At 72.0% G+C, this 56,428-nt stretch carries 54 protein-coding genes and 2 tRNA genes (2 of these 56 running past the window's edge); 33 read left to right on the plus strand and 23 right to left on the minus strand.

The features are described from left to right. Both mfd and ACA089_RS02410 read right to left on the minus strand, forming a co-directional pair. Positions 1-240: the 5' portion of a transcription-repair coupling factor gene (gene mfd / locus ACA089_RS02405; protein ID WP_372013046.1), read on the minus strand. Its footprint begins 3,258 nt before the window's first position; the window shows 240 of its 3,498 coding nt (coding positions 1-240); the start codon lies at positions 238-240; its stop codon lies beyond the left edge, outside the window. A 149-nt stretch (positions 241-389) separates the two neighbouring features. Then, a complete protein-coding gene (locus tag ACA089_RS02410; RefSeq protein WP_372013048.1) occupies positions 390-935 on the minus strand; it encodes a GNAT family N-acetyltransferase in 546 nt (181 codons plus the stop codon). Between the two features lie 93 nt (positions 936-1,028). Here ACA089_RS02410 and ACA089_RS02415 point away from each other — a divergent pair, with 93 nt between their 5' ends. Next, positions 1,029-1,946, plus strand: a complete 918-nt coding sequence (locus ACA089_RS02415; RefSeq protein WP_372013050.1) for a cation diffusion facilitator family transporter — start codon at positions 1,029-1,031, stop codon at positions 1,944-1,946. A gap of 4 nt (positions 1,947-1,950) precedes the next feature. Here the strand turns inward: ACA089_RS02415 and ACA089_RS02420 are convergent, their stop codons facing one another. Continuing rightward, entirely contained in the window at positions 1,951-2,361 is a 411-nt protein-coding gene (locus ACA089_RS02420; protein ID WP_372013051.1) for a GFA family protein, read from the minus strand. Further along, positions 2,358-3,227, minus strand: a complete 870-nt coding sequence (locus ACA089_RS02425) for a 23S rRNA (adenine(2030)-N(6))-methyltransferase RlmJ (RefSeq protein ID WP_372013053.1) — start codon at positions 3,225-3,227, stop codon at positions 2,358-2,360. Before ACA089_RS02425 ends, ACA089_RS02420 begins: the two co-directional genes overlap by 4 nt. A gap of 46 nt (positions 3,228-3,273) precedes the next feature. Between ACA089_RS02425 and creB the strand changes: the two genes are divergently transcribed. The 3 genes from creB (at position 3,274) to creD (ending at position 6,915) form a co-directional block, all read left to right on the plus strand. After that, positions 3,274-3,975 carry a two-component system response regulator CreB gene (gene creB / locus ACA089_RS02430; RefSeq protein ID WP_372013055.1) on the plus strand — a complete coding sequence of 234 codons (702 nt, stop codon included), beginning with the start codon at positions 3,274-3,276 and terminating at the stop codon, positions 3,973-3,975. Further along, a complete protein-coding gene (gene creC, locus ACA089_RS02435; protein WP_372013057.1) occupies positions 3,976-5,412 on the plus strand; it encodes a two-component system sensor histidine kinase CreC in 1,437 nt (478 codons plus the stop codon). A gap of 105 nt (positions 5,413-5,517) precedes the next feature. Next, on the plus strand, positions 5,518-6,915 hold the full coding sequence (gene creD / locus ACA089_RS02440) for a cell envelope integrity protein CreD (protein ID WP_372013059.1): 1,398 nt from the start codon (positions 5,518-5,520) through the stop codon (positions 6,913-6,915). 49 nt (positions 6,916-6,964) lie between these two features. On the opposite strand, the gene ACA089_RS02445 is transcribed toward creD, so the two are convergent. Beyond that, positions 6,965-7,654 carry a response regulator gene (locus ACA089_RS02445; RefSeq protein WP_372013061.1) on the minus strand — a complete coding sequence of 230 codons (690 nt, stop codon included), beginning with the start codon at positions 7,652-7,654 and terminating at the stop codon, positions 6,965-6,967. Between the two features lie 128 nt (positions 7,655-7,782). Between ACA089_RS02445 and rlmD the strand changes: the two genes are divergently transcribed. Further along, positions 7,783-9,105: a 23S rRNA (uracil(1939)-C(5))-methyltransferase RlmD gene (gene rlmD, locus ACA089_RS02450; RefSeq protein ID WP_372017608.1), complete on the plus strand. Its 1,323-nt coding sequence runs from the start codon at positions 7,783-7,785 to the stop codon at positions 9,103-9,105. A 64-nt stretch (positions 9,106-9,169) separates the two neighbouring features. Here the strand turns inward: rlmD and ACA089_RS02455 are convergent, their stop codons facing one another. Beyond that, complete coding sequence (locus ACA089_RS02455) at positions 9,170-11,338, minus strand: methyl-accepting chemotaxis protein (protein WP_372013063.1); 2,169 nt, start codon at positions 11,336-11,338, stop codon at positions 9,170-9,172. 184 nt (positions 11,339-11,522) lie between these two features. Between ACA089_RS02455 and ACA089_RS02460 the strand changes: the two genes are divergently transcribed. Continuing rightward, positions 11,523-12,647, plus strand: a complete 1,125-nt coding sequence (locus tag ACA089_RS02460) for a porin (RefSeq protein WP_372013065.1) — start codon at positions 11,523-11,525, stop codon at positions 12,645-12,647. A gap of 26 nt (positions 12,648-12,673) precedes the next feature. Continuing rightward, a complete protein-coding gene (locus tag ACA089_RS02465; protein WP_372013067.1) occupies positions 12,674-13,081 on the plus strand; it encodes a type 2 periplasmic-binding domain-containing protein in 408 nt (135 codons plus the stop codon). A 67-nt stretch (positions 13,082-13,148) separates the two neighbouring features. Here ACA089_RS02465 and epmB read toward each other — a convergent pair whose 3' ends face one another. Further along, positions 13,149-14,183: an EF-P beta-lysylation protein EpmB gene (gene epmB / locus ACA089_RS02470; RefSeq protein ID WP_372013069.1), complete on the minus strand. Its 1,035-nt coding sequence runs from the start codon at positions 14,181-14,183 to the stop codon at positions 13,149-13,151. 119 nt (positions 14,184-14,302) lie between these two features. Here epmB and efp point away from each other — a divergent pair, with 119 nt between their 5' ends. The 6 genes from efp (at position 14,303) to folE2 (ending at position 19,618) form a co-directional block, all read left to right on the plus strand. Beyond that, a complete protein-coding gene (gene efp / locus ACA089_RS02475; RefSeq protein WP_372013071.1) occupies positions 14,303-14,869 on the plus strand; it encodes an elongation factor P in 567 nt (188 codons plus the stop codon). A gap of 4 nt (positions 14,870-14,873) precedes the next feature. Then, on the plus strand, positions 14,874-16,232 hold the full coding sequence (locus ACA089_RS02480; protein WP_372013073.1) for a TRZ/ATZ family hydrolase: 1,359 nt from the start codon (positions 14,874-14,876) through the stop codon (positions 16,230-16,232). Positions 16,233-16,257: 25 nt separating this feature from the next. Further along, positions 16,258-16,998, plus strand: a complete 741-nt coding sequence (gene ubiG, locus ACA089_RS02485) for a bifunctional 2-polyprenyl-6-hydroxyphenol methylase/3-demethylubiquinol 3-O-methyltransferase UbiG (protein ID WP_372013075.1) — start codon at positions 16,258-16,260, stop codon at positions 16,996-16,998. A gap of 13 nt (positions 16,999-17,011) precedes the next feature. Further along, positions 17,012-17,707 carry a phosphoglycolate phosphatase gene (gene gph / locus ACA089_RS02490; RefSeq protein WP_372017610.1) on the plus strand — a complete coding sequence of 232 codons (696 nt, stop codon included), beginning with the start codon at positions 17,012-17,014 and terminating at the stop codon, positions 17,705-17,707. Positions 17,708-17,780: 73 nt separating this feature from the next. Next, on the plus strand, positions 17,781-18,503 hold the full coding sequence (locus ACA089_RS02495; protein ID WP_372013077.1) for an isoprenoid biosynthesis enzyme family protein: 723 nt from the start codon (positions 17,781-17,783) through the stop codon (positions 18,501-18,503). A gap of 176 nt (positions 18,504-18,679) precedes the next feature. Next, entirely contained in the window at positions 18,680-19,618 is a 939-nt protein-coding gene (gene folE2, locus ACA089_RS02500; RefSeq protein ID WP_372013079.1) for a GTP cyclohydrolase FolE2, read from the plus strand. Positions 19,619-19,803: 185 nt separating this feature from the next. Here folE2 and ACA089_RS02505 read toward each other — a convergent pair whose 3' ends face one another. Genes ACA089_RS02505 through yidD form a run of 3 tightly spaced genes read right to left on the minus strand, consistent with a single transcriptional unit; the run spans position 19,804 to position 22,231 of the window. Next, the gene (locus ACA089_RS02505; protein ID WP_372013081.1) at positions 19,804-20,643 is read right to left on the minus strand and encodes a M23 family metallopeptidase; all 840 of its coding nucleotides are present in this window, start codon (positions 20,641-20,643) and stop codon (positions 19,804-19,806) included. Beyond that, entirely contained in the window at positions 20,643-21,992 is a 1,350-nt protein-coding gene (locus tag ACA089_RS02510; protein ID WP_372013083.1) for a dihydroorotase, read from the minus strand. Before ACA089_RS02510 ends, ACA089_RS02505 begins: the two co-directional genes overlap by 1 nt. After that, positions 21,989-22,231, minus strand: coding sequence for a membrane protein insertion efficiency factor YidD (gene yidD / locus ACA089_RS02515; protein ID WP_372017612.1), 243 nt, complete (start codon positions 22,229-22,231; stop codon positions 21,989-21,991). The genes ACA089_RS02510 and yidD overlap by 4 nt, the downstream gene beginning before the upstream one ends. A 117-nt stretch (positions 22,232-22,348) precedes the next feature. Between yidD and dksA the strand changes: the two genes are divergently transcribed. Further along, positions 22,349-23,404 (plus strand): RNA polymerase-binding protein DksA, encoded by a 1,056-nt coding sequence (gene dksA / locus ACA089_RS02520; protein WP_372013085.1) that lies wholly within the window; start codon positions 22,349-22,351, stop codon positions 23,402-23,404. Between the two features lie 85 nt (positions 23,405-23,489). Then, positions 23,490-23,951, plus strand: a complete 462-nt coding sequence (locus ACA089_RS02525) for a nucleoside deaminase (RefSeq protein WP_372013087.1) — start codon at positions 23,490-23,492, stop codon at positions 23,949-23,951. Between the two features lie 10 nt (positions 23,952-23,961). Here the strand turns inward: ACA089_RS02525 and ACA089_RS02530 are convergent, their stop codons facing one another. Genes ACA089_RS02530 through cysS form a run of 3 tightly spaced genes read right to left on the minus strand, consistent with a single transcriptional unit; the run spans position 23,962 to position 27,066 of the window. Further along, on the minus strand, positions 23,962-25,203 hold the full coding sequence (locus ACA089_RS02530; protein ID WP_372013089.1) for an MFS transporter: 1,242 nt from the start codon (positions 25,201-25,203) through the stop codon (positions 23,962-23,964). A 1-nt stretch (position 25,204) separates the two neighbouring features. Further along, on the minus strand, positions 25,205-25,645 hold the full coding sequence (locus tag ACA089_RS02535; protein WP_372013091.1) for a SufE family protein: 441 nt from the start codon (positions 25,643-25,645) through the stop codon (positions 25,205-25,207). 41 nt (positions 25,646-25,686) lie between these two features. Continuing rightward, positions 25,687-27,066 carry a cysteine--tRNA ligase gene (cysS, locus tag ACA089_RS02540; protein WP_372013093.1) on the minus strand — a complete coding sequence of 460 codons (1,380 nt, stop codon included), beginning with the start codon at positions 27,064-27,066 and terminating at the stop codon, positions 25,687-25,689. 174 nt (positions 27,067-27,240) lie between these two features. Here cysS and ACA089_RS02545 point away from each other — a divergent pair, with 174 nt between their 5' ends. From ACA089_RS02545 to ACA089_RS02600, 12 genes are all read left to right on the plus strand, one after another. Then, a complete protein-coding gene (locus tag ACA089_RS02545) occupies positions 27,241-27,777 on the plus strand; it encodes a hypothetical protein (RefSeq protein ID WP_372013095.1) in 537 nt (178 codons plus the stop codon). Between the two features lie 321 nt (positions 27,778-28,098). Next, positions 28,099-29,106: an N-acetylornithine carbamoyltransferase gene (locus tag ACA089_RS02550; RefSeq protein ID WP_372013097.1), complete on the plus strand. Its 1,008-nt coding sequence runs from the start codon at positions 28,099-28,101 to the stop codon at positions 29,104-29,106. Positions 29,107-29,156: 50 nt separating this feature from the next. After that, on the plus strand, positions 29,157-30,362 hold the full coding sequence (locus ACA089_RS02555) for an argininosuccinate synthase (RefSeq protein WP_372013099.1): 1,206 nt from the start codon (positions 29,157-29,159) through the stop codon (positions 30,360-30,362). Between the two features lie 12 nt (positions 30,363-30,374). After that, positions 30,375-30,887, plus strand: coding sequence for a GNAT family N-acetyltransferase (locus ACA089_RS02560; protein ID WP_372013101.1), 513 nt, complete (start codon positions 30,375-30,377; stop codon positions 30,885-30,887). Continuing rightward, positions 30,839-31,279, plus strand: a complete 441-nt coding sequence (locus ACA089_RS02565; protein ID WP_372013103.1) for a GNAT family N-acetyltransferase — start codon at positions 30,839-30,841, stop codon at positions 31,277-31,279. The genes ACA089_RS02560 and ACA089_RS02565 overlap by 49 nt, the downstream gene beginning before the upstream one ends. 9 nt (positions 31,280-31,288) lie before the next feature. Beyond that, a complete protein-coding gene (locus tag ACA089_RS02570; RefSeq protein WP_372013105.1) occupies positions 31,289-32,389 on the plus strand; it encodes an acetylornithine deacetylase in 1,101 nt (366 codons plus the stop codon). Between the two features lie 43 nt (positions 32,390-32,432). Then, complete coding sequence (locus ACA089_RS02575; protein ID WP_372013107.1) at positions 32,433-33,758, plus strand: acetylglutamate kinase; 1,326 nt, start codon at positions 32,433-32,435, stop codon at positions 33,756-33,758. 10 nt (positions 33,759-33,768) lie between these two features. Then, complete coding sequence (gene argC / locus ACA089_RS02580; protein ID WP_372013109.1) at positions 33,769-34,725, plus strand: N-acetyl-gamma-glutamyl-phosphate reductase; 957 nt, start codon at positions 33,769-33,771, stop codon at positions 34,723-34,725. A gap of 3 nt (positions 34,726-34,728) precedes the next feature. Further along, positions 34,729-36,021, plus strand: coding sequence for an argininosuccinate lyase (argH, locus tag ACA089_RS02585; RefSeq protein ID WP_372013111.1), 1,293 nt, complete (start codon positions 34,729-34,731; stop codon positions 36,019-36,021). Between the two features lie 29 nt (positions 36,022-36,050). Next, positions 36,051-36,284, plus strand: coding sequence for a YciI family protein (locus tag ACA089_RS02590; RefSeq protein WP_372017614.1), 234 nt, complete (start codon positions 36,051-36,053; stop codon positions 36,282-36,284). A 4-nt stretch (positions 36,285-36,288) separates the two neighbouring features. Further along, positions 36,289-37,437 (plus strand): glutamate 5-kinase, encoded by a 1,149-nt coding sequence (proB, locus tag ACA089_RS02595; RefSeq protein ID WP_372013113.1) that lies wholly within the window; start codon positions 36,289-36,291, stop codon positions 37,435-37,437. A 33-nt stretch (positions 37,438-37,470) separates the two neighbouring features. Continuing rightward, entirely contained in the window at positions 37,471-38,742 is a 1,272-nt protein-coding gene (locus ACA089_RS02600; protein WP_372013115.1) for a glutamate-5-semialdehyde dehydrogenase, read from the plus strand. 43 nt (positions 38,743-38,785) lie between these two features. On the opposite strand, the gene ACA089_RS02605 is transcribed toward ACA089_RS02600, so the two are convergent. From ACA089_RS02605 to amaB, 9 genes are all read right to left on the minus strand, one after another. After that, positions 38,786-40,003, minus strand: a complete 1,218-nt coding sequence (locus ACA089_RS02605; protein ID WP_372017615.1) for a CynX/NimT family MFS transporter — start codon at positions 40,001-40,003, stop codon at positions 38,786-38,788. Between the two features lie 133 nt (positions 40,004-40,136). Then, positions 40,137-40,213, minus strand: a tRNA-Pro gene (locus ACA089_RS02610). A 74-nt stretch (positions 40,214-40,287) separates the two neighbouring features. Further along, entirely contained in the window at positions 40,288-41,205 is a 918-nt protein-coding gene (locus tag ACA089_RS02615) for a DMT family transporter (protein WP_372013117.1), read from the minus strand. Between the two features lie 4 nt (positions 41,206-41,209). After that, positions 41,210-42,250 (minus strand): UDP-N-acetylmuramate dehydrogenase, encoded by a 1,041-nt coding sequence (gene murB / locus ACA089_RS02620; protein ID WP_372013119.1) that lies wholly within the window; start codon positions 42,248-42,250, stop codon positions 41,210-41,212. 40 nt (positions 42,251-42,290) lie between these two features. Beyond that, positions 42,291-43,346 (minus strand): quinone-dependent dihydroorotate dehydrogenase, encoded by a 1,056-nt coding sequence (locus ACA089_RS02625; RefSeq protein ID WP_372013121.1) that lies wholly within the window; start codon positions 43,344-43,346, stop codon positions 42,291-42,293. A gap of 12 nt (positions 43,347-43,358) precedes the next feature. Next, positions 43,359-43,640: a DUF4190 domain-containing protein gene (locus tag ACA089_RS02630; protein ID WP_372013122.1), complete on the minus strand. Its 282-nt coding sequence runs from the start codon at positions 43,638-43,640 to the stop codon at positions 43,359-43,361. A gap of 115 nt (positions 43,641-43,755) precedes the next feature. Then, positions 43,756-44,496 carry a metallophosphoesterase family protein gene (locus tag ACA089_RS02635; protein ID WP_372013124.1) on the minus strand — a complete coding sequence of 247 codons (741 nt, stop codon included), beginning with the start codon at positions 44,494-44,496 and terminating at the stop codon, positions 43,756-43,758. Positions 44,497-44,502: 6 nt separating this feature from the next. Then, positions 44,503-45,276, minus strand: coding sequence for a class I SAM-dependent methyltransferase (locus ACA089_RS02640; protein WP_372013126.1), 774 nt, complete (start codon positions 45,274-45,276; stop codon positions 44,503-44,505). A 123-nt stretch (positions 45,277-45,399) separates the two neighbouring features. Then, positions 45,400-46,932, minus strand: a complete 1,533-nt coding sequence (gene amaB, locus ACA089_RS02645; RefSeq protein WP_372013128.1) for an L-piperidine-6-carboxylate dehydrogenase — start codon at positions 46,930-46,932, stop codon at positions 45,400-45,402. Positions 46,933-47,087: 155 nt separating this feature from the next. On the opposite strand from amaB, the gene ACA089_RS02650 reads away from it, so the two are divergent. From ACA089_RS02650 to ACA089_RS02675, 6 genes are all read left to right on the plus strand, one after another. Then, positions 47,088-47,164 (plus strand) — tRNA-Arg (locus ACA089_RS02650). A gap of 377 nt (positions 47,165-47,541) precedes the next feature. Beyond that, complete coding sequence (gene thrA / locus ACA089_RS02655; RefSeq protein ID WP_372013130.1) at positions 47,542-50,058, plus strand: bifunctional aspartate kinase/homoserine dehydrogenase I; 2,517 nt, start codon at positions 47,542-47,544, stop codon at positions 50,056-50,058. Next, positions 50,055-50,993: a homoserine kinase gene (locus tag ACA089_RS02660; protein WP_372013132.1), complete on the plus strand. Its 939-nt coding sequence runs from the start codon at positions 50,055-50,057 to the stop codon at positions 50,991-50,993. Before thrA ends, ACA089_RS02660 begins: the two co-directional genes overlap by 4 nt. A gap of 511 nt (positions 50,994-51,504) precedes the next feature. Then, positions 51,505-52,794, plus strand: coding sequence for a threonine synthase (gene thrC, locus ACA089_RS02665; RefSeq protein ID WP_372013134.1), 1,290 nt, complete (start codon positions 51,505-51,507; stop codon positions 52,792-52,794). Positions 52,795-52,982: 188 nt separating this feature from the next. Continuing rightward, a complete protein-coding gene (locus tag ACA089_RS02670; RefSeq protein WP_372017617.1) occupies positions 52,983-54,020 on the plus strand; it encodes a L,D-transpeptidase in 1,038 nt (345 codons plus the stop codon). A gap of 51 nt (positions 54,021-54,071) precedes the next feature. Further along, positions 54,072-54,869, plus strand: coding sequence for a murein L,D-transpeptidase catalytic domain family protein (locus tag ACA089_RS02675; protein WP_372013136.1), 798 nt, complete (start codon positions 54,072-54,074; stop codon positions 54,867-54,869). 379 nt (positions 54,870-55,248) lie between these two features. On the opposite strand, the gene ACA089_RS02680 is transcribed toward ACA089_RS02675, so the two are convergent. After that, on the minus strand, positions 55,249-56,428 hold the 3' portion of the coding sequence (locus ACA089_RS02680) for a GntP family permease (protein ID WP_372013138.1). It continues 224 nt past the right edge of the window; the window shows 1,180 of its 1,404 coding nt (coding positions 225-1,404); its start codon lies off the right edge, out of view; the stop codon is at positions 55,249-55,251.

The following is a 56,428-nucleotide window of genomic DNA, read 5'->3' on the forward strand; positions in this document are numbered from 1 at the left end:
GAACGGCACCACCGGCAACGTGGCGTCCTGGCCGAGCAGGGTATGCAGGTCGGCCTCGACCTGGTGCGCGGAATGGTTGTCGCGGGCCACGAACAGCAGCGGACCCGGATGCGCGCGCGCCGCCTGGGCCAGGTGCCAGGCCAGGGCGGAAGGCGAAGCCGGCACCTGCCACCAGGCGCGGGCCTGGCCGCGGCGCGGCAGCGGGGGAGTGGGGGACACGGATGGGGACGCGGGCGGCATGGACTGCGCATTGTAGCCGCGCGCCGCGGGACGGCCGCGTGCATGCGCCGCGCGTCACCCCGTTCCTGCGCGGGCTCCAGCGAGGCGGAGGCCAGCGGCGAAGCCGGGCGCGTGCATCGCGCGCCGGCCGGGCAGGCGTCTGCGCGCGGTCAGGCGCGGTCGAGGTCCAGCACCAGCCGGGTCAGGCCCGGCGGCACGCCGGCTTCCAGGCTCGGACGGAAGCCCATCGACGCGGCCAGTTCCAGCATCGGCGCGTTGCTGTCGGGCGTGTCGCCATAGAGCCGGTCGAGGTAGCGTCCGCGCGACCACTTGACCAGCTTCTGCATCAGGTGGCGTCCCAGGCCCAGGCCGGCGACGTAGTTGCCGAGCAGGATCGCGTACTCGGCCTGGCGCGTGCCGGGGACGATGCGCGCCCGGGCCAGGCCGGCGATCATCGCTTCGCCCGGTGGCAGTGGCTCGGCGCCAACCAGCACCAGTTCGGTCTTCGGGTCGGGGCGCGCCAGCTGCGCGGCGGTCGCGTCCTCGAGGATCTCCTGCCCGCCGCTGAAGCCGCCGCGGATCTCGGCCGGGCCCAGCATGCCGAACATGCCCTGCAGGGGCGCGGCGTCCTCGGGCCGGATCGGCCGGATCAGGATCGCCCGCCGGTTGGGCAGGACGAACTCTTCGTGCCAGGGGGGGAGGCGGTTGCGGGGCATGGGGCGATATTCCCACATTCATGGGCGGTCGGTGGCAATAGTAGCCGCTGGCGCTTGCTAGACTCGCCGCCATCGGACAGCAGGAGGCGATCCATGGCAGGCGGCGGCGATTCGGTACGCGCGATCCTGTTCGCGCTGGGGGCCAATTTCGCGATCGCGGTCGCCAAGGGCGTGGCCGCCTACATCACCGGCTCCGGCGCGATGCTGGCCGAGACCGTCCACTCGCTCGCCGACTGCGGCAACCAGCTGCTGCTGCTGCTCGGCCTGCGCCAGGCCAGGCGCCCGTCCACCACCGAGCACCCGCTCGGCTATGGCCGCGCGATCTACTTCTGGTCGTTCCTGGTGGCGGTGATGCTGTTCAGCGTCGGCGGCATGTTCTCGGTCTACGAGGGCGTGCACAAGTTCATGCATCCGGAACCGCTGCAGCAGTGGTGGTGGGCGGTCGGCGTGCTGGTGTTCGCGATCGCCGCCGAGGCGGTGTCCATGCGCGCCTGCCTGCAGGAAGTGGACAAGGCGCGGGGCGACCGCAGCCTGTGGGAGTGGTTCCGGGAGAGCCGCCAGGCCGAGCTGGTGGTGATCTTCGGCGAGGACCTGGCCGCGCTGCTGGGCCTGGTGTTCGCGCTGGGCGCGGTGGTGATGACGGTGCTGACCGGCAATCCGGTGTTCGACGCGATCGGCACGATCGCGATCGGCGTGCTGCTGATCGTGATCGCGGTGCTGGTGGCGATCGAGGTCAAGTCGATGCTGATCGGGCAGAGCGTGGACCCGCTGCTGCAGGCCGAGATCAACGGTTTCCTCAAGGGCCGGGCCGAGATCGCCGAGCTGCTGCACCTGATCACCCTGCAGCAGGGCAACGAGGTGCTGGTCTCGATCCACGCGCGCATGCACCAGAGCCAGGATGGCGAGCGCATGCTGCGCGAGATCGACCAGGTCGAGCGGGCGCTGAAGGCCCAGTTCCCGGTGGTGCGCTGGTGCTTCTTCGAGCCCGAGGGCGGCGACGCGCCCGCCTGAGCCTTCAGGTGCCGCGGTCGGCGGGATGGTTGACCCCGTCGTTGGTCGGGATGTCGGCGATCGCGAACGGGTCGATGCCTTCCAGGCAGGCGACGTTGTAGCCGTACTGGTCCGGCCGCGAGCGGCGCTGGTGGTGGGTGTAGACGCCGCAGGTGCCGCAGAAGTAGTGCTTCGCCGTGCGGGTGTTGAACTGGTAGAGCCTCAGCGCCTCCGCGCCGCGGACGATGCGGATGCCGTCCAGCGGCACCGAGGCCACGATCGCGCCGCGGCGGCGGCACAGCGAGCAGTCGCAGCGGCGCGGGTCGACGATGCCGTCGGGCAGCGAGAGCTCGAGCTCCACGCGGCCGCAGTGGCAGGTGGCGCGATGCCGGGCCTGCACCTGGACTCCAGCGACCTCGGGGATCGTCCGGGTCATGGCCGCGCCTGCGCCTCGCGCCTGAGCCATTCCAGCCGGGTCGAGGCGCCCGCCTCGCCGAGCCGCTGCTGCAGGTACGGCAGGGCGGGGGCGATCTCCCCGTCCAGTTTCCAGGGCGGGTTGAGGATGGCCATGCCGCTGCCGTTGAGCCGCAGCGGCGAGTCGTCGGGGCGGACCAGCAGTTCGGCCAGCAGCACCGAGCGCGCGGGCAGGGCCTCGAGCTTGCGGAAGAACGGCTGCAGGCTGCGCCGCTGCTTGACCGGGTACCAGATCGCGCAGCTGGCCTGCGGCCAGCGCTCCAGCGCCTCGCGCACGGCGCGCGCCACGCGCGGGTACTCCTCGTCCTGCGCCTCGTAGGGCGGATCGACCAGCACCAGGCCGCGGGCGTAGCGCACGCCGTCCACCCGGGGCGGCAGCAGCGCCCGCACCGCGTCGTAGCCGTCGCGGGCGTGCACCGCCACCCGCGGGTCGTGGCCGAACAGCGCCTTCAGCGCCTCGGCCTCTTCCGGCTGCAGCTCGCAGGCGGCCAGGCGGTCCTGCGGGCGCATCGCCTGCGCGGCCAGCAGCGGCGACCCCGGGTAGGCGAGCAGGGCATCGACCGGGTTGTCGGCGGCCACCGCGCGCAGGTACCGGGCCACGACCGGCGGCGCCTTGCCGGCGCCTGCCAGCTGCAGGATGCCGGTGCCCGCCTCGCCGGTGCGCCCGGCCTGCCTGCCCTGCAGCAGGTAGCGGCCGCGCCCGGCGTGGGTGTCGAGCACGAAGAAGGGGGCGTCCTTGCGCATCAGCGCATCGAGCATCGCCAGCAGGACGACGTGCTTGAGCACGTCGGCGTGGTTGCCGGCGTGGAAGGCATGGCGGTAGTTCATGCGCGCAGCATAGCCGCCGCCACGGGCGCGGACTATGCTTGCGCCCATGCCGCCCAGCCCCCTGATCCTGGTCGCCGACGACGAACCGGCCATCGCCGATGCGCTGCTGTACGCGCTGCGCAGCGAGGGCCTGCAGGCCGAACACTGCCTGCTGGGCGCACAGGCGCTGGAGCGCGTGCGCGGCGGCGGGGTCGACGTGCTGGTGCTGGACGTCGGCCTGCCCGACCTCAACGGCTTCGACGTCTGCCGGCGGCTGCGCGGCTTCAGCGACGTGCCGGTGATCTTCCTGACCGCGCGCAACGACGAGATCGACCGGGTGCTCGGCCTGGAGCTGGGCGCCGACGACTACGTCACCAAGCCGTTCTCGCCGCGCGAACTGGTGGCGCGCGTGCGCGCTCGCCTGCGCCGCGCCGCCGTGCCCGCGGCCGCCGGGACCGATGCCGGGGACGGCTGGCTGGAGCGCGGCGAATTCGCGCTGGACCGCGGCGGCCACCGCATCCGCTACCGCGGCCAGGCGCTGGACCTGACCCGCTACGAGTACGTGCTGCTGGACGCGCTGCTGCAGCGTCCCGGCGCCATCCTCAGCCGCGCCCAGCTGATGGATCGCGGCTGGGACAGCGATGCCGACAGCGGCGACCGGACCGTGGACACCCACATCAAGACGCTGCGGGCCAAGCTGCGCGCCGCCGGCGCCGAGCCGGACCCCATCCGCACCCACCGCGGCCTCGGCTACGCGATCGAGGCCTGAGTGCGGCTGGGCCTGCGCCTGTTCCTCGGCTTCTTCCTGGTCGTCGGCCTCGCCGCGCTCTTCGTGATGCGGGTGTTCGTCGAGGAGGTCAAGCCGGGCGTGCGCCAGGCCATGGAGTCGACCCTGGTCGACACCGCCAACGTGCTGGCGGCGATGGCTGCCGAAGACCTGGCGTCGGGGCGGATCGCCGATGGCCGCTTCGCCGCGGACCTGGCGCGGGTCCGCGAGCGCGATCCGCGGGCGACGATCTGGCGCTTCCCCAAGCGCAGCATCGACTACCGGGTCACGGTCACCGACGCGCGCGGGATCGTGGTGTTCGACTCGGAAGGTCGCGACCTGGGGCGCGACAACTCGCGCTGGAACGACGTGTACCGCACGCTGCGCGGCGAATACGGCGCCCGCTCCAGCCCCGAGGCCCCCGGCAGCGAGCGCACGGTGATGCACGTGGCCGCGCCGGTGTTCGACCCGCGCGACCCGGCGCGGCGGATCGGCGTGCTGACCGTGGCCAAGCCGAACCGGACGCTGGAGCCGTTCATCGAGGCCAGCCAGCGCAGCATCCTCGGCAAGGGCGCGTGGCTGATCGGGCTGTCCGCGCTGGTCGGCCTGCTGATGACCTGGTGGCTGGCGCGCCGGATCGGCCGGCTCAACCGCTACGCCCAGGCGGTGGCCGCCGGCGAACCGGTGCCGCCGCCGCCGCGCCGGCGCGACGAGATCGGCGACCTCGGCCGCGCGCTGGAGGACATGCGCCGCAAGCTCGAGGGCAAGGCCTATGTCGAGCAGTACGTGCAGTCGCTGACCCACGAGATGAAGAGCCCGCTGGCGGCGATCCGCGGCGCGGCCGAGCTGCTGCAGGAGCCGCTGCCGGAGGCCGACCGCCGCCGCTTCGCGCGCCACATCCAGGACCAGCAGCAGCGGCTGACCGAAACCATCGACAAGCTGCTGGCGCTGGCCGAAGTCGAGCAGCATGGCTGGCTGCAGCGGCGCGAGCCGGTGGACCTGGCCGCGCTGCTGCGCCAGGCGGCATCGGCGGTCGAGCCGCGGCTGGCGGCCAGCCGGCTGCAGGTGCGGCTGGAGGGCGTTCCGCCTTCGGTGACGGTGCAGGGCGATGCGTTCCTGCTGCGCCAGGCACTGGCCAACCTGCTCGACAACGCGGTGGCGTTCTCGCCCCCCGGCGGTACCGTCACCCTGGCGCTGGCCGAACGCGGCGGGCAGGTGCGGGCCAGCGTGCGCGACGAAGGGCCCGGGGTGCCGGACTACGCGACCGGACGGGTCTTCGAGCGCTTCTACTCGCTGGCCCGTCCGGACGGCGGTGCGCGCAGTTCGGGGCTGGGCCTGCCGTTCGTGCGCGAGGTCGCGCGGCTGCACGGCGGCGAAGCGTGGCTGGTCAATCGCGACGGAGGCGGCGCCGAAGCGGGCCTGACCCTGCCATCGGCCTGAGCGGCGCGCCGCCGGCCGCCACTTCACGCCCGCTTCAAACACCGGCCATGCCGGCTCCTTGCCCGCGCGCCACCCTGCGCCCCGTCATCCATACGGGGCCCGCCCATGAAATCGTTGCGACTGCTGTTGCGCTTCCTCACCGTCGGCGGCCTCGTGCTGCTGCTGCTCGTGCCGTTGAGCATGATCCGCGGGCTGATCCAGGACCGCGCGCATTACCGTGGCCAGGCGATCGAGCGCGTATCGCAGAGCATGGCCGGGGCCCAGCAACTGGTCGGGCCGCTGCGCGTGGTGCCGTGGAAAGAGGTGCGCCGGTTCAACGGCACCACCCAGGACGGGCGCATCGAGGTCCGCGCCGAAACCGTCGAGGGCTACCTGCTGCAGGCACCGGAACGGCTGGAGGCCGGCGGCGCGGTCGCGCCGGACGTGCGCCGCGTCGGCCTGTACGACGTGCGCGTGTTCCAGTGGCAGGCCGAGGTGACCGCCCGCTTCGCGGAGCTGGCGGTGCCGGCGGTGGCCGGGCGCGAGTACGGCGCGCCGTACCTGGTCGTCGGCCTGGCCGACGTGCGCGGGCTGGTCGGCTCGCCTTCGCTGCGCGTGGATGGCCGTCCGCTGGAGCTGGTGCCGGGTACCGGTGGGCTGGCGGCGCGGATGGACGGCGTGCATGCGCCGCTGCCGGCGCCCTGGCGACGCGCGGCGATCGCCGCCGGCGACGGCGAAGCCGTCTCGGGGCCCCCGCGCGCGTTGCCGGCCAGCGAGGTGGCGCTGGCGATGGCGATCGCCGGAACCCAGTCGCTGGGGATCGTGCCGGTGGCCGACCGAAATCGCATCGAGCTGCAGTCCAGCTGGCCGCACCCGCAGTTCAGCGGGCGCTTCCTGCCCAACCAGCGCAGCATCGGCGACGACGGCTTCCGCGCATCCTGGAACATCTCCTCGCTGGCCAGCACGGCACAGTCGCAGGTGCTCGACCCGTCGCTCGAACGCCTGACGCCGCGCGCCGGCGAAGTCGGCCAGGGCGCCGGCGTGGACAGCGTGACGGTGTCGCTGGTCGACCCGGTGGACGTCTACACCCAGGCCGACCGCGCCAGCAAGTACGGCATCCTGTTCGTGCTGCTGACCTTCGTCGGCTTCGCCCTGTTCGAGCTCGTCAAGCAGCTGCGCATCCACCCGCTGCAGTACCTGCTGGTCGGCCTGGCGCTGGCGATCTTCTTCCTGCTGCTGCTGGGCCTGTCCGAGCACATGGCGTTCTGGAAGGCCTACGTGGCCGCGGCGGCGGCCTGCATCGGCCTGCAGTTCGTCTACCTGTCCGGCGTCCTGCGCAGCGGGTGGCGGGCGGCGGCGTTCGCGACGATGCTCACCGCCCTCTACGGCGCGCTCTACAGCCTGCTGGTGTCGGAGGACAACGCGCTGCTGATGGGCTCGCTGCTGCTGTTCGGCATTCTCGCGGTGGTGATGCTGGTCACGCGCAGGATCGACTGGTACGAACGCGCCGCCACGCTCGGGTGAGCGGCGGCCACCGGGAAGGGAAGGGCGCCGTCCGCGGCGCCCTTCGCGTTCAGCGCAGCAGGTCGCGCGCGGCGCTGTCGAAGCGCTCCAGCGCGATGCGCGATTCGGGCGTGCGGCGCAGCAGTTCCACCGCGGCTCCCAGCCGGCGTGCGCCGACCAGCCCGCACCCGGCCTGCAGGCGGTGCAGGCGCGCGCGCAGGCCGCCGGCGTCGCCGCGCCGCGCGCTGCTGATCACCTCGTCGCGCGCGCCGGGCAGTTCGTCCAGGAACAGGCGCCGCAGCGCCTGCACGTTGGCCGGATCGTGGTTGAGCGCCGCGGCGGCGGCCGCGTTGTCCCAGTCGGGCAGCCCGCCGGCCTCGGCCAGCGCGTTGCGCACCGCCGCCGCGAGCTCGGCGGTGGCCAGCGGCTTGACCAGCACGTCGCGGAAGCCGGCCTGCAAGGCCGGCAGGCGCACGGCCGGATCGGCGTCGGCGGTATGGGCCAGGGCCGGCGGCGACTGCGGCCAGCGCGCCTGCAGGCGGCCGAGCAGGTCGACCCCGCTGCCGTCGGGCAGGGTGAGGTCGACCAGCCACAGGTCGTGGCGGACGGCATCGGCACGGGCGACGGCGCAGGCCTGGCTGGCGACCGCGTCCACGGTGGCGGGCAATGCTTCGAGCACGGCGCGGAAGTAGGCCTGGCTGATCGTGTCGTCCTCGACCAGCAGGATCCTGGGGGGTGCGGACGGATTGCGCTGTTCCATGCGGCTGACTCCCTGTCGGCTGGGGCCATCCTAGCGCAGCGGGCGGGCCCGGCAGTCAATGCGCTCCCACGCCCGCGGTGGGCCCGCCGGCGCCGATCTGGGACAATGGCCAGCCCTATGCCCGCAGCCTGCGCCACGTGGCCCGACTCGACCGTACGCCCTTCCAGACCCGGATCCTCGACCTCAGCCACGACGGACGTGGCGTTGCCCGCCACGCCGACGGCAAGACCGTGTTCATCTCCGGCGCGCTGCCCGGCGAGACGGTGCTGGCCGAACCCACCGCGCGCAGCCGCCGCTTCGACGAGGCGCGCACGCTCGAGGTGCTGGACGCCTCGCCCGACCGCGTGGTCCCGCGCTGCCCGCATTTCGGCACCTGCGGCGGATGCGTGCTGCAGCACCTGGCCGAGGACCGCCAGATCGGCGCCAAGCAGCAGGTCCTGCTCGAGAACCTGGAGCGGATCGGCAAGGTCGCGCCGGGCACGGTGCTGCCGCCGCTGACCGCCGGCAGCTGGGGGTACCGGCGCAAGGGCCGCTTCTCGGTGCGCCGGGTCAACAAGAAGGACAAGACCCTGGTGGGCTTCCGCGAGCAGGACCCGCGCTTCGTCGCCGACCTGCGCGAATGCCACACCGTGATCCCGGAGATCGGGATGAAGGTGCAGGCGCTGGCCGCGCTGGTCGACGGCCTGCAGGCGCGCGAGCACATCCCGCAGATCGAGTTCATCGCCGGCGACGGGGCCATCGCCCTGACCGTGCGCCACCTGGTGCCGCTGGTCGACGCCGACAAGGCCGCGCTGGCCGCGTTCGGCCGCGAGCACGGCTTCGCGGTCTTCCTCCAGCCCAAGGGCATCGACAGCGTGCACCCGCTGGACGGCACGGCGCCGGCGCTGTCGTTCCGGCTGCCGGCATGGGACGTCGAACTGGCGTTCGAACCGCTGGACTTCATCCAGGTCAACGCGCGGCTCAACGAGGCGATGATCGCCGCGGCACTGGACATGCTCGACGCCCGGCCGGGCGAGCGCGTGCTCGACCTGTTCTGCGGGCTCGGCAACTTCACCCTGCCGCTGGCGCGCGGCGTGGCCGAGGTGGTCGGCGTGGAAGGCGATGCCGGGCTGGTGGCGCGCGCGCGCGCCAACGCGCAGCGCAACGGCCTGGGCAACGCCCAGTTCTTCGCCGCCGACCTGACCCAGGACCAGCGCGGCACGCCGTGGATGCGCCAGGGTTTCGACAAGCTGCTGCTGGACCCGCCGCGTTCGGGCGCCGACGAGGTGCTCAAGCAGCTGCCGCTGCAGGGCATCGGCCGGATCGTGTACGTCAGCTGCCACCCGGGCTCGCTGGCGCGCGACGCCGGCTTCCTCGTGCACGAGCGCGGCTACCGGCTGGTGTCGGCCGGGGTGATGGACATGTTCCCGCACACCGCGCACGTGGAAAGCATCGCGCTGTTCGAACGCTAGGCTCCGCGCGGACGGTGCGGGATCACCGCGCCGCCCGCCAGGCCCGTGCGGCGTTGCCGGGCGGCTACGCCGCCCGCGCGATGTCGCCGCCTTCCGGCTGCAGGCGGAAGCGGGCCATCGCCGCGCGCAGCGCCTGCGCACGCTCGCGCAGCGAGGCGCTGGCCGCGGCCACTTCCTCCACCAGCGCGCTGTTCTGCTGGTTGACCGCCTCCAGGTCGCCGACCGAGCGGCTGAGCTGCTGCAGGCCCTGCGACTGCTCCTGCGCCGAGTCGGCGGCCTGCTGCGCCAGTCCGGCGATGGTCTCGTTGGAGCCGGCGATCGCCTCGAGCTGGCGCCGCGACTCGTCCACCAGCCCGCTGCCTTCGCCGACCCGGGCGATCGCGTCGGCGATCAGGTCGCGGATTTCCTTGGCGGAGGTCGCGGTGCGGTGGGCCAGGCTGCGGACCTCGGTGGCGACCACGGCGAAGCCGCGGCCGTGCTCGCCGGCGCGCGCCGCCTCGACCGCCGCGTTGAGCGCCAGGATGTTGGTCTGGAACGCGACCGAGTCGATCAGCGAGATGATCTCGCCGATCCGGCGGCTGGCCTCAGTGATCGAGACCATCGAGCCGCTCGCCTCGGCCGCCACGTGCACGCCCTGGCGCGAGTTGTCGAGCGCGCCATGGGTCAGGTCGCTGGTCTGGCGGCTGTTCTCGGCGGCATTGCGCGCGGCGGCGAGCAGCTGCTCGATGCTGGCCGCGCTGTCCTGCAGCGCGTTGGCCTGGCGCTCGGTCCGCCCGGACAGGTCGGCGTTGCCGCGGGCGATCTCCTCGATGCCCACGCCCACTTCCTCGGCGTTGTACATGCCCTCGCGGATCACCTGCGAGACGCTGTCCAGCGAGCGGTTGAGCGCCTCGGTCAGCGACCGGAGCGTGCCCGCGTAGTCGCTGCGGATGCGCCGGGTGAGGTCGCCCTCGGCCAGCGCGTGGGCGGTGTCGCCGATCTCGTCGAACGCCGCTTCCAGCGCTTCGAGCGAGCGGTTGACCGCGCCCTTGAGCCGGTCCAGGTCGCCCGGCAGCTGGGCCTCGATCCGCTGCGAGAAATCGCCGTCGGCGGCACCGCTGAGCGCCTGTTCCAGCGCGCCCAGCGACTGCTGGAGCAGGCCCATGGCGCGGTCGACCTTGGCCCGCGACTCGCCTTCCACCTCCGCGCTCATCCGCGCGGAGAAGTCGCCGCGGGCCATCGCGTCCATCACCGCGTCCAGCGCGTCCATGGTCTTCTGCACGCTGTCGGCGCTGGCGTTGACCCCGCTCTTGAGACGGGCCAGGTCGCCCGGCAGGTCGGCGTCGACGCGGCGGCCGAAGTCGCCGCGGCCGACCGCGGCCAGCACGTCGTTGGATTCGGCGATCGCGGCGTTGAGCGCGGCCAGCAGGGCGTTGAAGGAGTGGCACATCGCGCTGATGGCGTCGCGCCCCTCGGCCTCGACCCGCACGCTGAAGTTGCCGCGGGCCACCTCGGCGATGGCCTGGTCCAGGCGCTCGATCGGATGGCGGATCGCCGCGTCCACCAGCAGCACGGCGACCACCGCCAGCAGCGACAGGATCACGACGATGGCCAGGCCGACCTTGAGCGCGCCGCGCGAGCGCGCGGTGGCGCCGGCGATGGCGGCCTGGGAGGAGGCTTCGCTGTCCTTGGCCAGGCGCGCCAGTTCGCTGCGCACCTCCTCGAACGCGGCCTGCTTCTCCGCGGCCAGTGCCTGGAAGGCCTCCATGTCGCCGCTGCCGGCGATCATCCCGGACACCGCCGTCCCGCTGCGCTCGACGTAGCGGTCCCACAGCGCGGCCAGCTTGTCCATGCGCGCGGCATAGGCCGGGTCGGTGGCCTTGATCGCCAGCAGCCGCTCGCGGGTGGCGGCGGCCTGGGTGTTGGCGTCCTCGATCAGAAATTCGTCGCGGTCGCCCAGCGCCTGGGTGAACAGGCCCTGGGTTTCGATCAGGCCCTGGTTGGCCTGCGCGGCCAGGGTCATGACCGGCAGGGTGCGGCTGGAAAAGCCCTCCAGCGTGCCGGTGTTGGCGCGCAGCACCAGCGCCGAGTACACGAAGTAGCCGAGCAGGCCGGCCAGCGCGATCGCCGGCAGCAGCAGGATCTTGCTGCGGATGGAGACATGGCGCAGGCGGCGGGAGGCGGCGGCGACCAGCGGGGCCAGGCGCAGGTTCGGAAGGGAAAGCGGCTTCGCGCTTCCACGTGCAGGCGACATCGGTCAGCTCCGGACAGGGGACGGCCGGGCCTCGGGGCTCCGGCGATGGGGTATCGGCCACGGTCGCCTCCGGCTTGATGGCCGCATTCATGAACGAGTTAGAAAGTCGTTAAAGCGGGCCGGCCCAGCGCCGATACCGGGGCACGCCTTACCAGGCACCCCTCCCGTCCAGGAAGCACCGATAGTGAAGAACAAGCATTTCCCCGCGGTGGCGCTGCTCGCGCTGGCCGTGGCTCCCCTTGCGCACGCCGAAGTGACCTTCAACGGCTTCGGCCAGGTGGTCGGCGGCGCGACCCTCGACGACGGCAGCACCGTCTCCGGCCTGTCCTACGACGACAGCATCAGCTTCGATCCCGAATCGCTGTTCGCGCTGCAGGCCACCGCCACCCTCGGCGACCGCGCCGACGCGGTGGCCCAGGTCGTCGCCCGCGGCGACGAGGGCTACGACCCGGAGTTCGCCTGGGCCTACATCCGCTACCAGCTCAGCCCGGCGTGGTCGGTCAAGGCCGGCCGCCAGCGCACCCCGTACTTCCACTATTCGGACTACCTGGAAGTCGGCTCGGCCTATCCGTTCCTGCGCGTGCCGCTGGGCGTGTACAACCTGCCGTACAGCAACTACAACGGCGTCAACCTGATCGGCAGCCGCAACCTGGACAAGTGGAGCCTGCGCTCGCAGCTGTTCTACGGCACCGTCGACGAGGAGAACGACACCCTGCACGTCGAGGTCCGCGACCAGGCCGGCGCCACCTTCGAGGCGCAGTACGACGAGTGGCTTTCCCTGCGCGCCAGCTACGTGGTCGGCGAGGCCTCGGTGCAGGTCGACGCGGCCGAGCCGCTGATCGCCGCGGTCCTGGCGGCCAACCCGCAGGCCGGCGCGGCGCTGGCCTTCGACCGCGACGATGCGTCCTTCCTCGGCCTGAGCGCCGAGATCAACCGCGGTGGCTTCACCGTGGGCGTGGAGTACACCGAGGTCGACTACGGCGACAACTACATCGGCGGCCAGGAAAGCGTGGCCGTGAACGCCGCCTACCGTGCCGGCAACTGGACCCCGTACGCCAGCTGGTCGCGCAGCCGCAACGAGCCCGACCGCACCGCGCTGCGCATGCTGCCGCCCGCGCACCCGGCCTACGCCATGGTCGCCGGCCTGCTGGCCTCGCAGGATGGCGACAAGGACTACGCCAGCGTGGGCGTGCGCTACGACGTCAACGCCAACATCGCGCTGAAGGCCGACTACACCCGCTACGACAGCACCATCCTGGCCGGCGCCGAAGCCGACCTGGTCGCCGCTGGCGTGGTCTTCACCTACTGAGCGGAGGACGACGCATGAATCGCATGATGAGCCGTACGTTCCTCGCCGGCCTGGTGCTGTGCGCGGTGAGTTTCCCGAGCCTGGCCGGCTCGGTGGTGGTGGGCGCCGATTCGTCCGCCGGGGCGATGGACGCCGAAGCGGTCAAGCGCGTGTTCCTCGGCCGCGAAGCCACCGTCGGCGGCAAGCCGGTGGTGGTGGTCTACCAGAAGGCCGGCGCGACCAAGCAGGCGTTCGAAGGCAAGGTCCTCGGCCGCTCCGGCGCGGACCTGGCCGGCTACTGGTCGAAGCTGATCTTCACCGGCAAGGCCAAGGCCCCCGAGGAGCTGGCCAGCGATGCCGCGGTCAAGGCCAAGGTCGCCTCCACCCCGGGCGCCGTCGGCTACATCGACGACGCGGCGGTGGACGGCACGGTGAAGGTGCTGTTCAAGTTCTGACCGCGAGCCGGGCCTCGCATCGCAGTGGACGCCACGGCTCCGGCCGTGGCGTTCTTTTGGGCCTGCGTTACAGCGGCCGCTTGCCGCTGTCGCCCTGGACCTCGCGCACCAGCCGCGGCACCAGATAGCCGGACAGGCGTGCGGCCAGCGCGGCGTGGAGGGCGCGTGCCTCCGCATCGGGCACCTCGAAGTGGGCGACGCCCGCGACCCGGTCGAGCTGGTGCAGGTAATACGGCAGCACGCCGGCGGCGAAGCTGCGTTCGGACAGGTCGGCCAGGGCGTCCACGCTGTCGTTCACCCCGCGCAGCAGCACGGCCTGGTTGAGCAGCCGTGCGCCGGCACCGCGCAACGCGGCCAGCGCGGCATCGACCGATGCGTCGAACTCGTTGGCGTGGTTGGCGTGGATCACGACCGCCACCGGCCAGGGCAGGGCGGACAGCCACTGCAGCAGTTCGGCGTCCACGCGCTCGGGCAGCACCACCGGCAGGCGGCTGTGGATGCGCAGGCGCCGGACATGCGGGATCGTCGCCAGCCGCGTGGTGAGCTCGGCCAGCTTGGGGGTGGCCAGCGACAGCGGGTCGCCGCCGGACAGGATCACCTCGTCGATCGTCGGGTCGGCCGCGATCGCCGCCAGCGCGGCCGACCAGCCGTCGCGGGCCGCGGTTTCGTCCGCGTACGGGAAATGGCGGCGGAAGCAGTAGCGGCAGTTGACCGCGCAGCTGCCGGTGGCCACCAGCAGGGCGCGGCCCCGGTACTTCTGGATCACCCCGTCGGCCTTCTTGGCCGCGCCGTCGCCGACCGCGTCCAGGCTGAAGCCCGGCACGATCCGCCCTTCGTCGAGCAGCGGCAGCACCTGGCGCAGCAGGGGATCGGCCAGGTCGCGCGGCCGCATGCGGGCGATGAAGCCGCGCGGCACCCGCAGCGGGAACTGCGCCGCGGCCGCCTCCGAGACGCCCGCGGCGGCCGCCTCCAGCCCGAGCAGGCCCAGCAGTTCGCGCGGATCGCGCACCGCTTCGCGCCACAGGCGCTGCCAGCGTGGCGGCGGGGACGCGGGGGCGGGGGGCGGGTCCGGCTGCAGGGGCAGGGGGGCTGCGGGTATCATGTGCGGTCTGTGAGACGTGGCCGCCGGGCGCCGGCAGCTCGTTTTCGAAAAGATGCCCGCATTCTAACTGCCCGGCCGCCGCCTTCCGCGGCGGCCCCGCCATACCCCAAGGAGTTCCCATGGCCTCTTACGGCATGAACGACGTCAAGAACGGGATGAAGATCCTGGTCAACAACGAGCCCTCGATCATCAGCGACACCGAGTACGTCAAGCCGGGCAAGGGCCAGGCCTTCACCCGGGTGAAGTACCGCCAGATCCGCACCGGCCGCGTGCAGGAAATCACCATGAAGTCGACCGACTCGGTGGAAGCGGCGGACGTGGTCGATACCGACATGCAGTACCTGTACACCGATGGCGAGTACTGGCACTTCATGCAGCAGGAGACCTTCGAACAGGTCCAGGCCGACAAGGCCGGCGTCGGCGACGCCGCCAAGTGGCTCAAGGGCGAGGAGGCGTGCGTGGTGACCCTGTTCAACGGCAACCCGATCCAGGTCACCCCGCCGAACTTCGTCGAACTGAAGATCGTCGAGACCGACCCGGGCGTGAAGGGCGACACCGCCGGGACCGGCGGCAAGCCGGCCACCCTGGAGACCGGCGCCGTCGTGCGCGTGCCGCTGTTCGTCGCCCAGGACGAAGTGATCAAGGTCGACACCCGCTCGGGCGAATACGTCTCGCGCGTCAAGTAAGCCGATGAGCGAAGCCGGCCTGAACGAAGCCACCGCCCCGCAGGCCTGCGACCTGCTCATCGAAGCCGGCTGGGTGGTCCCGGTCGAACCGCACGGCGTGGTCCTGGAGGACCACGCCGTCGCCGTTTCGGGCGGCCGGATCGTGGAGCTGCTGCCGACGGCGCAGGCGCGGTCGCGGTACGCGGCCGCCACCGAGGTGGTGCAGCGCCCGGACGCGGTGCTGATCCCGGGCCTGGTCAACGCCCACACCCACAACCCGATGACCCTGCTGCGCGGCATCGCCGACGACCTGCCGCTGATGACCTGGCTGCAGCAGCACATCTGGCCGGTGGAAGCGGCGGTGATCGGGCCGGAGTTCGTCGCCGACGGCATGGCCCTGGCGATCGCCGAGATGCTGCGCGGCGGCACCACCTGCGCCAACGAGAACTACTTCTTCCCCGACGTGCAGGCCGCGGTCTACAAGCGCCACGGCTTCCGCGCGCTGGTCGGCCTGCCGGTGATCAACTTCCCCACCGCGTGGGCGCGCAGCGACGACGAATATTTCGACAAGGCCGGCGAGGTCCACGACGCCTGGCGCGACGACGCGCTGGTGGCCACCGCCTTCGCCCCGCACGCGCCGTACACGGTCAGCGACGCCAACTTCGAGCGGGTGCGGATGCTGTCCGACCAGCTCGACATGCAGGTCCACCTGCACACGCACGAGACCGCGCAGGAGATCGCCGATTCGCTGAAGGAATACGGGCAGCGGCCGCTGGCGCGCCTGGACCGGCTCGGCCTGGTCAGCGAACGCCTGATCGCCGTGCACATGACCCAGCTGACCGAGGCCGAGATCCACCTGTGCGCCGAGCGCGGCGTGCACGTGGCCCACTGCGCCGAATCCAACCTCAAGCTGGCCTCGGGTTTCTGCCCGGCCTGCGCGCTGCAGCGTGCGGGCGTGAACCTGGCGATCGGCACCGACGGCTGCGCCAGCAACAACGACCTGGACATGTTCGGCGAGCTGCGCACCGCCGCGCTGCTGGCCAAGGCGGTGGCCAACGACGCCACCGCGCTGGACGCGGCCAGCGCGCTGCGCGCGGCCACCCTCGGCGGCGCGCGCGCGCTGGGCTTCGGCGAGCGCACCGGTTCGATCGAGCCGGGCAAGGAAGCGGACCTGGTCTGCGTGGACCTGTCGGCGCTGGAGACCCAGCCGCTGCACCACGTGCTCTCGCAGCTGGTCTACGCCACCGGCCGGCAGCAGGTGACCGACGTGTGGATCGCCGGACGCCGCAAGCTCGACCAGCGCGAGCTGGTCGAGATCGACACCGCCGCCCTGATCGCCAACGCGCGGCAGTGGCGTGCGCGCATCGCCGCGCTGGGCCGCTGAGCCCGCGCGCGCAGGAGGAACCATCGTGAGCGAACAGACCGCCGGCGCCGGAGCGCCCCGCAACTACCACCAGGCCGAGCTGGACAAGTTCGCCGCGCTGGCCACCCGCTGGTGGGATCCGGAAGGCCCGCAGCGCGCCCTGCACGTGCTCAACCCGGTGCGGCTGGACTACGTCAGGCAGCGCGTCGCCCCGGCCGGCCTGGCCGGGCAACGCGTGCTCGACGTCGGTTGCGGCGGCGGCCTGCTCAGCGAGGCGCTGGCCAGGGCCGGCGCGCAGGTCACCGCGATCGACCTGGCCCCGGAGCTGGTCAAGGCCGGGCGCCTGCATTCGCTCGAATCGGGCGTGCAGGTCGACTACCAGGTGAAGGCGGTCGAGACGCTGGCGGCGGAGCGGCCGGGCGGCTTCGATGCGATCACCTGCATGGAGATGCTCGAGCACGTGCCGGATCCCGGCGCGATCGTCGCCGCCTGCGCCACCTTGCTGCGGCCGGGCGGAAGGCTGTTCCTGTCCACGCTCAACCGCACCCCGGCCGCGTTCGCGCTGGCGATCGTCGGCGCCGAGTACGTCGCGCGGCTGCTGCCGAAGGGCACGCACCGCTACGCCGATTTCATCCGTCCATCCGAGCTGGCCGCTTGGCTGCGCGAGGCCGGGCTGCAGGTCGAGGACGTCAGCGGCCTGTTCTACGACCCGCTGCGCCAGCGCGCCTCGCTGTCGCGGCGCACCGACGTGAACTACCTGGCCTGCGCGGTCAAGGCGGAGGGCTGACGTGGCCGATGCGATGCCGGCGCCGCGCTTCCCGCGGGTGGCCCTGTTCGACCTCGACGGGACCCTTCTCGACAGCGCGCCGGACATGGTCGCCACCGCCAACCGCATGCTCGCCGCGCGCGGGTTGCCGCCGGTGGACGCGGCGATGCTGCGGCAGCACGTCTCGCGCGGCGCGCGGGCGATGGTCGGCGCGGTGTTCCCCGGCCTGGACGAGGCCGGCCGCGACGCGCTGGTGCCCGAGTTCCTGCAGGTCTACCGCGAGGAGCTTGGCCGCCACAGCGTGCTGTTCGACGGCATCGCGCGGATGCTGGAGGCGCTGGAAGCCGACGGCGCGCGCTGGGGCATCATCACCAACAAGGCCGAATACCTGGCGCGCGACGTGGTCGCGGGCCTGGCCTGGGAGCAGCGCTGCGCGGTGCTGGTCGGCGGCGACACCTACGCCGAGAAGAAGCCGCACCCGCTGCCGCTGCTGGAGGCGGCGAAGCAGCTCGGGGTCGAGCCGGGCGACTGCGTCTACGTCGGCGACGACGAGCGCGACGTGGTCGCCGCGCGCGCGGCCGGCATGCGCTCGATCGCGGTCACCTGGGGCTACCGGCTGGATGGCGACGATCCGGAAACCTGGCAGGCCGACGCCATGGCCACGCAGCCGCACGCGCTGCTCGAACCCGCTGCCTGGCCGGCCACGAACCCGATCCCTCTCGACGCCTGAGCGGCGGCCGTGGTCGTTGCCGGGCAGGTCCTGGTGGCGACCCGCCGCTGACCCGGCACGCAGCACCGACTCCATGACCGCACCGACCGCCCTCGACAGCTTCCTCGACAAATGGCGCGCCCGCTGGCCCGAATGGGCGGTGGCCGAGGTGTTCGTGCCGGAGGCGGACCGCGCGCGCGCACTGGCCTGGTTCGCGCTGCTGCAGGAATTCGACGACATCCTCAACATCGCCGGCGATCCGCTGCCGGCCGACGCGAAGCTGGGCTGGTGGGCCACCGAACTGCGCGACTGGGCCGGGCATCGCTCGCGGCATCCACTGGGGCGGTTGCTCGAGCCTGTCGCCGCGCCCTGGACGCGCCTGGCGGATGCGCTGCCGGCCCTCACCGCGGCCCGGGCCCGACCGGTCGATGCGGCCGCGGCGTTCGCCTCGCTCTCCGGTTTCGCCCATGCGGCCGCCGAGGTCGAGGCGGCGGTCCTCGGAGGGGCGGTACCGGCGGCGGAGGCGCTGGCCGCGCAGGTGCTGGCGACCCGCCTGGCCGAAGCCGGGCTGGCCGCGGTGCCGCAGTCGCGGCAACCGGCGGGCGAGGTGACGGCGGCGCAGGAACAGGCCCAGCGCGCCTGGGCGGCCGAACTGCTCGACGCCTGGCCGGCGCGGACCCCCGGTGCGCGGCCACGGCGGCTCTGGTCGGCACTGGCCCGGCACCGGCTGGAGCGGTTCGCCGCGGGCAGCCTTGCCGACGTCGCGCGGCGGCCGCTGCGCCTGCTGTGGCGCAGCTGGCGGGCGGCGCGCGGCTGAACCGCGGCGCATCGCCGGCGCATCGCGCGACAGTCCGTTGCATCGCGCCGGGCAGCCGGCGCGGCCGCAGCGGCTACAATCCGTCCCGAATTGGTCCGGTTTGAGCGCCATCCGGCGCGCGGGCCCCGCGCCGCCGCTGGCGGCCAGCCTCCCCCGGCATCCCAAGCGAATTCCCCATGTCCGTGCCTGCTTCCGTCCCGTCCCCCGCCACGCTGCCCGACGTCGCCCACCAGCCCGCCACCCTGGCCCGTCCGCTGGACTGGGTCGGCATGGACGGCATCGCCATCCCGGTGCGGGTGCCGGACGGCGCCGGTGGCCATGTCCAGGTCGCCGCCCAGGTCGACCTGTCCGTCGACCTGAAGCAGGCCGGCGAGCGCGGCATCCACATGTCGCGGTTGTACATGCGCCTGCAGGAGGAGCTGGCCCGGCACGAGGTCACCCCCGCCGGGCTGCGCCACATCCTGCAGGGCAGCGTGGATTCGCAGGCCGGCCTGTCCTCGCGCGCGCGCCTGCGCCTGCGCTACGAAGCACTGCTGCTGCGCCGCGCGCTGCGCAGCGACAACGCCGGCTGGAAGCGCTATCCGGTCGAGATCGAGGCGCTGCTGGAGGACGGACACCTGAAGCTGGTGCTGGGCTTCGGCGTCGAGTACTCGAGCACCTGCCCGTGCTCGGCGGCATTGTCGCGGCAGGCCAACGCCGAGCGTTTCGCCGGGGACTTCGCCGACGCGCGGCCGATCTCCACCGCCGTGGTCCGCGACTGGCTGGCCTCCGAGCGCGGCATGGCCGCCACCCCGCATGCCCAGCGCAGCGAGGCGAAGGTCAAGGTCGAGCTGCGCCCGCAGTTCGACGAACTGCCGCTGGTGGCGCTGGTCGACGCGCTGGAAGCGGCGCTCGGCACGCCGGTCCAGACCGCGGTCAAGCGCGAGGACGAGCAGGCCTTCGCCATGCTCAACGCCGCCAATCTGATGTTCTGCGAGGACGCGGCACGCCGGGTCGCGTCGGTGCTGTCGTCCGACCCGCGGATCGAGCGCTACCAGGCCACCGTTTCCCACTTCGAAAGCCTGCACCCGCACGACGCGGTGGCCAGCGTCAGCGGCAGCGGGCCGGACGCCTGACGCCCGGCGGCGCATCGCCGCCCCACGCGCCATGGCACGCGACGAGGTCGCGGCCGCGACGGCCCTGGCGGGCGTTCCAGCACCCGCGGCGGGGCGACCCGGGGTCGAGCCGCGCGATGGGACGCACGGGTTGCCCCGGGTGGGGCGACGTGACGCCGCGCGCCGGCGCCGAACCGGCGGCGCTGCTACTGCGTGCGCTCCAGCACCAGCAGCGGGTCGATCCGCACGTCGAACCAGTTCATCCCCCAATGCAGGTGCGGTCCGGTCGCCCGGCCGGTCGCGCCCACCGCGCCGACCACCTGGCCCTGTTCGACCCGGTCCCCGACCCTGGCATCGATCCGCGACAGGTGCAGGAAGTTGGAGCTGATCCCGAAGCCGTGGTCGATCAGCAGGGTGCCGCCGGTCAGGTACAGGTCGGGGGCGGCGAAGGTGACGACGCCCGCCGCCGGCGCGCGCACCGGCGTGCCGGTGGGGGCGGCGATGTCCATGCCCGAATGCGGCGAGCCGGGCTTGCCGTTGTAGACGCGCTGGTGGCCGAAGCGGCCGCTGATCCGGCCCTGCACCGGCCAGGCGAACGGCCGGGCGAAATCCGCGCGGTCGTCGTCGCGTTCGCGCGCGGCGGTCACCCGGGCCTGTTCGCGGCGGATCCGCTCGGCGATGTCCGGCGGGGGATCGACCGTCTTCGGCGGCACGCCATCGACGCGCTGCACCGGCCAGTCGCGCGTGGTCACGGCGATGTCGGCGTCGACCCGGGTGCCATCGGGGCGGACGACGGCGATGCGGACCGGGCCGGCTTCATCGCGCCCGATGCCGAACACCACGGTCCCGTAGCCGGTGCTGCGCAGGATCCGGCCGGCGTACTCGACCCGGCTGCCGGGCGGGACCTTGCCGAGCACCATCGAACCCTGCGGCACGCTGGCCGGGAAGACGACGCGGTCGTCGGACTGTGCCGGCGCCGGGTGGAGCGGGGTGGCGGCCAGGACGACCGCCGCCAGCAGCGTGGCGGCGCTGCGCAGGGCCGCCATCAGCGGTCGAATTCCAGGCGCTGGCCGCCCGGCGTCCCGATCAGTTCGCTGCCGTTCCAGACCATGCGGCCATTGACCCAGGTGGCGCCGATGCGCGAGCGGAAGCGCATGCCCTCGAACGGCGACCAGCCGCACTTGGACAGCACGTCCTCGCGGCGCACGTCCAGCGGCTCGTCGTCCACCAGCACCAGGTCGGCCCAGTAGCCCTCGCGCAGGTAGCCGCGCTCCTTGACGTCGAACAGCTGCGCCGGCGCATGCGCGGTCTTCTGCACCACCCGCGCGATGTCCATGCGCTTCTCGTGCACCAGCTCGATCGCGGCCAGCAGCGCGTACTGGACCAGCGGCAGGCCGGACGGCGCCTGCAGGTAGGGCTTCTGCTTCTCTTCCAGCGTGTGCGGCGCGTGGTCGGTGGCCAGCACGTCGACCACGTCGTCCACCAGCGCCCGGATCAGCGCCTCGCGGTCGCTGGCGTCCTTGATGGCCGGGTTGCACTTGATGAAGTTGCCGAGCCGCGCGTAGTCGGCGCGGTCGAAGCGCAGGAAATGGATGCAGGTCTCGGCCGTGATCTTCTTGCGGACCTTGCCCGCGGCGTCGACCAGCGGCCCGCGTTCGAACAGGGCGAGTTCGTCGGCGGTGGAGATATGCAGCACGTGCAGGCGGGTGCCATGCCTGCGCGCCAGCGAAAGGGCGAGCTCGGTCGACTTGATGCACGCTTCGCGGGAGCGGATGTCCGGGTGCATGCCCGGGGTCAGGCCGTCCTCGCCGTACTTCGCCTTGAACTCGGCGAGCGTGCGGTCGATCGTGGGCGTGTCCTCGCAGTGGGTGATGATCGGCGTGGGCGCCTCGCGGAAGATGCCGTCCAGCGTGTCGGGGTTGTCCACCAGCATGTTGCCGGTGGAGGCGCCCATGAACACCTTGATGCCCGGGGCGGCCTTCGGATCCAGGGTGCGCACCGCCTCCAGGTTGTCGTTGCTCGCGCCCAGGTAGAAGCCGTGGTTGCCCCAGGCGCGGCCCCTGGCCAGCGCGTACTTGGCTTCCAGGGCCGCCGCGTCGAGCGTCGGCGGGTTGGTGTTGGGCATGTCCATGAAGCTGGTCAGCCCGCCGGCGACCGCGGCGGCCGACTCGCTGGCGATGTCGCCCTTGTGGGTGAGGCCGGGTTCGCGGAAGTGGACCTGGTCGTCGATCATTCCGGGCAGCAGCCAGCGGCCTGCCGCGTCGACCACCTTGTCGCCGGCCTGCGCCTGCAGCCCGCTGCCGATCCCGGCGATGCGCCCCTGCTCGATGCGCAGGTCGCCTTCGTACTCGCGACCTTCGTTGACCAGGCGGGCGTTGACGATCAGCGTGCTCATCGGTGGGATCCTGGGCAGGAGCAGGGGGGTGGGCTTGCGGGCGGCACCGGGTCGACGCCGCCGGGGTTGAGGGGGTGGCAGCGCGCGAGCCTGCGTGCCGCCAGCCAGCCGCCGCGCCCGGCGCCATGCAGCGCGATCGCCTGCATCGCATACTCGGAGCAGCTGGGCACGAAGCGGCAGCGCGGGCCGAGCAGGGGGCTGACGAAGCGCTTGTAACCGCGCAGCGCCAAAATAAGCATTCGATCGATCACTCGTCCATCATACCCGCGGGCGTACAAGGTTGCCGCGTGGGGTGCGGTGAGCTATAAAGGCCCGCTTTCCCGGTAACGGGAAAATCCAGAGAGGAACCTTCGTACGTGGCCGTCAAGAAACCCGTGAAGAAGGCCGCCAAGCCGGCCAAGAAGCCCGCTGCTCCCGCCAAGAAGGCCGTCGCCAAGAAGCCGGCGGCGAAGACCCCGCAGAAGGGGGCCAAGCCGGCGGCCAAGCCGGCGCCGAAGAAGGTGGCCAAGGCTCCGGCCAAGGCGACCAAGGCCGTCGCCAAGCCGGCGGCGAAGACGCCAACGAAGGGTGCCAAGACCGTCGCCGCCGCCAAGGCGCCGGCGAAGAAGGCCCCCGCCAAGTCCGTGACCAGGCCGGTCGCCAAGCCGGCAGCGAAGCCCGCCCAGGCCAAGCCTGCTCCCGCCAAATCCGCCCCTGCGAAGCCCGTACCCGCCAAGTCGTCCGCTCCTGCAAAGCCCGCTTCAGCGAAGCCCGCTCCTGCAAAGACCGCTCCAGCGAAGCCGGTACCGGCGGCTGCTCCAGCACCATCGAAGCCCGTGTCCGCAACGAAATCCCCCGCCAAGAATCCCGCCAAGCCCGCCGCCGCGGTCGTCTCCGCCGCCCAGAACGCCCCCCGGCCCAAGGGCAAGGTCGCCGTCGCCGTGGTCTCCAAGAAGGCCGACGCGCCGTCGCCCCGCAACGCCTCCCGCGTGGTCGACTACAAGGTCGACGACGCCACCGGCCGGCCGCTCCTGCCCAAGGGCTACAAGCCCAAGGCGGACGAGGAGTACATGAGCCCGCTGCAGCAGGAGTACTTCCGCCAGCGCCTGCTGCAGTGGCGCGCCGACCTGGTCGAAGAGTCCAAGCAGACCATCGAGAACCTCAAGGACGAGGTGCGCGACATCGGCGACGAGGCCGAGCGCGCCACCCGCGAGACCGAGAACTCGCTGGAGCTGCGTACCCGCGACCGCTACCGCAAGCTGATCGGCAAGATCGACAGCACGCTCAAGCGCCTGGAAGCCGGCGACTACGGCTACTGCGTCGACACCGGGGAGGAGATCGGCCTGGAGCGCCTGGAAGCGCGCCTCACCGCCGAGCGCACCCTGGACGCGCAGGAGCGGTGGGAGCACATGCAGAAGCAGCAGGGCGAGTAACGGCCACGCCGGCCCGGACCTCCAGTACGAACCCCGCTGCGGCGGGGTTCGTCGTTTCCGGGCTGCAGCGTCGGAGGAGATGGCGATGGGGCACGAGGACTTCATGCGGGAGGCGCTGGCCCTGGCGCGCGCCAACCTCGCCGCGGGCGGTCGGCCGTTCGGGGCGCTGCTGGTGCGGGAGGGACAGGTGCTCGCCCGTGCGGCCAACGGCATCCACCGCCACCACGACCCGACCGCGCATGCGGAACTGCTTGCCATCCGCGCCGCCTCGACGGCGCTGCGCTCGGCCCGGCTCGACGGTGCCGTGATGTACGCCAGCGGCCATCCCTGCCCGATGTGCCTGGCGGCCATGCACCTGTGCGGGATCGCCGAGGCCTGGTTCGCGTACTCCAACGAGGAGGCCGAGCCCCACGGGCTGTCCACTGCGCGGATCTACGCGGAGATGGCGCTACCGCCGGCGCGGCAGGAGCGCCTGCGGTTGCGATCGTTGCGGCCGCCGGGCGAACACGGCCTCTACGGCGAGTGGGACGCCCGCCGCCCGGCCTGACCGGCGCTGCTCACTGCAGGTCCTTCAGGTCAAGGCGCCGCAGCCGCGGCGCCTTGACCGCGGTGGCGGCGACCACGCCCAGGGTGACGAAACCGCCCAGCACCACCGCCGGGACCAGCCCCAGCAGCCGCGCCATCGAGCCGGCATAGAACGCGCCCAGTTCGTTGGACGAGCCGATGAAGATGCCGTTGATCGAGGCGACCCGGCCGCGCATGCCGTCGGGGGTGACCAGCTGCATGATCGTGGTGCGCATCACCACCGAGACGCCATCGCACACGCCCGACAGCAGCAGGAACAGCGCCGACAGCCAGAAATCGCGCGACAGGCCGAAACCGACAATGCACACGCCGAAGCCGGCCACCGCCCACAGCAGCAGGCGGCCGGCATGCCGGCCGGGCGGGCGGCGCGCCAGCACGATCCCGACCGCCACCGCGCCCAGCGCCGGCGCGCCGCGCAGGATGCCGAGCCCTTCCGGTCCGTAATGCAGGATCTCGCTGATGAAGGCCGGCGCCAGCGAGATCGCGCCGCCGAACAGCACCGCGAACAGGTCCAGGGCCTGCGCGGCGAGCATGACCTGGTTGTTGAACACGAAGCGCAGGCCGTCGCCGATGCTCGCGAACACTGGCGCGCGCGGGCCGTCGGCGCGCGGTTCGGACACGCGCAGCGACAGCAGCACCGCGCCGGCGACGATGGCGAGCAGCGCGGCCAGCGCATACGCGGCGGTCTTGCCGGCCCAGCCCACCATCACGCCGCCCAGCGCCGGGCCGCACACCAGTGCGGTCTGGAACGCGATGCTGCCGATGCTGGCACCGCGGGCGAACTGTTCGCGGCGCAGCACCTGGGCGAACAGGGCGGTGTAGACCGGGGTCAGGAACGAGCGCACCAGCCCGGTCAGCACGATCGCCGCGTAGATCGGCCAGGTCGTGCCCGGGGCGAGGTGGCCGCTGGAGATCAGCGTGAGCAGCAGCGCCGTGGTCGCCAGGCCGGCGCAGGCCGCCGCGCCGAGCCGGCGCTTGGGCAGGTGGTCCACCAGGTAGCCGGCGAACAGCGCCATGCCGATGAACGGCAGCACCTCCGCCAGGCCGATCAACCCCAGCGCGAACGGATTGCGCGTCAGCTCGTAGACGTGCCAGCCGACGGTGACGGCGACGACCTGGTAGGACAGGATCGCGCACAGCCGGTAGCCGAGCAGGACGCGGTAGCCGGGTTCGCGCAGCGGCGAAGGGATGGCCAGGGCCTGCCCCTCGTCCACCTCAGGCCTGCTGGCTCCGCGCGGTGTCGCGGATGAAGGCCAGCAGCGAGGCCAGGCCGTTGCTGCGGGTGGGCGAGAGGTGCCGGGCCAGGCCGATGTCGGCGATGTAGTCCGGTTCGGTGGCGAGGATTTCCTCGGCCGAGCGGCCCGAGTACACCCTCAGCGCGAGGAAGATCAGGCCGGAGACGATCGCCGAGTCGCTGACCGCATGGAAATCCAGCCGGTCGCGGTTGCCCTGCGGCACGATCCAGACCAGCGACTGGCAGCCGTGCAGGCGGTGCTCCTCGGCCTTCCAGGCGTCGGGGAAGGGCGGCAGCTTGCGGCCGAGGTCGATCAGGTACTGGTAGCGCTCGGACCAGTCGCCGAAGAAGGCGAACTCCTCCTTGATCGCGGCCTGGGCCAGCGCCGGAGTGGCTTCGAGGGGGAAGGTCGTGTCGGTCACGTCGTTCTCGGGGAGCGGTGGGTCGCCGGGCGTGGCATGGGTCAGTTGCGGCTGCGCGACCAGCGCACGCCCTGCGCGGTGTCTTCCAGCAGGATGCCCTCGCGGGCCAGTTCGTCGCGGATCGCGTCGGCGCGGGCGAAATCGCGGGCCTTCTTGGCCGCGCCGCGTTCCTCGACCAGGGCCTGGATGCGTCCGTCGTCGTCGCCAGCGCCGCCGCGGTTGAACCATGCCACGGGCGCCTGCTGCAGCAGGCCCAGGGCCAGGCCGGCGCCCAGCAACTCGCCCTTGAGCCGGGAACGTTCGCCTGCGTCGGCGGCCTTGCGTGCCTCGCCGGCGATGCGCGCGATTTCGGACAGCGCCAGCGGCGTGTTGAGGTCGTCCTCGAGCGCGTCCTCGACCGGCGCCGGGATCGCCGGCGTCGCCGGGGTGCCGTCCAGGTCGCGCAGGGTGCCGTAGAGCCGGTCCAGCGTGCGCACGGACTGCTCGATCAGCGCATCCGACCAGTCCAGCGGCTGCCGGTAGTGGGCCGAAAGCAGGGCGTAGCGCAGCGCCTCGGGCGGGTGCCGGCGCACCAGGTCGTGGACCTTCTCGATGTTGCCCAGCGACTTGCTCATCTTGGCGCCGCCGAAATTGAGCATGCCGTTGTGCAGCCAGTAGCGGGCGAACACCTTGCCGCCGTGGGCGCACTGGCTCTGCGCGATCTCGTTCTCGTGGTGCGGGAACTGCAGGTCGATGCCGCCGGCGTGGATGTCGATGGTCTCGCCCAGGTGCGCGGCGGCCATGGCCGAGCATTCGATGTGCCAGCCCGGACGGCCGCGGCCCCAGGGGGAATCCCAGCCCGGCAGGTCGGGGGTCGACGGCTTCCACAGGACGAAGTCGCCGGCGTCGCGCTTGTACGGGGCGACTTCGATCCGGGCGCCGGCCAGCATTTCCTCTGGGTCGCGGCGCGAAAGCTGGCCGTAGGCCGGGAAGCTGGCCACGGCGAACAGCACGTGCCCCTCGGCCGCGTACGCATGCCCGCCCTCGATCAGCCGCTCGATCATGGCGACCATCTGCGGCACGTGGGTGGTGGCCGACGGCTGGATGTCCTGCGGGACGATCCCCAGGGCGGCCATGTCCTCGAGGTAGGCGGCGGCGAAACGGTCGGTGATGGCGGCGATCGGCATGCCCTGCGCGGCGGCCGCGGCGTTGATCTTGTCGTCCACGTCGGTGATGTTGCGGGCGTAGCGCAGGCCGCCGAAGCGGCGGCGCAGCAGCGCGGCCAGCACGTCGAACACCACCGGGCCGCGCGCATTGCCGATGTGCACGTAGTTGTAGACCGTCGGACCGCACAGGTACATCGTCGGGCAGGACGGATCGAGCGGCGCGAACGCCTCGACCCGGCGGGTCAGGCTGTTGTACAGGCGCAGGGGCATCGGCACGGGCGCGGGTGGGGTGGACCGCCGATTCTAGCGTGCCGCGCGCCGCGGCCGGTCCGGCGCGGTGGCGGCGCATGCCCACGGGCCCGCCGATGGGTCCGCCGACCGGCTGCGGTTCAGCGGGCTGCAAGGCGTCCGGCCTAAACTGTGGCCTCACGCCTGTCGTCACCGGACCCGATGCGCCGCATGCTGGAACTCACACTGCTGGGCATGGCCTGCTGCGCGATGCAGCCGGCGCTGGCCCAGGAGGGAGCGCAGTCCGACGGCCGGATCCGAGTGGTTCCCGCCGAGAACGTCAAGATCGAGTACGCGCAGGTGCTGCGCGTCGAGCCGGTCTACCAGACCCTGCGTGCGTCGCGCACCGAGGAGCGCTGCGAGCCGGCGCCCGCCGCCGCGGACAAGCCGGTCGAGAAGAAGCCCGAGCCCGGTGCGTTCTCGCGCATGTGGGACTCGGTCAAGGGCGTCTTCTCCGGCGAGGAGGCGGCGGCCGCCCCCGCGACCCCCGTGCCCGCGCCCGCGCCGACCCGGCGCGACAACTGCCGGCTGGTCCAGGTCGATCGCCAGTTCCAGCGTCCGATCGCCTATGACGTGGACTACGTCTACAAGGGCACGAAGTACCGCTCGCGGCTGGCCGAGGATCCGGGCAACCGCCTGCGGATCCGGGTCTCGGTCACGCCGTGGGAGGCCGAAGCGCCCCCGCTGCCCCCGCCCTGAGCGCGGCACCGCCCGTACCCGGTGCCGGCGCTTGCGCCTGCGCGGGCCTGCGTGCGACGATGCGCGACCCATGAACACCGACCTGCAGCCGCACGCCGCAAGCGCCGCCCGGATGGCCTCCGGGATGACCTCGCGCGCGCGCCGACCGGAATCCCACATTTCCGCTGGGTGACCGGAGCGTCGTGCTGTCCGTTCGGAAAACCCAGCCCCAGGCTGGGTTTTTTCGTTTCTGGCCCGGGGAAAGTTTCAGCCGCAAGAGAATCCGCGTAGATCCCGCCCCGTCCAGGCCTCCGGGCCGCCACCGCCGCAAGGAAACGATCGATGTCGCTCAAGCACTTCCTCAACACCCAGGACTGGAGCCGCCCGGAGCTGGACGCGCTGTTGACCCAGGCCGCGCTGTTCAAGCGCAACAAGCTGGGCGGCGAGCTCAAGGGCAGGTCGATCGCGCTGGTGTTCTTCAATCCGTCGATGCGCACGCGCACCAGCTTCGAACTGGGCGCGTTCCAGCTGGGCGCGCACGCGATCGTGCTGCAGCCGGGCAAGGACGCGTGGCCGATCGAGTTCGACCTGGGCACGGTGATGGACGGCGACACCGAGGAGCACATCGCCGAAGTGGCGCGGGTGCTGGCCCGCTACGTCGACCTGATCGGCGTGCGCGCGTTCCCGAAGTTCAAGGACTGGGGTTACGACCGCGAAGACCACGTGCTCAAGGCGTTCGCCAAGTATTCGACCGTGCCGGTGATCAACATGGAGACGATCACCCATCCGTGCCAGGAGCTGGCCCATGCGCTGGCCCTGCAGGAGCACTTCGGCACGTCCGACCTGCGCGGCAGGAAGTACGTGCTGACCTGGACCTACCATCCGAAGCCGCTGAACACGGCGGTGGCGAATTCGGCGCTGACCATCGCCACGCGCATGGGCATGGACGTGACCCTGCTGTGCCCCACGCCCGAGTACGTGCTCGACGAACGCTACATCGGCTGGGCCAACGACAACGTCGCCGAGAGCGGCGGTTCGTTCCAGGTCAGCCACGACATCGAATCGGCCTATGCCGGCGCCGACGTGGTCTACGCCAAGAGCTGGGGCGCGCTGCCGTACTTCGGCAACTGGGAGCCGGAGAAGCCGATCCGCGACCGGTACAAGCACTTCATCGTCGACGAGGCGAAGATGGCGCTGACCAACAATGGCGTGTTCTCGCACTGCCTGCCGCTGCGCCGGAACGTGAAGGCGACCGACGCGGTGATGGACTCGCCGAACTGCATCGCCATCGACGAAGCCGAGAACCGCCTGCACGTGCAGAAGGCGGTCATGGCCGCACTCGTCCGCTGAGCCGCCCCCCTGCACGCAATCCCGAAGCATTCCCCACGGAACCCCCGCACATGAGCACCCCCAACCAATCCCGCGACATCGTCCTGGCCTTCTCCGGCGGCCTGGATACCAGCTTCTGCGTTCCGTACCTGAAGGAGCAGGGCTGGAACGTGCACACCGTCTTCGCCGACACCGGCGGCGTCGATGCCGAGGAGCGCGCCTTCATCGAGGCGCGCGCGGCCGAGCTGGGCGTGGCCAGCCATGTCACCGTCGATGGCGGCGACGCGATCTGGAACGGCTTCGTCAAGCCGTTCGTGCAGGCCGGCGAGGGCTACCAGGGCCAGTACCCGCTGCTGGTCTCCGACCGCTACCTGATCGTCGACGCGGCGCTGGCGCGCGCAGCCGAGCTGGGCACCAACGCCATCGCGCACGGCTGCACCGGCATGGGCAACGACCAGGTCCGCTTCGACCTGGCGGTCAAGGCGCAGGGCGACTACCGCATCGTCGCCCCGATCCGCGAGATCCAGAAGCAGCACACCCAGACCCGCGCCTACGAGCAGAAGTACCTGGAGGAGCGCGGCTTCGAAGTGCGCGCCAAGCAGAAGAGCTACACCATCAACGAGAACCTGCTGGGCGTGACCATGTCCGGCGGCGAGATCGACAAGTGGGAAGCGCCTGGCGAGGGCGCCCGCGGCTGGTGCGCGCCGCGCGCGGCCTGGCCGGCCGAACCGCTGCAGGTGACGCTGAAGTTCGTGCAGGGCGAGGCGGTGGAGCTGGACGGCAAGCCGCTGGAAGGCGCGAAGATCCTCGCGAAGCTCAATACCATGTTCGCCCAGTACGGCGTCGGCCGCGGCATGTACACCGGCGACACCGTGATCGGCCTGAAGGGCCGGATCGTGTACGAGGCGCCGGGCATCACCGCGCTGCTGGCCGCGCACCGCGCGCTGGAAGAGGCGGTGCTGAGCAAGCAGCAGAACCGCTTCAAGCCGGACGTGGCGCGCAAGTGGGTGGAACTGGTGTACGAGGGCTTCTACCACGACCCGCTGAAGGCCGACCTCGAGGCGTTCCTGGCGTCCTCGCAGTCGCAGGTCAACGGCGAGGTGGTGCTGGAAACCCGCGGTGGCCGCGTCGACGCGGTCGCGATCCGCTCGCCGCACATCCTCAACGCCAAGGGCGCCACCTACGCGCAGTCGGCCGACTGGGGCGTCGAGGAGGCCGAGGGCTTCATCAAGCTGTTCGGCATGAGCAGCACGCTGTGGGCCGAGGTCAACCGCTGAGGCGGTGAACCGGTGAGCGCGGCCAACGCCAGCTTCGAGGTGCGCAGTGCCGGCCGGGGCGACCTGCCGGCGCTGGCCGCGCTGTTCGACGGTTACCGGGTGTTCTACGGGCAGCCGTCAGATCCGGTACGCGCCGGCGCATTCCTGCGCGAGCGGCTGGAGCGGGGCGACTCCCAGCTGCTGCTGGCGCTGGATGCGCAGGGCGGGGCACTGGGCTTCGTGCAGCTGTATCCGTCGTTCACGTCGGTGGGAACCGCACCGATCGAGGTCCTCAACGACCTGTTCGTGGTGCCCGAAGCGCGCGGCCGCGGCGTCGCCCGCGCGTTGCTGCGCCGCGCCGGCGACGACGCGCGTTCGCGCGGCGCGGTGAAACTGGTGCTGTCGACCGCGGTCGACAACACGCCGGCGCAGTCGCTTTATGCCAGAAGGCTGGGTGCGCGATGCCGGCTTCGTCGAATTCGCCCGGACGCTCTGACATGGACCTCCGCATCAGCACCGACCGCGGCGACCTCGACGTGGACCTGATCCACCGGTTCCTGTCCGAGGACGCCTACTGGAGCCGTGGCATCCCGCGCGCGACGGTGGAGCGGGCGATCGCCGGATCGCTCTGCTTCGGCGGCTACCTGGACGGCGAAGGGCAGGTGGCGTTCGCGCGGGTCACCACCGATGGCGCGACCTTCGGCTACCTGGCCGACGTGTTCGTGCTGCCCCCGCAGCGCGGCCGCGGCTTCGGCAAGCAGCTGATGGACGCGGTCATGGCCCATCCGCAGCTGCAAGGCCTGCGCCGATTCATGCTGGCCACCGGCGATGCCCATGGCCTGTACGCGCAGTACGGCTTCGCCGCGCCTTCGCGGCCGCAGACGCTGATGGAAATCCTGCGCCCCGACATCTACCAGGCCGCCACCACGGCCCCCTGACCACGACCGATGACCGACCTGCTCGAATCCACCCTCGCGCACCTGGAAAAGCTGGTGTCCTTCGACACCCGCAATCCGCCGCGCGCGATCGCCGCCGAGGGCGGCATCTTCGATTACCTGCGTTCGCAGCTGCCCGGCTTCCATGTCGAGGTGGTCGACCACGGCGCCGGCGCGGTCAGCCTGTACGCGGTCCGCGGCGAGCCGAAGTACCTGTTCAACGTGCACCTGGACACGGTGCCCGACTCCCCGCACTGGAGCGCCGACCCGCACGTGATGCGCCGGCTCGAGGACCGCGTGGTCGGCCTGGGCGTGTGCGACATCAAGGGCGCGGCGGCCGCGCTGGTGGCCGCGGCCCATGCCGGCGACGGCGATGCCGCGTTCCTGTTCTCCTCCGACGAGGAGGCCAACGATCCGCGCTGCATTGCCGCTTTCCTGGCCCGCGGCATCCCGTACGAGGCGATCCTGGTCGCCGAACCGACCATGGGCGAGGCGGTGCTGGCGCACCGCGGCATCTCCTCGGTGCTGATGAGGTTCAAGGGTCGCGCCGGCCATGCTTCGGGCCCGCAGGACGCCGCCGCAAGCGCCTTGCACCAGGCGGTGCGCTGGGGCGATCGCGCGCTCGACCACGTGCAGTCGCTGGCGCATGCGCGCTTCGGCGGGCTGACCGGGTTGCGCTTCAACATCGGCAGGATCGAGGGCGGGATCAAGGCCAACATGATCGCGCCGGAGGCCGAGCTGCGCTTCGGCTTCCGCCCCCTGCCGTCGATGGACATCGACCAGCTGCTGGCGACCTTCGGCGGCTTAGCCGAACCGGCGGCCGCGCATTTCGAGGAAACCTTCCGCGGCCCGAGCCTGCCGTCCGGCGACGTCGCCCGTGCCGAGGAGCGCCGGCTGGCCGCGCGCGACGTGGCTGACGCGCTGGGGCTGCCGATCGGCAACGCGGTCGACTTCTGGACCGAGGCCTCGCTGTTCTCCGCCGGCGGCTATACCGCCCTGGTCTACGGGCCCGGCGACATCGCCCAGGCCCATACCGCCGACGAGTTCGTGACGCTGGAGCAGCTGCAGCGCTACGCCGCTTCGGTGCACGCGATCATCAACGGCGTCGCCTGAGCCGCACTCCCACTCCATCAAGACATTCCGCAGACCCGAGCCAGTGAACGTTTCCGCCACCCCGACCCAGACCCGCCAGACCATCGTGCGCCTGCTTTCCAGCATGGCCAGCGCGAAGGAGATCAGCCAGTACCTCAAGCGCTTCTCGCAGCTGGACGCCAAGCGCTTCGCCGTGGTCAAGGTCGGCGGCGCGGTGCTGCGCGACGACCTGGAGGCGCTGACCTCGTCGCTGGCCTTCCTGCAGGAAGTCGGGCTGACCCCGATCGTGGTGCACGGCGCCGGCCCCCAGCTGGACCAGGAGCTGTCAGCGGCCGGGATCGAGAAGCAGACGGTCAACGGCCTGCGCGTGACCACGCCCGAGGCGCTGGCGATCGTGCGCAAGGTGTTCCAGGCCTCCAACCTGCGCCTGGTCGAAGCCCTGCAGCAGGCCGGCGCGCGCGCCACCTCGATCACCGGCGGCGTGTTCGAGGCCGAGTACATGGACCGCGACACCTACGGCCTGGTCGGCGAGGTCAAGGCGGTGAACCTGGCGCCGATCGAGGCCAGCCTGCAGGCCGGCTCGATCCCGGTGATCGCCAGCCTCGGCGAGACCGCCGGCGGGCAGATCCTCAACGTCAACGCCGACTTCTCGGCCAACGAGCTGGTGCAGGTGCTGCAGCCGTACAAGATCATCTTCCTCACCGGTACCGGCGGCCTGCTCGACGCCGGGGGCCGGGTGATCGATTCGATCAACCTGTCCACCGAGTACGGGCACCTGATGGCGCAGCCGTGGCTGCACGGCGGCATGAAGGTCAAGATCGAGCAGATCAAGGACCTGCTCGACCGGCTGCCGCTGACCTCGTCGGTGTCGATCACCCGGCCGGCCGACCTGGCCAAGGAGCTGTTCACCCACAAGGGCTCGGGCACCCTGGTCCGGCGCGGCGAGAAGGTGCTGCGCGCGACCTCGTGGGACGAGCTGGACCTGGACCGGATGAAGTCGCTGATCGAGTCCAGCTTCGGCCGCGAGCTGGTGCCGGGGTACTTCGAATCCACGCCGCTGCTGCGGGCCTACGTCAGCGAGAACTACCGCGCCGCAGTGGTCCTGCTCGGCACGGAGGAGGGCGTGTACCTGGACAAGTTCGCGGTGCTCGACGACGCGCAGGGCGAGGGCCTCGGCCGGGCGGTCTGGAACGTGATGCGCGAGGAAACCCCCGAACTGTTCTGGCGGTCGCGGCACAACAACCAGGTCAACATCTTCTACTACGCCGAGTCCGACGGCTGCATCAAGCAGGAGAAGTGGAAGGTGTTCTGGTACGGACTGGACGGTTTCGGCCGGATCGAGCGTTGCGTGGCCCACTGCGCCACCCGCCAGCCGACCTTGCGCGGCTGAGGAACAGGACATGACTGCGAAGAAGAGCATTGGCATCGTCGGCGCGCGCGGGCACACCGGCACCGAGCTGATCCGCCTGGTGGCCGGCCACCCGGGGCTGGAACTGGCGTTCGTATCCTCGCGCGAGCTCGACGGGCAGCGCGTGGCCGAGCACAACGACGCCTATCGCGGCGAACTGCGCTACGCGAGCCTCGATCCGGCGGCGGTGGCCGCGGCCGGCGCCGACGTGGTGGTGCTGGCGCTGCCCAACGGCAAGGCCGCGCCCTACGTCGCGGCGATCGACGCGGCGCGGCCGGACACGCTGGTGGTGGACCTGTCGGCCGACCACCGCTTCGACCCGGCCTGGTACTACGGCCTTCCCGAGATCACCCGCGGCGGTTACGACGGCCGGAAGCGGATCAGCAACCCCGGCTGCTATGCGACGGCCATGCAGCTGGCGATCTGGCCGATGCTCGAATACCTGGCCGGGCCGCCGCAGTGCTTCGGCGTCTCCGGCTACTCCGGAGCGGGCACCACGCCTTCGGACAAGAACGACGTCGAGCTGCTGCGCGACAACCTGATGCCGTATTCGCTGGCCGACCACATGCACGAGCGCGAGGTTTCCGCGCAGCTGCGCGTGCCGGTCGAGTTCATGCCGCATGTGGCGCCGCATTTCCGCGGGATCACCCTGACCGCCAACCTGTGGCTGACCGAGCCGGTCAAGGCCGACTGGGTGCGCGCGCGCTATGAACAGCGCTACGCGCGCGAGCCGCTGGTGGACGTGGTCGAGCAGGCGCCCTGGGTCAGCCGGATCGCCGGCCGCCACGGGGTGGAGATCGGTGGCTTCACCGTGGCCCCCGGCGGCAAGCGCCTGGTGCTGGTGGCGACCCTGGACAACCTGCTCAAGGGCGCGGCCACCCAGGCCATGCAGAACATCAACCTCGCGCTGGGCTTCGACGAGCTCACCTCGATCCCGGTCAAGGAGTAACCCGTGGCAGACCTGTTGTGGCAGAAGCCCGGCGTGGCGGTGGACGCGCAGATCCAGCGCTTCCTCGCCGGCGACGACGTGATCCTGGACCGCGAGTTCTTCCTGCACGACATCGCCGCCAGCCGCGCGCATGCCGAAGGGCTGCAGCGCATCGGCATCCTCTCGCAGGGCGAACTGGACGGACTGGTGCGCGAGCTGGCGATCCTCGCCGACGACTTCCGGTCCGGCGCCTTCGTGCTGGACGAGGCCTACGAGGACGGCCATTCGGCGATCGAGGCGCGGCTGACCCAGCGCCTGGGCGATGCCGGCCGCAAGATCCATACCGGCCGCAGCCGCAACGACCAGATCCTGGTCGCCACGCGCCTGTGGCTGAAGGAGAAGCTCGCCCGCGTGGCGCAGCTGTCGCGCGAGGTCGCCAAGGTCGCACTCGACCGTGCCCGGGCCGAAGGCCCGCTGCCGGTGCCCGGCTACACCCACATCCAGCGCGCCGTGGTCTCCTCGGCCGGCATGTGGTGGGCCGGGTGGGCCGAAGCCTTCATCGACGATGCGGTGCGCGCCGCCGACACCCTGAAGCTGGTCGATGCCAATCCGCTGGGCACCGCCGCCGGCTATGGCGTCAACCTCAGGCTGGACCGCGAGCACACCACGGCCGCGCTCGACTTCGCCCGGATGCAGGTCAGCCCGATCTACGCACAGCTCTCGCGCGGCAAGTTCGAGATGGCCGCGCTGGAAGCGCTGGGCAGCGCCACCCTGGACCTGCGCCGCATCGCCTGGGACCTGTCGCTGTTCACCAGCGCCGAGTTCGGCTTCGTCGCGCTGCCGGCGCAGTACACCACCGGCAGCTCGATCATGCCGAACAAGCGCAACCCGGACGTGATCGAACTGATGCGCGCCACCCACGCCAGCGTGGCCGCCGCGCGCACCGAGATCGAGCAGCTGCTGTCGCTGCCGTCGGGCTACCACCGCGACCTGCAGGCGTCGAAGGGCGCGATCTTCCACGGCTTCGGCCGCGGCCTGGCCGCGCTGGAACTGCTGCCGGCGCTGCTGGCCAACCTGGAGTGGCGCGAAGACCGGCTGCGCGCGGCGATCGACTCGGGCATGTACGCCACCGATGTCGCGGTGGAGGCGGCCGTCGCCGGCGTGCCGTTCCGCGAGGCCTACAAGGCCGCCGCCGCGGCGGCCGATTCGGCCGGGCAGGGGCGCACGCCGGAAGGCAGCCTGGCCGCGCGCGTGTCGCCCGGCTCGGCCGCCGACCTGCGCCTGGACGAACTGCGCGCGCGCTGGGAGGCGTTGTGAGCACGACCACCCGCTACCTCGTGCTGGCCATGCGCCGTGCCGGGTTCGACGAGGCCGTGGTGGCACCGCACCTGGCCTTCCTCGACGACCTGAGGGCGCGCGGCCAGCTGGCGATGACCGGCGGCTTCAGCGACCGCAGCGGCGGCGCCTACGTGCTCGAGAACATCGCCGACCTGGCGCAGGCGCAGGCGATCGTGGCTGCCGACCCGCTGGCCACCACCGGCAGTTCCGACATCACCGTCCGCGAATGGATCACACGCTGAGCGCATGAACGCCGACCCCGCCGCAACGCAGAACGTCCAGTCCCTGCCGTCGTGGCGGCGGGCGGTACTGAAGGTCGGCAGCAGCCTGCTCGCCGCCGACGGCGGCGGACTGTCGCCGCGTTTCGCCCTGGGCCTGGCCCAGTTCGTGTCGGCCGCGCAGGCCGCCGGCCGCGAGGTGGTGGTCGTGTCCTCCGGCGCGGTCGCGGCCGGCCGCGCGATCCTGCCGAGGGCGGAGGAGGCGGGCGCGGCGATGGCCGCACGGCAGGCGCTGGCCGCCCTCGGCCAGGCGCAGCTGATCGGGCTGTGGCAGCGCTTCTTCGAGCGCCCGGTGGCGCAGGTACTGCTGACCCACGACGACCTGCGCAACCGCCGCCGCTACCTCAACGCGCGCGCCACCCTCAACGAACTGCTGCGGCTGGGCGCGCTGCCGGTGGTCAACGAGAACGACACCGTTTCGGTCGACGAGCTCAAGCTCGGCGACAACGACAACCTGGCCGCGATCGTCGCCGCATTGATCGACGCGGAGGTGCTGTTCATCGCCACCGACATCGATGGCCTGTTCGACGCCAATCCGCGCACGCACCCCCAGGCCAGGCTGGTCCCGGAGGTCGCCGAACTCACGCCCGAGGTGTTCGCCATGGCCGGCGGCAGCGGCAGCGAGGTCGGCACCGGCGGCATGCGGACCAAGCTGGAGGCGGCCGCCAAGGCCGGCGCGGCCGGCATCGACACCGTCCTGTTCAACGGCCGCCGCGCCGAGGTGGTGCGCGGCCTGGCCCACGACCACCTGCAGGGCACCCGGATCCGTGCCGCGCGCAGCCGCATCGCCGCGCGCAAGTACTGGCTGCGCCACGCGCCGGTCGAGCCCGGCGCGATCGTGGTCGACGCCGGTGCCGCGGGCGCGCTGGCCGACAAGGGGGCGTCGCTGCTGCCCGGCGGCGTGGTCGCGGCCGAGGGCGACTTCCGCCGTGGCGACATGGTCGAGGTGCTGCTGCGCGATGGCGACGGCGAACGCCGGATCGCGCGCGGGATCAGCCAGTACTCGGCAGTCGACGTGCGCCGGATCGCGCGCCGGCACTCGCGCGAGATCGAGGCCATCCTCGGCTACAACTACGGCGGCAACGTGATCCACCGGGACGACCTGGTCGTCCTGTAGCCGCGCCGTCCCCTCCACGCCACGGGCCACGCCATGACCGACGACATCAAGACCCTCGCCCTGCGGTGCCGCGAAGCGGCGCAGGTGCTCGCCACGCTGCCCTCGCAGGCCAAGCGCGACCTGCTCGAAGCCATGGCCGCGGCGCTGGAAGGCGATGCGACGACGATCCTGGCGGCCAACGCCCGCGACCTGGAAAGCGCCCGCGCCAAGGGCACGGGCAGCGCGATGCTGGACCGCCTGGCACTGGATCCCCGGCGCCTCGCCGGCATCGCGGCCGCCCTGCGCGAGGTCGCCGCGCTGCCGGACCCGGTCGGGCAGGTGACCCGCGAGGACGTGCGCCCCAACGGCATCCGGGTGCAGAAGGTGCGGGTGCCGCTGGGGGTGATCGCGATGATCTACGAGGCGCGGCCGAACGTCACCGCCGATGCCGCGGCGCTGTGCATCAAGGCCGGCAACGGCGTGATCCTGCGTGGCGGTTCGGAGGCGATCCATTCCAACACCGCCATCGCCCGGGCCCTGCGTCGCGCGCTGGCGAACGCCGGCATCGACGAGGCCGCGTTGACGCTGGTCGAGGACCTGCGCCGCGAGACCATGCTCGAGCTCCTGCAGCTCAACGATATCGTCGACCTGGCGATCCCGCGCGGCGGCGAAGGGCTGATCCGTTTCGTGGCCGAACACGCGCGGGTGCCGGTGATCAAGCACTACAAGGGCGTGTGCCACCAGTACGTCGACGCCGGCGCCGACCTCGACCTGGCGCTGCGCCTGCTGGTGGACGGCAAGGTGTCGCGGCCGGCGGCCTGCAATTCGCTGGAGACGCTGCTGGTTCACGAAGCGGTGGCCGGCGCGTTCCTGCCGCGTGCGGCGCAGGCGCTGCGCGCCCATGGCGTGGAGCTGCGCGGCGACGCGGCCAGCCGCGCCCTGGCCGGCGGCATCGGCGAGGCCACCGAGGACGATTACGCGGCCGAATACCTGGACCTGGTGCTGGCCATCCGCGTCGTGCCGGACCTGGACGCGGCCATCGCCCACATCCGGCGCCACGGCTCGGACCATACCGAAGTGATCGTGACCCGCGATCCCGCGCATGCGGAGGCGTTCGTGCAGGCCCTGCGTACGGCGGTGGTGATGGTCAACGCCTCGTCCCGCTTCTCCGATGGCGGCGAACTGGGGCTGGGAGCCGAGATCGGCATCTCGACCACGCGCCTGCATTCCTATGGCCCGATGGGACTGGAGGCGCTGACGGTGGAGCGTTTCGTGGTGCGCGGCGAAGGCCAGGTCCGGCATCCGGACCTGGTCGACCGGACCTGAGGGGCGCTGGCGGGCGTCCGTCGAACGAACGGTACCGAGTCGCCTACCAGCGGTCCTCGAGGATGGCCGGCCGGCAGGCCAGCCACGCCCCGGCGAGCATCACGCCCACGCACAGCGCCAGGAACGCGAACGGCATGCCCCAGCCAAGGCTGCGCTCGTGCAGCCAGCCGAACAGCAGCGGTCCGAGGCAGCTCAGGCCGTAACCCACGCCCTGCATGAAGCCGGACAGCGAGGCCGATCCGGCGGCGCTGCGGGTGCGCAGGTTCACCAGGGTCAGCGTCAGCGGGAACGTGCTGGGGCCCAGCCCCAGCAGTACCGCCCACAGCAGCGGCGCGGCCATCGGCGCCCACAGCAGGCCGGCGAATGCCGACAGGTGGCAGGCCGCGCAGACCAGCGCCAGCGGGAAGGGATTGCGCATGCGCGTGGCCAGCGACGGCATGGTCAGCGCGCCGACCATGCCCAGCGCCGAGTACAGCGCCAGCATGTAGCCGCCGAATGCCGGGCTGCCGCCGGCTTCGACCAGCAGCTTGGGCAGCCAGGTGAACATGGCGTAGGTGACCAGCGAGGTGGTGCCGAACATCAGCGCCAGGCCCCAGCCCAGGCCGGTGCGCCAGACCCGGCCGCGCGCCGGCGGCGCGGCCAGCTCGGGCGCTTCGTCGCCCGGGGCCACCGCGTGGTCGTGCATCCGCGCCAGCGTGCTGCCCGCGCGACGCTCGATCCGCAGCACGCCCAGCCACGGCAGGATCGCGGCGGCGGCCACCAGGGTCCACACGCCCATCGACACCCGCCAGCCGGCCGCATCGGCCAGCGGCACCGCCAGCAGCGCCGGCAGGATCGTGCCCAGTTGCAGCACGGTGATGTAGAGGCTGCTGAGCGGGCCGATCCGGTCGGGGAAGTAGCGCTTGACCAGCGGCGGCAGGATCACGTTGCCGATGCCCATGCCCGCCAGCGCCAGGGCCGAACCGCCGAGCAGGCCGCCGGTGCCACCGCTCAGCGAACGCCACAGCAGACCGCTCGCGGCCAGGGCCATCGACAGCACGGCGGTGCGCTCCAGGCCCAGCCGGTGGGCCAGGCGCGGCGTGCCGACGCCGGCCACGGCGAAGGCGGCGGTGGGGACCATGCCCAGCAGGCCGGCCACGGTCGGGCCGAACCCGAACTGGGTGCCGAGCACGTCCAGCAACGGGGTCAGCGAGGTGACCGCGGTGCGCAGGTTGAACGCCGACAGCAGGATGCCGGCGAGGACGAGCATCCGGCCGTGCAGGCGGGCATCGCGGGGGAGCGGGCGTGGGTTCATTCGGCGGCCGGGTGCGTGCGGCGGGCCGGCCATCGGCGGGCCCTGAAACGCAAAAACCGGCGCGAGGCCGGTCTGCGTACCGCTGGACTGCATGGATCAATGGTCGGGGAGACAGGATTCGAACCTGCGACCTCTACGTCCCGAACGTAGCGCTCTACCAGCCTGAGCTACACCCCGACAAGGCCGCGCATGATACTGGATCGACGGCGTCCGCGGCAAGTTCGGGCCGAAAATTTTCGAGGTCCGCCGCGCTACTCGCCGGGCTTGGCCGCCGAGCTGGACGCGGCGGAGGCGGCGCCGCGGGCGAGCACGGCTTCGCGATGGGCGATGTAGGCGTTCGCGCCGAGGATCACCGCCGCGCCAAGCAGGGTCCAGCGGTCCAGCGTTTCGCCGAACAGCAGCCAGCCGAACACCGCGACGACCGGCAGCTGCATGAACCCGATCGGGGTCAGCGCGGAAACCTCGCCCAGCTTCAGGGCCCGCGTCCACAGCATGTGCCCGCCGGTGCCGAATACGCCGGCGGCGACCACCCAGGCCCAGGCGATCCCCTGCGGCCACTGCCACACGCCCCACGCCGGCACCAGCGACATCGGCACCCACAGCAGCGTGGTGTAGATGACGATCCGGTCGGCCGGCTCGGTGGCCGACAGCTGCTTGATCTGGATGGCGACGATGCTCGACAGCAGCGCGGCCAGCAGCGCCACCAGGGTGCCCATGCTGAATTCCGCATCGCCCGGACGCACCACGACCAGCACCCCGACGAAGCCGAGCACCACCGCCGCCCAGCGCCGCGCGCGCACCTGCTCGCCGAGCAGCGCGGCGGCGGCGATCGTGGCGAACAGCGGGGTGGAATAGGACAGGGCCACCGCCTGCGCCAGCGGCAGGTGCCCGATCGCCCAGAACCCGGCCAGCATCGAGCAGATCCCGACCAGGCATCGGAACAGGTAGCGGGGGAACTGGGTGGTGCGCAGCAGCCCGGGGCCGTGGCGCAGCAGCAGCGGCAGCGCGGCGAGCAGGCCGAAGAAGTTGCGGAAGAACGCGACCTCGAAGGTGTGCAGGCTGGCCGAGGCCAGCCGGATCGCCACCGCCATCAGCCCGAACAGCAGCGTGCTGCCGAGCATCAGCCGCGCCGCGCGCCAGTGGGTGGAGGCGGGGGCGGCGGCGCTCATGTCGCTACCAGTCCGCGCCGACGATCCGCGGTTCCGGCTCCAGCGCCACGCCGAAACGCGCATGCACCGACGCGGCGATGCGGCGCGCCAGGTCCAGCAGCTGCAGCCCCGTCGCGTGGCCATGGTTGACCAGCACCAGCGCGTGCGCCGCGGACACGCCGGCGTCGCCTTCGCGCGCGCCCTTCCAGCCGCAGGCGTCGATCAGCCAGGCCGCGGACAGCTTGCGGGTGGCTTCGCCATCGCCGGCAAAGGCGGGCAGCCGCGGATGCGCATCCAGCAGCGCCTGCGCCTGCGCCGCCGGCACGATCGGATTCTTGAAGAAACTGCCGGCGTTGCCGACCACCGCCGGATCGGGCAGCTTGCGGCGCCGGATCCGGATCACCGCCTCGGCCACGTCGCGCGCGCCCGGAGCGGCCACGCCCATCCGGGCCAGCTCCTCGCCGATCCCCGCGTAGTCCAGGCGCGGCGCCGCGCGTTTCGCCAGGTCCAGCTCCACCGCGGTGACGATCCAGCGCCCCGGGTCGCGCTTGAATGCGCTGTCGCGGTAGCCGAAGGCGCAGGCGGCACGGTCCAGCCGGACCGGTTGCCGCGCGTGGCGGTCCCACGCGTCCACGGCGACGATGTGTTCGCCCACTTCCACCCCGTAGGCGCCGATGTTCTGGATCGGTGCGGCGCCGGTGCTGCCGGGGATCAGGGCCAGGTTCTCCAGGCCGCACAGTCCCCGGTCCAGGCTCCAGGTCACCAGCCGGTGCCAGTCGACCCCCGCGCCGGCACGCACGATGGCGCGGTCGCCGCGATCCTCGATGATCGACACCTCGGGGGCCCGCACCGCCACCGTCACCCCGGGGGCGTCGCCGGCGAACAGCAGGTTGCTGCCGCCGCCGAGCATCAGCAGTGGCAGGCCGCGTACCTGTTCCAGGTCCAGGGCCTCGGCGAGCGCGGCCGGGTCGTTGACTTCCAGCAGCCACGGCGTGCGCGCCGCGACCGCGAACGTGTTGCGCGTGGACAGGTCGGCATCGCGCAGCAGGCGGAAAAGCGCGGTCATGCCGGCGCGCCCGCTGCCGGCGCAGGGGGTCGCGGGCCGGTCATGCCGGATCGGCCGTGCCGCGGCTGGGCGATTCCTTGCGCCGGCGCATCGCGTCGATGCATTCGCCGACCAGTTCCGGACCGCGGTAGACCAGGCCGGTGTAGCACTGCACGAGGCTGGCGCCGGCGGCCATCTTCGCCACCGCGTCGGCCCCGGACATGATCCCGCCGACGCCGACCAGCGGGATGGATTCGGGCAGGCGGGTGCGCAGGCGGCGGAGCACCAGCGTCGACTGGCCCATCAGCGGCGCGCCCGACAGGCCGCCGGCCTCGCGCGCATGGCGGTGGCCCTGCACGGCGGTGCGGGCGATGGTGGTGTTGGTCGCGACCACGCCGTCCACGCCGAGGTCCGACAGCACCCGTGCGGCCGCGTCGATGTCGGCATCGCTCAGGTCGGGGGCGACCTTGACCAGCACCGGCACGCGCCGGCCATGCTGGGCGGCCAGGCGCTCCTGCGATTCGCGCAGCGTTCCGACCAGGCGGCGCAGCGCCTGCTCCTCCTGCAGCTCGCGCAGGCCGGCGGTGTTGGGCGACGAGATGTTGACCGTGATGTAGTCGGCCAGCGGGTACACCCGCTGCAGGCAATACAGGTAGTCGTTCGCCGCGTCCTCGTTCGAGGTGTCCTTGTTCTTGCCGATGTTGATGCCGAGCAGGCCACCCTTGCGCTGCGCGCGCCCGACATTGCGCACCAGCGCGTCCACGCCGGCATTGTTGAACCCGAGCCGGTTGATCACCGCCTCGTCGCCGGGCAGGCGGAACATCCGCGGCTTCGGGTTGCCCGGCTGCGGGCGCGGGGTGACCGTGCCGATCTCGACGAAGCCGAAACCCAGCGCCATGAGCGCATCGATGTGCTCGCCGTTCTTGTCCAGGCCGGCAGCCAGGCCGACCGGATTGGGGAAGGCCAGCCCGAGCACCTTGGTCGGAAGCGGTGGCCGCGGCCTGGCGACCATACCGATCGCCCCGCTGCGATAGGCCAGGTCCAGCGATTTCAGTCCCATTCCATGGGCGCGTTCGGCATCGAGGCAGAACAGGAAGGGGCGCGCGAACGGATACACGAAGCGGAATCCTCAGCCGTTGAGGGTGGCCAGCCAGGCGAGGCCGCCCAGGAACGCGAAGATGATGACCACGCCGGCCAGCAGCAGGAGCGCCGACACCCAGCCGAGCACCAGGCCGGCGATCGCCAGGCCGTCGCCCGCCAGGCGCCCGCTGCTGCGGCGGATTTCGGCGCGGGCCATGTGCCCGGTGATGATCGCCACGACCGTGCCGATGAACGGGAGCAGCGTCCAGCCGAGGATGCCGGACACCAGGCTGGCGATGGCGAGTGAGCTGGTCTGGCGGATCTGGTCCATGGGGGATCCTGTCGGGGGCAGGTGACGGCCGTGGCGGCCGGGCGCCATCGGGGGAACGGGGCGTCGATGGGCCGCGATTATCCCAGAACGGCGCGCGGCCCGGGTGCCACGCCGGTCACGGCATGCGGCCGTGGCGCAGGGCGTGCGCCCAGTCCGGCCGGCCCCGGGCCCCGGCGCGCGCCGCGGCGCGCTCTTCGGCATAGGCCACCGACAGCAGCCGTGGCTGCCAGGCGCCGCCGACCCGTTCGAGCATCGCGTAGCGCGCGTGCGCCGAGCCGGTTGCGGCGCGGTGCGGCACCGGGCGGCCGGTCGCGAATGCGGGAAGTCCGACGCTGCCGGGGTTGCAGGCCACGCGGCCATCGGCCAGCCGCAGCGTGCGAGGGGTGTGGGAATGCCCGCAGAGCACCAGGGTGGCATCGAGCGCCAGGGGATGGTCGAGCCGGGCCTCGACCACCGCCGGGACGCTGGCCGCGAGGTGGCCGTCGACGATGTCGTCGAGCAGGTACTCGATATCGCTGCCCGGGGTGCCGTGGCACAGCAGCACGTCGTCGATGCGCAGCAGCGGGGGCAGAGCGCGGATCCAGTCCAGCTGCGCACCGGCCAGCGCCTGGCGCGCGTGCGCGTCGGACGGGGCCAGCGTGGCCGGATCGCCGAGCAGTTGCCGCTCGTGGTTGCCCGCGATCGTCGGCAGCGCGAGCGGGGCCAGGCGCTCGAGCGTTTCGCGCGGCCACAGCGGGCCGGAGACGATGTCGCCGAGGTTGACCGTGATGTCGCAGCCGCGACGCGCGATGTCGGCCAGCACCGCCTCGAGCGCCGGGAGGTTGCCGTGGATGTCGGAGAGGGCGGCGATGCGCACGCCGGCTCAATCCGGGTCCGGCACGCCGAGGAAGATGCGGGTGTCGTAGTCGAAGTCGACGTGGCCATCGCGGGCGGTGGCGGCGAACAGCCGTGCCAGTGCCTCCAGCATGGCTTCGTGGCCCGGATGTCCCGGTCGCGGCGCATACGAGGACGACAGCAGGCGCCCGCGCAGCGCCTGCAGGTCCAGCCGCTGCGAGTGCGGGAAGCTCGCCATGCCGCGCAGGCCGGTGCCGAACCAACGGCGCATGTGGTCGTCGTCGCCATAGCGCTCGGAAACGCTGCTGTAGTCCAGGCCATGGTCCAGCAGGAGGCGTTCGTAGCCCTCCAGGAACGGCGTGCCGGCAAGCCGGCGCGAGTTCCAGTAGACGGCCACCCGCCCGCCCGGGCGCAGGATGCGCCGCCACTCCGGCTTCACCGCCTGCTGGTCGAACCAGTGGAAGGCCTGCGCGGCCGAGACCAGGTCGACGCTGGCGTCGGGCAGGGCGGTGGCCTCGGCGCGGCCGTCGATCGCGGTGAAGCGGGGATCGCCGCCGAGCCGGGCGACCGCGGCCTCGCGCATCGCCGCGTTCGGTTCGACCGCGGTCACCGCGTGTCCGGCGTCGAGGAACATCTTCGAGGAAATGCCGGTGCCGGCGCCGATGTCGGCGACCGTCCAGGCGGGCGTCACGCCGTGCACCTCGCGCAGCCAGTCGACCAGCGCCGCCGGATAGTCCGGCCGGTAGCGCACGTAGTCGGCGACGCGGTCGGTGAAGCGGCTTGTCGATGCCAGGTCGGACACGCGCAGCTCCTCTGCCAGGTCGGTGCGGGCCCTGCCGCTCCCGTGATCACGGCCGTGGCGCCCAGCCCCGCGCCACGCGCACGCCGTCCGCCGGGCAGGCACGGCCTGCCCGGTGGTCCGGCCTTACAGGTCGAACTTGATGCCCTGCGCCAGCGGCAGCGAATCGGAGTAGTTGATCGTGTTGGTCTGCCGGCGCATGTAGACCTTCCACGCGTCCGAACCGGACTCGCGGCCGCCGCCTGTGTCCTTCTCGCCGCCGAACGCGCCGCCGATCTCCGCGCCGGAGGTGCCGATGTTGACGTTGGCGATGCCGCAGTCGCTGCCGGCCGCCGACAGGAACTTCTCGGCCGCCTTCAGGTTCTGGGTGAAGATCGAGGACGACAGGCCCTGCGGCACGCCGTTCTGCATCTCGATCGCCTCGTCCAGCTCCGAGTACTTCATCACGTAGAGGATCGGGGCGAAGGTTTCGTGCTGCACGACCTCGTCGCTGTTCTTCAGGCCGGTGATGATCGTCGGCAGGACGAAGTGGCCCGGACGGTCCAGCGCGGTGCCGCCGGTGACCACGGTGCCGCCGGCGGCCTTGGCCTTGGCCACGCTGTCGAGGAACTGCTGCACCGCGCCGGCGCTGTTGAGCGGGCCCATCAGGTTGGCGGTGTCGAGCGGGTCGCCGATCTTGCCCTCGACCTGCTTGTACGCCTTGACCAGCGTTTCCAGCACGGCGTCGTAGATGGACTCGTGCACGATCAGGCGGCGGGTGGTGGTGCAGCGCTGGCCGGCGGTGCCGACCGCGCCGAAGACGATGCCGGGGATGGCCAGCTTCAGGTCGGCGGTCTCGTCGAGGATGATCGCGTTGTTGCCGCCCAGCTCGAGCAGGCAGCGGCCCATGCGGCGGGCGACCTTGACCGCGACCTCGCGGCCGACCTGGGTCGAGCCGGTGAAGCTGATCAGCGGGATGCGCCTGTCTTCCACGAACTTCTCGGCCAGCGCGGTGCCGGCGTCGTTGACCAGGAAGAAGATGTCCGGGAAGCCGCCTTCCTTCAGCGCCTCGTTGCAGATCTTCAGCGAGGCGATCGCGGTCAGCGGGGTCTTGTTGGACGGCTTCCAGAGGCAGATGTCGCCGCAGATCGCGGCCAGGAACGAGTTCCACGCCCACACCGCGACCGGGAAATTGAACGCGCTGATGATGCCCACCAGCCCCAGCGGCTGGTACTGCTCGTACATCCGGTGGCCTGGGCGCTCCGAATGCATGGTGTAGCCGTAGAGCATGCGGCTCTGGCCCACGGCGAAGTCGGCGATGTCGATCATCTCCTGCACTTCGCCGTCGCCTTCGGCCTTGCTCTTGCCCATTTCCAGCGCGACCAGCGAGCCCAGCGCGTCCTTGTTCCGGCGCAGGGCGTCGCCGCACAGGCGGATCGCCTCGCCGCGGCGCGGGGCCGGCACGCTGCGCCAGGCCTTGAACGCGGCCTGGGCGTTGGCGACCACGGTCTCGTAGTCGGCCTCGGTAGTGGCCTGGACCTGCGCGATGACCTCGCCGGTGGTGGGATTGGCCGGGGTGAGCACGCCGGCGCCGGTGGCGTCGGACCAGGTGCCGTTGCCGAGGTAGGTGCCGGAATTGGTGGCGCCAAGGCCCAGTGCCTTGAGCAGGGAATCGGACATGGAAACTCCTGGAAAGGGTGCAGGCGCGGGGCCCGGAGTCGCGCCGCGGCTGGGGGACGGCGGCGTCTCGATGCGTGGGCCGATTCTAGCAAAGCGCTCCCCGCAGCCCCCTGGCATTGGCCGCTCCGGGAGGCCATGCGACAATCGCCGGCCGTGGCCCCGTAGCTCAGCTGGATAGAGCGGTCCCCTCCTAAGGGACAGGTCGTGCGTTCGAATCGCGCCGGGGTCACCATCGCCACAGCCAAGCCACGCTCCGGGTCCACCGACAGGGCGGTCCGCGGCCGGATGCGCTAACTGTTTCTTTCGCAACGGAAAATTTCCGGCCGTTGCGGCGTCGCAACACTTGACAGCCGCCCGGGCGATGCTGTCTTGTGAGGGCCATGTCGATGCCGAACGCCCGCGCGCCCCAGCTTCCCCCCCCGGGGCGGAAGCGCGCCTGCGCGTCGGCCACCGGCATCACCACGATCATTACCACCGCCACCGGTATTACCCGCCCGGTGCGGTCCGTCGTCTTCGTGTAACCCGCGAAACCACGGCCCCGCACCTGGATCAGGTAGCGGGGCGACCCGCCACCGGACGCGCGCGGGGCCTCCACCACCGAGGTCCTCCATGTCGTTGCACGCCGCAGAAGCCCACGTCCTTCCCGCCGCCGCCGCTCGCACGGTCGTGCACAAGTTCGGCGGCACCTCGGTCGCCGATGCCGAGCGCTACCGCCACGTCGCGCGCCTGCTGCTGGCGCGCGAGGAGGGCGTCCAGGTGACCGTGGTCTCGGCGATGAAGGGCGTCACCGATGCGCTGATCGAGCTGGCGCGGCTGGCCGCGACCACGGCCAACGGCAGCATCACCCCGGAATGGCGCGAGCGCTGGCACGAACTGCGCGCGCGCCATCGCGGCGCGGCGGTCGCGCTGCTGGGCGAGCACGCGGGGCCGGCGGTGGAATGGCTGGACCAGCGCTTCGACGAACTGGCCCAGGTGCTGGCCGCGTTGAGCGTGATCGGCGGCCTTCCGGACGAGGTGCTGCAGCGGGTGCAGGGGCAGGGCGAGGTGTATTCGGCCCGCCTGCTCGGCGAGCACCTGCGCGCGCTGGGCGAGGAGTGCGCGGTGCTCGACGCGCGCGACGTGCTCGTGGTCAGCCACGGCGAGCTGGGCGTGGACGTGGACTGGGATGCCAGCGCGACGCGCCTGGCGAGCTGGCGCAAGGCCAACCCGCAGCCGCGCGTGGTGGTCACCGGCTTCGTCGCCCGCGACGCGCAGGACCGCATCACCACCCTGGGCCGCAACGGCAGCGACTATTCGGGCGCGATCTTCGCCGCGCTGTTCGAGGCCGATGAGCTGCACATCTGGACCGACGTCGACGGCGTGCTCTCGGCCGACCCGCGGGTGGTGCCGGAAGCGGTCCAGCTGGAATCGCTGAGCTACGACGAGGCCTGCGAGCTGGCCTACTTCGGCGCCAAGGTCGTGCATCCGCAGACCATGTCGCCGGCGATCGAGCGCGGCCTGCCGATCATCATCCGCAACACCTTCCAGCCCGACCACCCCGGCACGCGCATCACCGCCGAGCGCGATTTCAGCGGCCCGGTGAAGGGCCTCACGCTCAGCCCGAACCTGGCGCTGGTGAACCTGGAGGGCACCGGCCTGATCGGCGTGCCGGGCACGGCCGAGCGGGTGTTCGCGGCGCTGCGCAACGCCAAGGTCTCGGTGGTGATGATCTCGCAGGGCTCGTCCGAGCACTCCATCTGCTGCGTGGTGAAGCAGGAGGACGCCGACCGCGCGCAGGCCGCGCTGGTCAACGCCTTCGCCCACGAGCTCACCGTCGGCCAGGTCCAGCGCGTGCAGCAGGTCCCCGGGATCAGCGTGCTGGCCGCGGTCGGCGACGGCATGGCCGGGCAGCCCGGCGTGGCCGCGCGCCTGTTCGAGTCGCTGGGCCGGGCCCAGGTCAACATCCGCGCGATCGCGCAGGGCTCGTCGGAGCGCAACATCTCGGTGGCGATCGACAGCGACCACGCCACGCGTGCATTGCGGGCGGCGCATGCCGGCTTCTACCTGTCGCCGCAGACCTTCGCGGTCGGCGTGATCGGCCCGGGCAACGTCGGCGCGACCCTGCTGGACCAGCTGCTGGCCGCGCGCGGCGGCCTGCTCGAGCGCGCCAACCTCGACCTGCGCCTGCGGGCCATCGCTTCGCGCGGCCGCCAGCTGCTGGATCCGCGCGGGATCGAGGACGACTGGCGCGAGCGGTTCAAGGCGGCCCCGGATCCGGTCGACCTGGACCGCTTCACCGCGCACCTGCTCGATTCGCACCTGCCGCACGTGGCCATCGTCGACTGCAGCGCCAGTCCGGAGGTGGCCGACCGCTATCCGCAGTGGCTGGCCGCCGGCATCCACGTGGTGACCCCGAACAAGCAGGCCGGGGCGGGTCCGCTGCCGCGCTACGCCGCCATCCGCGAGGCCGCCGCCGCCAGCGGCGCGAGGTTCCGCTACGAGGCCACGGTCGGCGCCGGCCTGCCGGTGATCTCCACCCTGCGCGACCTGCTCGATACCGGCGACGCGGTGACGTCGATCGAAGGCATCTTCTCCGGGACCCTGGCCTGGCTGTTCAACAAGTACGACGGCAGCGTGCCGTTCTCGCAGCTGGTGGCCGAGGCCCGTGCGCTGGGTTACACCGAGCCGGATCCGCGCGACGACCTCTCGGGCACCGACGTGGCGCGCAAGCTGGTGATCCTGGCGCGCGAGGCCGGGCGCGACCTGAGCCTGGAGGACGTGCAGGTCGAAAGCCTGGTGCCGGGATCGCTGCGCGAGTCCAGCGTCGAGGACTTCATGACGCAGCTGCACCAGGTCGATGCCGCGTTCGCCGCGCGCCTGCAAGCCGCGCATGCCGCCGGCAAGGTGCTGCGCTACGTGGCAAGGCTCGACGCCGATGGCCGCGCCAGCGTCGGCCTGGTGGAGCTGCCCAGGGCGCATGCCTTCGCCAACCTGCGCCTGACCGACAACATCGTCCAGTTCACCACCCGCCGCTACTGCGACAACCCGCTGATCGTGCAGGGCCCTGGCGCCGGCCCGGAGGTCACCGCGGCCGGCGTGTTCGCCGACCTGCTGCGGGTGGCGGCCGGGCGCGGGGCGCGCCTGTGAGCGCAGCGTCGGGCGCGCAGCGGCAGGCGAGAGCGTTCTCGCCGGCTTCGGTCGGCAATGTCGCGGTGGGGTTCGACATCCTCGGCCATCCGCTGGCCGGGGTCGGCGACACCGTCACCGCGCGCCGCATCGAGGCGCCGCAGGTGCGGATCGCGGCGATCCGCGGCGCGCCGTTCCCGCTGCCGCTGGAGGCCGAGCGCAACACCGCCGGTGCCGCACTGCTGGCGATGCGCGAGGCGCTGGCGCTGCCGTTCGGGTTCGAGATCGAGATCGACAAGGGCATCGCCCTGGGTTCGGGCATGGGCGGCTCGGCCGCCTCGTGCGTGGCCGCGCTGGTGGCGGCCAACGCGCTGCTCGATGCGCCGTTGCCGCGGCAGGCGCTGTATCCGTTCGCGCTGGCCGGCGAGGCGGTCGCCAGCGGCGGGCGCCATGGCGACAACCTCGGTCCGATGCTGCTGGGTGGGCTGGTGCTGGCTACCGCCGACCGCCTGGTGCGGGTCCCGGTACCGGACGCCTGGCACAGCCTGCTCGTGCATCCGGAAGCGGTGCTGGAAACGCGCCGCGCGCGCGAGGCCCTGGCAGGCAGCTACGAACTGAAGGAGTTCGTGGCGCAGAGCGCGAACCTGGCCCTGGTGCTGGCCGGCTGCCACGCCGGCGATGCGCAGCTGGTGCGCGCCGGCTTGCGCGATGTGCTGGTCGAGCCGCGGCGTGCGCCCCTGATCGCCGGGTTCGACGCGGCCAAGGCGGCGGCGCTGGAAGCCGGGGCGATGGGCGCGAGCATTTCCGGCGCCGGGCCGAGCGTGTTCGCGTGGTTCGAGTCGCGCGAGCGGGCGGAAGCGGCGGCGCCGGCGGTGCAGGCGGCGTTCGCGGCGGCCGGGTTCGAGAGCCAGGCGTGGGTGTCGGCGGTGGATAGTGCGGGGGCGGTGTTGTTGTGAGGGTTGCCGCGTGGCCGCATGGCCGCTTGGCGATGTAAGGCGGACTTCGCGCTGCCGCGCGAGTCACTTTTCTTTGCTTGTGCAAAGAAAAGTAACCAGAAGAAAGCACGGCCGGGGACGCGGTCCGCCCCGGCTGCGCCGGCCGGTTCCCTGCGCTTCTCGGATGACGCGGCGCGCTGCCCAAACTCGCTTCGCTCAGACAAGGGCAGCTCTTCGGCCCCGTCATCCTGCGATGCTCGGCCCGCTTTACCGGCGGGGAAGGTGAAGAGCGACGATCAACGGCAACGGCAACGGCAACGGCAACGGCAACGGCAACGGCAACGGCAAGGGCAACGACAAGGGCAAACGGCAAGGGCAAACGGCAAGGGCAAACGGCAAGGGCAAACGGCAACGGCAAACGGCAACGGCAACGGCAACGGCAACGGCGAGTGCGACGGTAAGTGCATAAGTGGATGCAACATCGACGGCGCTCGATCAAAGGTCTGTCGAAACTTCAAAACGATGGAATGCCATGAACTTCATTTCCACCCGCAACAATTCCCCCGCCAGCTCGCTCAGTGACGCCATCGCCGCCGGGCTGGCGCCCGATGGCGGGCTCTACGTGCCGGAAAAGCTGCCGGTCGCGCGCAACCTGGAGGCCGGCGTGGACCTGGCCGCCACCACTGCCACGCTGCTGGCGCCGTTCTTCGATGGCGACGCGCTGGCGCCGGAGCTGGCGGCGATCTGCCGCGAGGCGTTCGACTTCCCGGTGCCGCTCAAGCCGCTGGCCACCCCGGGCGACCACGTGCTCGAGCTGTTCCATGGCCCGACCGCGGCGTTCAAGGACGTCGGCGCGCGCTTCCTGGCCGCGTGCCTGGCGAGGATCCGCCGCGACGAAGCCAGGCCGCTGACCATCCTGGTCGCCACCTCGGGCGATACCGGCGCGGCGGTGGCCGCGGCCTTCCATGGCCAGCCGGGCCTGCGCGTGCTGGTGCTGTATCCGGACGGACGCGTGTCGCCGCGGCAGGCGCACCAGCTTGGCTGTTTCGGCGGTAATGTCAGGGCGCTGCGGGTGGCGGGCTCGTTCGACGACTGCCAGGCGCTGGTCAAGCGCGCGCTCAACGATGCGACGCTGCAGGCGCAGGTTCCGCTGAGTTCGGCCAACAGCATCAGCCTGGGCCGGCTGCTGCCGCAGATGAGCTACTACGCCCACGCTGCGTTGACCCATCGCGCTGCGACCGGTCGCGAGCTCGACTTCGTCATCCCGACCGGCAACCTCGGCAACGCGATGGCCGCCATCCTGGCCCGCGCGCAGGGCGTGCCGGTCGGACGCATCGTGCTGGCGACCAACGCCAACCGGGTGCTGCCGGAATACTTCGCCGGCGACGACTACGCGCCGCGCGCCAGCGTGGCGACCCTGGCCAACGCGATGGACGTGGGCGCGCCGAGCAACTTCGAGCGGCTGCGCTGGCTGTATGCCGGCGACGACGCGGCGCTGCGCGCGGCGTTCACCGCGGTGTCGGTGGACGACGCCACCATCCAGGCCACGATCCGGAAGCGCTGGGAGCGCCATGGCGAAGTGTTCTGCCCGCACACGGCCACCGCGGTGCACGTGCTGGAGACGCTGCGCGCCGACGGCGTGGATGGCGACTTGGCAGTGGCGTCCACCGCGCATCCGGCCAAGTTCGAATCGGTGGTCGAGCCGCTGGTCGGCCACGCGGTCGAGGTGCCGCCGGCGCTGGCCGAACTGCTGGCGCGCCCGGCGCAGGCCGCGCCGGTGCCGCCGGAGTACGACGCACTGCGGGCGCAGCTGCTGGCGTGAGCGCGGCGCGCCGCCATCACCGGTGGCGTCGGCGATGGCCCATGGCCCCATGGCCGCCGCGGGCACGGGTGTCCTAGGATCGCCACGAATGCCCGGCGCGAGCCTCGTGCCCGCCGGGCCCCGACCGAGGACACCGCATGGCAACGACAGGCAGGCCCGAACCCGTCCGCAGGCGCCGTCCGCTGCGCATGCTGGCCACGCTGCTGCTGCTCGCGGCCACCGCGGCGCTGGCCCAGGACGCGCCGCGCGGTCCGCTCGACCTGAAGCCGGGCGAGTTCCTCTGGCACCCGGAGATCGCGCCGTCCGGGCCGGTGGTGCTGGTGGTCAGCCTCGACGAGCAGCGCGCCTACGTCTACCGCAACGGCATCGCCATCGGCGTGTCGACGATCAGCTCGGGCAAGCCGGGCAAGGACACCCCGACCGGGGTGTTCACCATCCTGCAGAAGAACAAGGACCACCGCTCAAACCTCTACAACAACGCGCCGATGCCCTACATGCAGCGGCTGACCTGGGACGGCATCGCGCTGCACGGCGGCGCGCTGCCGGGCTACCCGGCCTCCCACGGCTGCGTGCGCCTGCCGCACCCGTTCGCCGAGAAGCTGTTCGCGATCACCCGCAACGGCGACACGGTGGTGGTGTCCGACGCGCGCGCCGCGCCGACCACCCTGGTCTATCCGGCGGTGCTGGCGCCGGTGAGCGCCAAGGGCCTGCCGCTGGCGGTGCCGGAGGCCGGCGGTCCGGGTTACAGCTGGGACGACACCGTCGCCCCGGCCGGGCAGGTGGGGATCGTGGTCAGCCTCTCCGACAAGCGGATCTACGTGCTGCGCGCCGGCGTGCCGATCGGCGAGGCGCCGCTGGAGCTGCTCTCCGGGGACCTCGGCTTCGCCGGGACCACGCTGTTCGTGATGGGCGAGGGCGCCAGCGCCAATGCCAGCGTCCTCGACCCGGGGCGCCCGGGCCACCGCTGGACCGCCTACCCGATCCTGCAGGACGCCGGGCCGGGCGCCGGCGGGGCGTCGCTGCCGGCCGGAACCCTGCCGCTCGACCTGCTCGAGCGGCCCAGCCTGCCGGTGCGGCTGCCGCCGGATTTCGGCCGGCGCCTGTACGATGTGCTGGTCCCGGGCACGACCCTGCTGGTCACCGACCTGCCGGCGATGCGCCCGCTGGACGCTGAACAGCAGTCCCAGCCCGTGTTGGAATCGGACGCCGAGGGCCCAGACTCCTGAGTATGGTCTGGGCAGGCGCCGGGCCTGCCTGCCCTTGAACACGTGCGTCGCATGAAACTCCTGTATTCGGCAGCCCGCTGGCTGGCCCTGACTCCGCTGCTGGTGCCGGCGGCCGCCAACCCGGCCTCGAACCGGTCGCTGCTTCCGCCCCCCGCGATTCCGGTGGCGCCGACGCCCGTGGGCGCCGGCGGCCCCGACCTGGCCGGCCTGCTGGCGCGGGCCGCGCCGGCCGCGAGCCAGGACGTGCTGCAGCTGGCGGCGCGGGCGATGTCGTGCGCGTTGCGGCATCCGGAGTTCGGCATCGATCCGCAGCGGCTCGGGATCATCGACTACTCGCGCCCGTCCACCGAGCCGCGGCTGTGGGTCTTCGACCTCGCCCGGCAGAAGCTGCTGTTCGAGGAATGGGTGGCCCACGGCCGCAACAGCGGCGAGAACCTGACCACGCGCTTCTCCAACCGCGACGGCAGCTACATGACCAGCCTGGGCGGCTTCACCGCGCAGGAGACCTACAACGGCGGCAACGGCTACTCGCTGCGGCTGCGCGGGCTGGAGCCGGGCTTCAACGACAAGGCCCGCGACCGCGCCATCGTCATCCACGGGGCGCCGTACGTGAACCCGGCCGCGGCCAAGCTGCAGGGGCGGCTTGGCCGGAGCCTCGGCTGCCCGGCGGTGCGTCCGGCCGTGGCCCGGCAGCTGATCGATTCGATCCGCGGCGGCACCTTCGTCTTCGCCTACTACCCGGACCGTGACTGGCTGCAGCGCTCGCGCCTGCTCAGCGGGGACTGCGGGGGAGCGGCGCACGCCCTGGCGGCGCACGGACCCGCCGGATCTGTCGGGAACGCACACTGAGTCCGGGGTGACGGCAGCCGCCCGGCATGGGCTGGCGGGTGCGCCCGGCGCGATACCACCTGCGGCTCCCGTCCCCCGGCAACGGCCTGCGGCCGCTGCCTTCTTTGCCAGGCCGGCATGGATTTGTGGGTGGGGGTGGGGTGCGATGCCGCCTGCCGCGCCTGTCCTCCGGCAACGGCTTGCGGCCGCTGCCTCCTCCCTTGCCTCGCGTCAGGCGGCACCGCGCCCGATCCTGGCGGGTGGGCGGAACTCCGGCATGCGACGGCAAGGCCGTGACCCGGTCGTATAAGCCGATCTCCCTCTTCCCCTGCGGACGCCGGCGATATCCGGCTGCGCGGACGAACGGAAGACAGGCGAACGCGTTGGTCACCCGGCGATATCAGACCCAGCCGGTCGCGTAGAACACCGCGATGATGAAGAACACCGCCAGGGTCTTGATCACGGTGATGGCGAAGATGTCCTTGTAGGCCTGGCGGTGGGTGAGGCCGGTCACCGCCAGCAGGGTGATCACCGCGCCGTTGTGGGGCAGGGTGTCCATGCCGCCGGAGGCCATCGAGGCCACCCGGTGCAGCACGTCCATCGGGATGGCGTAGGCCTGCGCGTTGGCGATGAAGGTCTCGCCCATCGCCGCCAGGGCGATGCTCAGGCCGCCGGACGCCGAGCCGGTGATGCCGGCCAGCGCGGTGACCGTGACCGCTTGGTTGACCAGCGGGTTGGGGATCGCGCCCAGCGCGTTGGCGACCACCAGGAACCCGGGGAGCGCGGCGATCACCGCGCCGAAGCCGTACTCCGACGCGGTGTTCATCGAGGCCAGCAGGGCGCCGCCGACCGCGTTGCGCGATCCTTCGGCGAAGCTGGCCGCGACCGGCTTCCAGGCCAGCACCAGGATCGAGCCGATGCCGACCAGCAGCGCGCCCTGGACCGCCCAGATCGCCGCGACCTTGGGCACTTCCTGCACCACCGGCACCGCGTTGCCGATCGCCGAGGGGATGAATTCGTGGCTGGGTCCGTAGCCCTGCAGGACCAGGCGGGTGAACACCAGGTTGCTGATGCCCACCAGCAGCAGCGGCAGGATCGCCAGCAGCGGACTGGCCAGGCGTCCGCCCGGGAACGGCGCGGGCTCGTTGAGCAGCGTCGCCGGGTCGCCGTAGCCTTCGCCCGCGCGGTGCGCGGCGCGGCGGCGCCATTCCAGGTAGGCCATGCCGACCACCAGGATGAAGACCCCGCCGATGGTGCCCAGCCACGGTGCCGCCCACGAGGTGGTGCCGAAGAATCCGGTGGGGATGATGTTCTGGATCTGCGGCGTGCCGGGCAGCGCGTCCATGGTGAAGGTGAACGCGCCCAGGGCGATCGTGCCGGGGATCAGCCGCTTGGGGATGTCGTTCTGGCGGAAGAGCTCGGCGGCGAACGGGTAGACCGCGAACACCACCACGAACAGCGACACGCCGCCGTAGGTAAGCAGCGCGCAGACCAGCACGATCGAGAGCATCGCCCGCCCGGCCCCGACCAGGCGGATGGTGGCCGCCACGATCGAGCGGGAAAAGCCGGAGATCTCGATC

It is taken from the genome of Pseudoxanthomonas fibrivorans (genome assembly GCF_041464125.1).
GTDB lineage: Bacteria > Pseudomonadota > Gammaproteobacteria > Xanthomonadales > Xanthomonadaceae > Pseudoxanthomonas.

Bases quoted from the DNA above. Each gene is read 5' to 3' on its own strand.
- ACA089_RS02525 (WP_372013087.1), top strand. From the start codon at position 23,490: ATGGGGCACGAGGACTTCATGCGGGAGGCGCTGGCCCTGGCGCGCGCC.
- ACA089_RS02465 (WP_372013067.1), top strand. From the start codon at position 12,674: ATGAGCCGTACGTTCCTCGCCGGCCTGGTGCTGTGCGCGGTGAGTTTC.
- ACA089_RS02445 (WP_372013061.1), bottom strand. From the start codon at position 7,654: ATGGAACAGCGCAATCCGTCCGCACCCCCCAGGATCCTGCTGGTCGAG.
- epmB (WP_372013069.1), bottom strand. From the start codon at position 14,183: ATGATACCCGCAGCCCCCCTGCCCCTGCAGCCGGACCCGCCCCCCGCC.
- ACA089_RS02455 (WP_372013063.1), bottom strand. From the start codon at position 11,338: ATGTCGCCTGCACGTGGAAGCGCGAAGCCGCTTTCCCTTCCGAACCTG.
- amaB (WP_372013128.1), bottom strand. From the start codon at position 46,932: ATGTCCGATTCCCTGCTCAAGGCACTGGGCCTTGGCGCCACCAATTCC.
- ACA089_RS02630 (WP_372013122.1), bottom strand. From the start codon at position 43,640: ATGGACCAGATCCGCCAGACCAGCTCACTCGCCATCGCCAGCCTGGTG.
- creB (WP_372013055.1), top strand. From the start codon at position 3,274: ATGCCGCCCAGCCCCCTGATCCTGGTCGCCGACGACGAACCGGCCATC.
- ACA089_RS02550 (WP_372013097.1), top strand. From the start codon at position 28,099: ATGTCGCTCAAGCACTTCCTCAACACCCAGGACTGGAGCCGCCCGGAG.
- murB (WP_372013119.1), bottom strand. From the start codon at position 42,250: ATGACCGCGCTTTTCCGCCTGCTGCGCGATGCCGACCTGTCCACGCGC.
- creD (WP_372013059.1), top strand. From the start codon at position 5,518: ATGAAATCGTTGCGACTGCTGTTGCGCTTCCTCACCGTCGGCGGCCTC.
- ACA089_RS02420 (WP_372013051.1), bottom strand. From the start codon at position 2,361: ATGACCCGGACGATCCCCGAGGTCGCTGGAGTCCAGGTGCAGGCCCGG.
- ACA089_RS02495 (WP_372013077.1), top strand. From the start codon at position 17,781: ATGACCGCACCGACCGCCCTCGACAGCTTCCTCGACAAATGGCGCGCC.
- ACA089_RS02555 (WP_372013099.1), top strand. From the start codon at position 29,157: ATGAGCACCCCCAACCAATCCCGCGACATCGTCCTGGCCTTCTCCGGC.
- ACA089_RS02675 (WP_372013136.1), top strand. From the start codon at position 54,072: ATGAAACTCCTGTATTCGGCAGCCCGCTGGCTGGCCCTGACTCCGCTG.
- gph (WP_372017610.1), top strand. From the start codon at position 17,012: ATGCCGGCGCCGCGCTTCCCGCGGGTGGCCCTGTTCGACCTCGACGGG.
- ACA089_RS02570 (WP_372013105.1), top strand. From the start codon at position 31,289: ATGACCGACCTGCTCGAATCCACCCTCGCGCACCTGGAAAAGCTGGTG.
- ACA089_RS02600 (WP_372013115.1), top strand. From the start codon at position 37,471: ATGACCGACGACATCAAGACCCTCGCCCTGCGGTGCCGCGAAGCGGCG.
- ACA089_RS02590 (WP_372017614.1), top strand. From the start codon at position 36,051: ATGCGCCGTGCCGGGTTCGACGAGGCCGTGGTGGCACCGCACCTGGCC.
- ACA089_RS02415 (WP_372013050.1), top strand. From the start codon at position 1,029: ATGGCAGGCGGCGGCGATTCGGTACGCGCGATCCTGTTCGCGCTGGGG.
- proB (WP_372013113.1), top strand. From the start codon at position 36,289: ATGAACGCCGACCCCGCCGCAACGCAGAACGTCCAGTCCCTGCCGTCG.
- efp (WP_372013071.1), top strand. From the start codon at position 14,303: ATGGCCTCTTACGGCATGAACGACGTCAAGAACGGGATGAAGATCCTG.
- ACA089_RS02670 (WP_372017617.1), top strand. From the start codon at position 52,983: ATGCTGGCCACGCTGCTGCTGCTCGCGGCCACCGCGGCGCTGGCCCAG.
- ACA089_RS02480 (WP_372013073.1), top strand. From the start codon at position 14,874: ATGAGCGAAGCCGGCCTGAACGAAGCCACCGCCCCGCAGGCCTGCGAC.
- ACA089_RS02425 (WP_372013053.1), bottom strand. From the start codon at position 3,227: ATGAACTACCGCCATGCCTTCCACGCCGGCAACCACGCCGACGTGCTC.
- ACA089_RS02505 (WP_372013081.1), bottom strand. From the start codon at position 20,643: ATGGCGGCCCTGCGCAGCGCCGCCACGCTGCTGGCGGCGGTCGTCCTG.
- argC (WP_372013109.1), top strand. From the start codon at position 33,769: ATGACTGCGAAGAAGAGCATTGGCATCGTCGGCGCGCGCGGGCACACC.
- thrA (WP_372013130.1), top strand. From the start codon at position 47,542: ATGTCGTTGCACGCCGCAGAAGCCCACGTCCTTCCCGCCGCCGCCGCT.
- thrC (WP_372013134.1), top strand. From the start codon at position 51,505: ATGAACTTCATTTCCACCCGCAACAATTCCCCCGCCAGCTCGCTCAGT.
- ACA089_RS02410 (WP_372013048.1), bottom strand. From the start codon at position 935: ATGCCCCGCAACCGCCTCCCCCCCTGGCACGAAGAGTTCGTCCTGCCC.
- yidD (WP_372017612.1), bottom strand. From the start codon at position 22,231: ATGCTTATTTTGGCGCTGCGCGGTTACAAGCGCTTCGTCAGCCCCCTG.
- ACA089_RS02510 (WP_372013083.1), bottom strand. From the start codon at position 21,992: ATGAGCACGCTGATCGTCAACGCCCGCCTGGTCAACGAAGGTCGCGAG.
- ACA089_RS02615 (WP_372013117.1), bottom strand. From the start codon at position 41,205: ATGAGCGCCGCCGCCCCCGCCTCCACCCACTGGCGCGCGGCGCGGCTG.
- folE2 (WP_372013079.1), top strand. From the start codon at position 18,680: ATGTCCGTGCCTGCTTCCGTCCCGTCCCCCGCCACGCTGCCCGACGTC.
- ACA089_RS02565 (WP_372013103.1), top strand. From the start codon at position 30,839: ATGGACCTCCGCATCAGCACCGACCGCGGCGACCTCGACGTGGACCTG.
- ACA089_RS02545 (WP_372013095.1), top strand. From the start codon at position 27,241: ATGCGCCGCATGCTGGAACTCACACTGCTGGGCATGGCCTGCTGCGCG.